Annotated in this window: 50 protein-coding genes, 1 tRNA gene and 1 pseudogene (2 of these 52 cut by a window edge); 30 read left to right on the top strand and 22 right to left on the bottom strand. The window is 46.3% G+C overall.

Going from position 1 to position 57,671, the window contains the following annotated elements:
• From H9625_RS03040 to H9625_RS03020, 5 genes are all read right to left on the bottom strand, one after another.
• Positions 1-141, bottom strand: the 5' portion of a protein-coding gene (locus H9625_RS03040; RefSeq protein ID WP_191762968.1) for a glycoside hydrolase family 3 C-terminal domain-containing protein. Its footprint begins 2,082 nt before the window's first position; only the first 141 of its 2,223 coding nucleotides appear in the window; its start codon is at positions 139-141; the stop codon falls past the left edge of the window.
• Between the two features lie 19 nt (positions 142-160).
• Complete coding sequence (locus H9625_RS03035) at positions 161-2,668, bottom strand: glycoside hydrolase family 2 TIM barrel-domain containing protein (protein ID WP_191762967.1); 2,508 nt, start codon at positions 2,666-2,668, stop codon at positions 161-163.
• A 147-nt stretch (positions 2,669-2,815) separates the two neighbouring features.
• Positions 2,816-5,698 (bottom strand): TIM-barrel domain-containing protein, encoded by a 2,883-nt coding sequence (locus H9625_RS03030; protein ID WP_317173068.1) that lies wholly within the window; start codon positions 5,696-5,698, stop codon positions 2,816-2,818.
• A gap of 147 nt (positions 5,699-5,845) precedes the next feature.
• Positions 5,846-9,856: a hybrid sensor histidine kinase/response regulator transcription factor gene (locus H9625_RS03025; RefSeq protein ID WP_191762965.1), complete on the bottom strand. Its 4,011-nt coding sequence runs from the start codon at positions 9,854-9,856 to the stop codon at positions 5,846-5,848.
• 185 nt (positions 9,857-10,041) lie between these two features.
• Entirely contained in the window at positions 10,042-10,272 is a 231-nt protein-coding gene (locus H9625_RS03020) for a hypothetical protein (protein WP_191762964.1), read from the bottom strand.
• 27 nt (positions 10,273-10,299) lie between these two features.
• On the opposite strand from H9625_RS03020, the gene H9625_RS17890 reads away from it, so the two are divergent.
• Both H9625_RS17890 and H9625_RS17885 read left to right on the top strand, forming a co-directional pair.
• On the top strand, positions 10,300-10,425 hold the full coding sequence (locus H9625_RS17890) for a hypothetical protein (protein ID WP_262892009.1): 126 nt from the start codon (positions 10,300-10,302) through the stop codon (positions 10,423-10,425).
• 115 nt (positions 10,426-10,540) lie between these two features.
• A complete protein-coding gene (locus tag H9625_RS17885; RefSeq protein WP_255376587.1) occupies positions 10,541-10,672 on the top strand; it encodes a hypothetical protein in 132 nt (43 codons plus the stop codon).
• Between the two features lie 89 nt (positions 10,673-10,761).
• Here the strand turns inward: H9625_RS17885 and H9625_RS03015 are convergent, their stop codons facing one another.
• A complete protein-coding gene (locus H9625_RS03015; protein WP_191762963.1) occupies positions 10,762-11,664 on the bottom strand; it encodes an Rpn family recombination-promoting nuclease/putative transposase in 903 nt (300 codons plus the stop codon).
• Between the two features lie 245 nt (positions 11,665-11,909).
• On the opposite strand from H9625_RS03015, the gene H9625_RS03010 reads away from it, so the two are divergent.
• Entirely contained in the window at positions 11,910-12,875 is a 966-nt protein-coding gene (locus tag H9625_RS03010; protein ID WP_191762962.1) for a FimB/Mfa2 family fimbrial subunit, read from the top strand.
• Between the two features lie 523 nt (positions 12,876-13,398).
• Here H9625_RS03010 and H9625_RS03005 read toward each other — a convergent pair.
• The 5 genes from H9625_RS03005 to H9625_RS02985 form a co-directional block, all read right to left on the bottom strand.
• Positions 13,399-15,186 (bottom strand): cellulase family glycosylhydrolase, encoded by a 1,788-nt coding sequence (locus H9625_RS03005; protein WP_225226220.1) that lies wholly within the window; start codon positions 15,184-15,186, stop codon positions 13,399-13,401.
• Between the two features lie 72 nt (positions 15,187-15,258).
• Positions 15,259-17,064: a hypothetical protein gene (locus H9625_RS03000; protein WP_191762961.1), complete on the bottom strand. Its 1,806-nt coding sequence runs from the start codon at positions 17,062-17,064 to the stop codon at positions 15,259-15,261.
• Positions 17,065-17,176: 112 nt separating this feature from the next.
• Positions 17,177-18,898, bottom strand: coding sequence for a RagB/SusD family nutrient uptake outer membrane protein (locus H9625_RS02995; protein WP_087248000.1), 1,722 nt, complete (start codon positions 18,896-18,898; stop codon positions 17,177-17,179).
• A gap of 26 nt (positions 18,899-18,924) precedes the next feature.
• Positions 18,925-22,101: a SusC/RagA family TonB-linked outer membrane protein gene (locus tag H9625_RS02990; RefSeq protein ID WP_191762960.1), complete on the bottom strand. Its 3,177-nt coding sequence runs from the start codon at positions 22,099-22,101 to the stop codon at positions 18,925-18,927.
• 292 nt (positions 22,102-22,393) lie between these two features.
• Positions 22,394-23,149, bottom strand: coding sequence for an SGNH/GDSL hydrolase family protein (locus tag H9625_RS02985; protein ID WP_191762959.1), 756 nt, complete (start codon positions 23,147-23,149; stop codon positions 22,394-22,396).
• A gap of 196 nt (positions 23,150-23,345) precedes the next feature.
• Between H9625_RS02985 and H9625_RS02980 the strand changes: the two genes are divergently transcribed.
• The 6 genes from H9625_RS02980 to H9625_RS02955 all read left to right on the top strand — a co-directional run bounded on the left by H9625_RS02980 (position 23,346) and on the right by H9625_RS02955 (position 33,823).
• Complete coding sequence (locus tag H9625_RS02980) at positions 23,346-24,908, top strand: glycoside hydrolase family 43 protein (protein ID WP_191762958.1); 1,563 nt, start codon at positions 23,346-23,348, stop codon at positions 24,906-24,908.
• On the top strand, positions 24,905-27,919 hold the full coding sequence (locus tag H9625_RS02975; RefSeq protein WP_191762957.1) for a glycosyl hydrolase family 95 catalytic domain-containing protein: 3,015 nt from the start codon (positions 24,905-24,907) through the stop codon (positions 27,917-27,919). The genes H9625_RS02980 and H9625_RS02975 overlap by 4 nt, the downstream gene beginning before the upstream one ends.
• A 272-nt stretch (positions 27,920-28,191) precedes the next feature.
• Complete coding sequence (locus tag H9625_RS02970) at positions 28,192-30,540, top strand: glycoside hydrolase family 3 N-terminal domain-containing protein (protein ID WP_191762956.1); 2,349 nt, start codon at positions 28,192-28,194, stop codon at positions 30,538-30,540.
• A gap of 121 nt (positions 30,541-30,661) precedes the next feature.
• A complete protein-coding gene (ispE, locus tag H9625_RS02965) occupies positions 30,662-31,486 on the top strand; it encodes a 4-(cytidine 5'-diphospho)-2-C-methyl-D-erythritol kinase (RefSeq protein WP_191762955.1) in 825 nt (274 codons plus the stop codon).
• A 51-nt stretch (positions 31,487-31,537) separates the two neighbouring features.
• The gene (locus H9625_RS02960; protein ID WP_191762954.1) at positions 31,538-33,169 is read left to right on the top strand and encodes an RluA family pseudouridine synthase; all 1,632 of its coding nucleotides are present in this window, start codon (positions 31,538-31,540) and stop codon (positions 33,167-33,169) included.
• A gap of 165 nt (positions 33,170-33,334) precedes the next feature.
• On the top strand, positions 33,335-33,823 hold the full coding sequence (locus tag H9625_RS02955) for a DUF4890 domain-containing protein (RefSeq protein WP_191762953.1): 489 nt from the start codon (positions 33,335-33,337) through the stop codon (positions 33,821-33,823).
• 208 nt (positions 33,824-34,031) lie between these two features.
• Here the strand turns inward: H9625_RS02955 and H9625_RS02950 are convergent, their stop codons facing one another.
• The gene (locus H9625_RS02950) at positions 34,032-35,555 is read right to left on the bottom strand and encodes a DUF4301 family protein (protein WP_191762952.1); all 1,524 of its coding nucleotides are present in this window, start codon (positions 35,553-35,555) and stop codon (positions 34,032-34,034) included.
• 204 nt (positions 35,556-35,759) lie between these two features.
• Between H9625_RS02950 and H9625_RS02945 the strand changes: the two genes are divergently transcribed.
• The 3 genes from H9625_RS02945 (at position 35,760) to H9625_RS02935 (ending at position 39,009) form a co-directional block, all read left to right on the top strand.
• Entirely contained in the window at positions 35,760-37,976 is a 2,217-nt protein-coding gene (locus tag H9625_RS02945) for a RelA/SpoT family protein (protein ID WP_191762951.1), read from the top strand.
• A gap of 183 nt (positions 37,977-38,159) precedes the next feature.
• Positions 38,160-38,552 carry a DUF1573 domain-containing protein gene (locus tag H9625_RS02940; protein WP_022038991.1) on the top strand — a complete coding sequence of 131 codons (393 nt, stop codon included), beginning with the start codon at positions 38,160-38,162 and terminating at the stop codon, positions 38,550-38,552.
• A 166-nt stretch (positions 38,553-38,718) separates the two neighbouring features.
• Positions 38,719-39,009, top strand: a complete 291-nt coding sequence (locus H9625_RS02935; protein WP_191762950.1) for a hypothetical protein — start codon at positions 38,719-38,721, stop codon at positions 39,007-39,009.
• Positions 39,010-39,264: 255 nt separating this feature from the next.
• On the opposite strand, the gene rplI is transcribed toward H9625_RS02935, so the two are convergent.
• From rplI to H9625_RS02900, 7 genes are all read right to left on the bottom strand, one after another.
• Entirely contained in the window at positions 39,265-39,714 is a 450-nt protein-coding gene (gene rplI, locus H9625_RS02930; protein ID WP_022040811.1) for a 50S ribosomal protein L9, read from the bottom strand.
• 17 nt (positions 39,715-39,731) lie between these two features.
• Positions 39,732-40,001: a 30S ribosomal protein S18 gene (gene rpsR / locus H9625_RS02925; protein ID WP_022040810.1), complete on the bottom strand. Its 270-nt coding sequence runs from the start codon at positions 39,999-40,001 to the stop codon at positions 39,732-39,734.
• A 2-nt stretch (positions 40,002-40,003) separates the two neighbouring features.
• Positions 40,004-40,351, bottom strand: coding sequence for a 30S ribosomal protein S6 (gene rpsF / locus H9625_RS02920; protein ID WP_022040809.1), 348 nt, complete (start codon positions 40,349-40,351; stop codon positions 40,004-40,006).
• A gap of 187 nt (positions 40,352-40,538) precedes the next feature.
• Positions 40,539-41,237, bottom strand: a complete 699-nt coding sequence (gene rprY / locus H9625_RS02915) for a response regulator transcription factor RprY (RefSeq protein WP_022039812.1) — start codon at positions 41,235-41,237, stop codon at positions 40,539-40,541.
• 1 nt (position 41,238) lies between these two features.
• The gene (locus H9625_RS02910) at positions 41,239-42,798 is read right to left on the bottom strand and encodes a sensor histidine kinase (protein WP_087213062.1); all 1,560 of its coding nucleotides are present in this window, start codon (positions 42,796-42,798) and stop codon (positions 41,239-41,241) included.
• A 262-nt stretch (positions 42,799-43,060) separates the two neighbouring features.
• Positions 43,061-45,220: an elongation factor G gene (locus H9625_RS02905; protein ID WP_087213064.1), complete on the bottom strand. Its 2,160-nt coding sequence runs from the start codon at positions 45,218-45,220 to the stop codon at positions 43,061-43,063.
• A 423-nt stretch (positions 45,221-45,643) separates the two neighbouring features.
• The gene (locus H9625_RS02900; protein WP_022039860.1) at positions 45,644-46,234 is read right to left on the bottom strand and encodes a YqgE/AlgH family protein; all 591 of its coding nucleotides are present in this window, start codon (positions 46,232-46,234) and stop codon (positions 45,644-45,646) included.
• A 160-nt stretch (positions 46,235-46,394) separates the two neighbouring features.
• Here H9625_RS02900 and H9625_RS02895 point away from each other — a divergent pair.
• From H9625_RS02895 to H9625_RS02850, 10 genes and pseudogenes are all read left to right on the top strand, one after another.
• Positions 46,395-46,468 (top strand) — tRNA-Asp (locus H9625_RS02895).
• Between the two features lie 404 nt (positions 46,469-46,872).
• Positions 46,873-48,096 carry a site-specific integrase gene (locus H9625_RS02890; protein WP_072545349.1) on the top strand — a complete coding sequence of 408 codons (1,224 nt, stop codon included), beginning with the start codon at positions 46,873-46,875 and terminating at the stop codon, positions 48,094-48,096.
• 14 nt (positions 48,097-48,110) lie between these two features.
• A complete protein-coding gene (locus tag H9625_RS02885) occupies positions 48,111-48,752 on the top strand; it encodes a site-specific integrase (protein WP_117616275.1) in 642 nt (213 codons plus the stop codon).
• A 13-nt stretch (positions 48,753-48,765) separates the two neighbouring features.
• On the top strand, positions 48,766-49,179 hold the full coding sequence (locus H9625_RS02880) for a hypothetical protein (protein ID WP_072545351.1): 414 nt from the start codon (positions 48,766-48,768) through the stop codon (positions 49,177-49,179).
• A 12-nt stretch (positions 49,180-49,191) separates the two neighbouring features.
• Positions 49,192-49,512 carry a hypothetical protein gene (locus H9625_RS02875; protein ID WP_117616274.1) on the top strand — a complete coding sequence of 107 codons (321 nt, stop codon included), beginning with the start codon at positions 49,192-49,194 and terminating at the stop codon, positions 49,510-49,512.
• 103 nt (positions 49,513-49,615) lie between these two features.
• Entirely contained in the window at positions 49,616-50,533 is a 918-nt protein-coding gene (locus tag H9625_RS02870; RefSeq protein WP_191762949.1) for a phosphoribosyltransferase, read from the top strand.
• Between the two features lie 98 nt (positions 50,534-50,631).
• Positions 50,632-51,717: a hypothetical protein gene (locus H9625_RS02865; RefSeq protein WP_177608175.1), complete on the top strand. Its 1,086-nt coding sequence runs from the start codon at positions 50,632-50,634 to the stop codon at positions 51,715-51,717.
• 3 nt (positions 51,718-51,720) lie between these two features.
• The gene (locus tag H9625_RS02860) at positions 51,721-52,275 is read left to right on the top strand and encodes a hypothetical protein (RefSeq protein WP_225226218.1); all 555 of its coding nucleotides are present in this window, start codon (positions 51,721-51,723) and stop codon (positions 52,273-52,275) included.
• 101 nt (positions 52,276-52,376) lie between these two features.
• Complete coding sequence (locus tag H9625_RS02855) at positions 52,377-53,054, top strand: hypothetical protein (protein ID WP_191762948.1); 678 nt, start codon at positions 52,377-52,379, stop codon at positions 53,052-53,054.
• A gap of 60 nt (positions 53,055-53,114) precedes the next feature.
• A pseudogene (locus tag H9625_RS02850) lies at positions 53,115-53,276 on the top strand (ribonucleotide-diphosphate reductase subunit beta); the annotation flags it as partial.
• 335 nt (positions 53,277-53,611) lie between these two features.
• Here the strand turns inward: H9625_RS02850 and H9625_RS02845 are convergent.
• Entirely contained in the window at positions 53,612-53,887 is a 276-nt protein-coding gene (locus tag H9625_RS02845; RefSeq protein WP_071150611.1) for a hypothetical protein, read from the bottom strand.
• Positions 53,888-54,442: 555 nt separating this feature from the next.
• On the opposite strand from H9625_RS02845, the gene H9625_RS02840 reads away from it, so the two are divergent.
• The 8 genes from H9625_RS02840 to H9625_RS02805 are packed head-to-tail and all read left to right on the top strand — an operon-like array spanning position 54,443 to position 56,971.
• A complete protein-coding gene (locus H9625_RS02840; RefSeq protein ID WP_204404715.1) occupies positions 54,443-54,703 on the top strand; it encodes a hypothetical protein in 261 nt (86 codons plus the stop codon).
• A 12-nt stretch (positions 54,704-54,715) separates the two neighbouring features.
• Complete coding sequence (locus H9625_RS02835; protein WP_117616271.1) at positions 54,716-55,204, top strand: SLOG family protein; 489 nt, start codon at positions 54,716-54,718, stop codon at positions 55,202-55,204.
• Positions 55,205-55,212: 8 nt separating this feature from the next.
• Complete coding sequence (locus tag H9625_RS02830; RefSeq protein WP_071150614.1) at positions 55,213-55,431, top strand: hypothetical protein; 219 nt, start codon at positions 55,213-55,215, stop codon at positions 55,429-55,431.
• A gap of 11 nt (positions 55,432-55,442) precedes the next feature.
• Positions 55,443-56,033: a hypothetical protein gene (locus H9625_RS02825; protein WP_191762946.1), complete on the top strand. Its 591-nt coding sequence runs from the start codon at positions 55,443-55,445 to the stop codon at positions 56,031-56,033.
• Positions 56,034-56,058: 25 nt separating this feature from the next.
• The gene (locus H9625_RS02820; protein WP_071150616.1) at positions 56,059-56,316 is read left to right on the top strand and encodes a hypothetical protein; all 258 of its coding nucleotides are present in this window, start codon (positions 56,059-56,061) and stop codon (positions 56,314-56,316) included.
• Positions 56,317-56,327: 11 nt separating this feature from the next.
• A complete protein-coding gene (locus tag H9625_RS02815) occupies positions 56,328-56,561 on the top strand; it encodes a DUF3873 domain-containing protein (protein ID WP_071150844.1) in 234 nt (77 codons plus the stop codon).
• Positions 56,554-56,799 carry a DUF6956 domain-containing protein gene (locus tag H9625_RS02810; RefSeq protein WP_071150617.1) on the top strand — a complete coding sequence of 82 codons (246 nt, stop codon included), beginning with the start codon at positions 56,554-56,556 and terminating at the stop codon, positions 56,797-56,799. Before H9625_RS02815 ends, H9625_RS02810 begins: the two co-directional genes overlap by 8 nt.
• Before the next feature lie 4 nt (positions 56,800-56,803).
• Positions 56,804-56,971 (top strand): hypothetical protein, encoded by a 168-nt coding sequence (locus H9625_RS02805; RefSeq protein WP_158098078.1) that lies wholly within the window; start codon positions 56,804-56,806, stop codon positions 56,969-56,971.
• A 31-nt stretch (positions 56,972-57,002) separates the two neighbouring features.
• On the opposite strand, the gene H9625_RS02800 is transcribed toward H9625_RS02805, so the two are convergent.
• Positions 57,003-57,461 (bottom strand): DUF3872 domain-containing protein, encoded by a 459-nt coding sequence (locus tag H9625_RS02800; protein WP_162609942.1) that lies wholly within the window; start codon positions 57,459-57,461, stop codon positions 57,003-57,005.
• Between the two features lie 15 nt (positions 57,462-57,476).
• Positions 57,477-57,671, bottom strand: partial view of a conjugal transfer protein TraO gene (locus tag H9625_RS02795; RefSeq protein ID WP_191762945.1) — the 3' portion only. Its footprint extends 393 nt past the window's final position; 195 of the gene's 588 nt are visible here — the last part of the coding sequence; its start codon lies beyond the right edge, outside the window; it ends in the stop codon at positions 57,477-57,479.

Here is a 57,671-nt window from a genome sequence, read left to right as displayed (position 1 = left end):
CCGGCTCAAGGCATCCTGCACGCGCGCTTCTATCGGCTGGCTGTCGTCCAAATATACCGGAAGCGTTTCCACCGTTTGCGCCATCGGTGCAGACAGGGATAACGCCACACCTGCACATATTGTCAATAATTGTTTTTTCATGGTTTTCTGTTTTATAATTTTATTCTGCTGTTATCGATACTTCTGCATCACGCAAGCCATCGGAAACCGCCTTCAGGCGGGCACCTCCGGCATCTCCCGTGTTTTGCAACACCACGAGGCACTTGCCGTAAAAAGCCTTGCGCTTATTGTCCTTGAACCGCTCCATCGAAATGGGGCTTCCGTTATCCACTCCGGCTATAAAGGCATTGCCTTCTACCTGAAAACGGACCAAATTGTCGGCGTTCGGACACAGATTGCCATCCTTATCCAAAATCTCTACCGTTACGAAACTCAAGTCACGCCCATCGGCATACAAGTTGGAACGGTCGGGAGTCAGGCGGATTTGGACAGGAGTTCCGGCTGTACGGATTTCTTTCTCGCCTACTACCTTGCCTTCTTTACGTGCCACCACCTTCACGCTTCCCGGCTCGAACTTGACACGCCATGCCGCATGCAGGCAATCAGGAGTCTTCGCCTTCACGCCTTGCGACTTGCCGTTGACAAAAAGTTCCACCTCGTCGGCATTGTTGTAATAGCACCACATATCAATATCCTGTCCCGGCGTCCAGTTCCAGTGCGGGAAAAGATGGAGCACAGGCTTGTCCGACCACTCCGCCTGATAGAGGTAATAGGCATCCTTCGGAAATCCGGCAAGGTCGACGATGCCGAAATACGAGCTGCGTGCAGGCCATCCGTAAGGAGTAGGCTCGCCGATATAGTCGAATCCCGTCCACACATATTGCCCGCTGATGAAAGCATTGTCACGAATCAGCTTTATGGTTTCCTCATGCGTGTTTCCCCAAGGCACATGGCAATTGTCGTATGCCGAGCAAGCGAAAGTCGGGTCGTAATACGGCTTGTCCCAACGGTCGGGACAAACGGTAACCTTATCGCTCGGCATCCGGTAATACCCACGTGTGGCAAGAGCCGAATTGCTTTCGGTGATTATAAAAGGCTTGTTAGGGAAATTCTTAGGTACATCGGGAATATTCGCGTTATGATAATTGTACCCGATAATGTCCATAGCTCCCGACTTGAACAAATGGTTTGCCGGATTCGGTTCATTGCATCCGGTCGTAATGGGACGTGTCTGGTCAAGTGCCTTTACAAACTCAGCCAGCCTCTTCGCCAGCAATGAATTGACACTCATCTCCCCTTCTTTTGCCAACATATCCGCCGAATGCCCAAAGTTCAGAATCAGATTCGCTTCTTCCAGACTTAACGTATCGGCTTTGGCATCGCTCCACTGCTCCAACACTTCGTTACCGATGCTCCAAATAAATATGGAGGGATGGTTGCGGTCGCGCAAGATGAAATCGCGCAAATCCCGTTCATACCACTCATCGAAATAGCGGGCATAGTCGTGCGAGGTCTTCTTCTTGCGCCACATGTCGAACGCCTCATCCATGACGATGAACCCCATCCGGTCGCACAAGTCGAGCAATTCGGGCGCAGGAGGATTGTGCGAACACCGGATGCCGTTGCATCCCATCTCTTTCAAGATTTCCAGCTGGCGTTCCATGGCACGCACATTGACCGCCGCTCCCAAGCATCCTAAATCGTGATGCATGCATACCCCGTTTATCTTCATCGGTCTTCCGTTAAGGATAAATCCCTTTTCGGCATCAAAAGAAAACGAACGGATACCTACAGGCGTTTCATAACGGTCGACCTGTTTCCCTTCTTGTACCACTTCGGTCAATAAGGTATATAAATAAGGTGTATCAATATCCCACCGTTCGGGATTCCCGACCTTTAGCTGTTGCGAGACCTCGGTTTCCTTCCCGGCTTCTACGAAACAGTCCGTTTCTCCACTTGCAACGATAAGCCCTTCCGCATCCAGCAAAGAAGAATGCACCTTCACCTGAGCAGGCATAGCTGATTCATTTGCCACACGGGTCTGAATATCCAAATCCGCCTGCGCATCACTCACCTCACTCACCGTAGCATACGTTCCCCATTCAGCCACATGCACCGCACCGGTCTTCACCAGCCATACATTCCGGTAAATGCCGCATCCCGAATACCAGCGTGAATTAGGCTGTTCGGAATTGTCCACACGCACGGCAAGCACATTCTTTTCGCCCCACTTGAGATGCGGGGTAAGGTCGTAACTGAAAGTAATGTATCCATACGGACGATGCCCCAAAGATACGCCGTTGAGAAATACTTCCGAATTCATATAGACCCCGTCGAACACGATACGGAACTTCTTGTCCGCATCGGCTTTATCGGGGACAAAGGTCTTACGGTACCACCCGATGCCTCCGGGCAAAGCCCCTCCGCCTGTACCGGACGGATTATCCTGACTGAAGTCGCCCTCTATCGCCCAATCATGAGGCAAGTCGAGCGCACGCCACGCCGTATCAGCAAAACCGACTTCTTCCGCTTGCGGTTCGTCTCCTAACAGGAAACGCCAGCCGTCGTTGAAGTCTATCTTCTCACGGACTTTTTCCGGAGATGCCGCACACGAAGCTAAAAGCAGGCAACATACTCCGCATAAAAGAGAAGCTAATTTCTTCACCATTTTATCTTAATTAATTATTGAAACGCAAATTCCCGCAGATTAACGCAGATATCATTATTATAGTAGAACAAAATTGTTTTGCGAAAGATTGACTATAATTAATCTGAGGAAATCCGCGCTAATCTGCGTTTCACACAATCATCACATTTATAATTTCACCGAAACTTCTTCGCCTGTATAGTCCACCGTTACACCTTTGGCATTCAAGTCGAAAGGCTGTGCCTTATCGGGATTCACCTTTACCACGGTAAAGGTACGTTTCTCCAGCATACCGGGGAATGAACCCTCACGCTTGCCGATGGTCAAAGTCTTTTCTTCCTCATCGTATTCCATCGGAATCATGGCATACTTACCCTGCTCGTAGTTGTAGTTCACACCTTCGTCTTCGTACAGCGTAAACTCTCCATCGGCACCTTGATATACATAAAGTACAATGCGATCTGCCGGTTTTTCATCGGTATATTGCATATCCTCACCGAACGGAACGATAGAACCGGCACGTACGTAAAGCGGTACACGCTCGTAAGGAGCTTTCACATCTGCCTTCACACCACCCTGCTGGAACTTGCCGGTATAGAAATCATACCAACCTTCCGCTTTCGGGAAATAAACCTCACGCGAACGGGCACCGTATTCATATACCGGAGATACCATAAAGGAAGGACCGAACATAAACTGGTCACCGATGTTATTTACATTCGTATCAGATGTGAAATCCATCACCAGCGGACGCATAATCGTATAATCCTTAAACCAGGTCATGCCTGCCAGAGAATAGATATACGGCATCAGGTTGTAGCGCAACTTCGTATAATAAACAATGGAATTATAAGCCGGATGCCCTTCTGGAGCAATTTCCCATGGCTCGCGCAACGGATACTGGCCGTGGGCACGGTACAGCGGACAAAACGCGCCGAACTGGAACCAACGCGTATTCAGCTCACGCCATTCCTTATAATCAGCATTCTCGGTCTTTGTCTCGTTCCATTGCTTCTGACCTGCCACGTAACGGTTTTCTACACAGAATCCGCCAATGTCCATCGTCCAATACGGAATGCCGCTCATGGCAAAGTTCAGTCCGGCTGATATCTGTGCCTTCATGTCTTCCCAACGGGTAGCGATGTCACCGCTCCACGTAGCGGTAGAATAACGTTGCAATCCGGCAAAGCCCGAACGGGTCAGCAAGAATACACGTTTATTGTTGTCTACTCCACGCTGGCCGTTATAGATAGCATCGGCATTCATCAAAGCGTAAGCATTGAAATATTCAGCCGAGGGACCTAATGCCGTAGGACCGCACAAGTCCTTGCGGTATTGCAGGTCGGTACAATCGCGCACGTTCGGCTCGCTGGCATCCATCCACCAGGCATCAATGCCCAACGGATAATAATGCTCGTACATCTGGTTCCAGAACAACTTGCGTGCATCGGCACTATAGGCATCATAGAATCCGTACGTATAACCCGGACCTACCCAGTCCTTCAGGCTGTCCTTTACCGATTGCTGGTACATCCAGCCCTTCTCATCAAATTCCTTGAAATGTTCGGTTGTCGTATAGAATTTCGGCCATACGGAAATCATCATCCGTCCGTGCATGGCATGGATAGAATCTACCATCGCTTTCGGATTGGGGAAACGTGCCTTGTCGAACTCATGGCTTCCCCAAGCGTTTTCGGGCCAGTGGTTCCAGTCAAGCACGATGTTGTCAATAGGAATCCGGCGGTCGCGGAACCCTTTCAAAGCACCCAGCATCTCGGCTTGCGTATTGTATTTCTCACGGCTTTGCCAATAACCCATCGCCCATTTCGGCATAATCGGCGACTTGCCCGTCAGCGTACGGTAGCCGCTGATGACCTCGTCCATATCGTCACCCGCGATAAAATAATAATCCAGTTGCCGCGTCATTTCGCTCCACCACGATTGCTTGCCCTGTTCTTTCGGGTCTACCGGACTGTATACACGAAGTCCGGAATAAGACACGCCGCCATCGGGAACCCATTCCACTTTGAGCGGCACACGCTTTCCGGCTTCCAGATTGACCAAGAACTTATAGCTGTTCGGGTTCCACGCCGTACGCCAACGTTCAGGTACCACCAGCTGGTTATCGATGTATATCTTTGTATATCCCGCATAATACAGAATAAACTTGAATTCTCCGCTTTCCGACGGTTCGATAGAACCTTCATACGTCACCTTCGAACCATAGAAAGGAAAATCTTTAGGCAAGTTCACCACATGTCCCAAATCGCCTCTTACCAGATGCTCGAAATAGAGCGAATCCTCACGGCGCACCAAGGTCTCCGCACCTGAACCTTCTGCAGGCACGTATGTACCGGTAATGGCACCTTCTTTTCCATCCTTGTCATAAAGTTTGAACACTTCCCCCAATTGTGAATAATCATTGGGATTACCGAAACGGCAGAGCGAATAACTGTCAAGCAGCACACCGTAATTCTTGTTCGATACGATAAAAGGCACAGACACCTTCGTATTGTATTGGAACAACTCCTCATTCTTACCTTTGTAGTTGAACTCGTCTGCCTGATGCTGTCCCAGACCATAGAACGCTTCGTCATCGGGCGACTCGAATACCTGCCGAATGGTATATCCTTTGGTTCCTTCCACTTCAATCGGGGTAAAGGTCTTCCCTCCTCCTTTGTTTTCTTGCAGAATCAGGTTACCGTCTTCATCGGTAAACCATACTTCACCCGTAGACGCCAGCACCGAAGCACGCACCTCATCGGTAGATACCGTAATGGTATCGCCTTGTTGCGCTACCGTAAAGGGAGTCTGCTCCGTTTGAGGAACAACAACCAGACTTTGCCGGTCGGCAAATTTCTTTTCAGGCGTTGCCGACACGTGGATAAGTTTTTCACCCATCACCTGAAAACGAACCAGACGCACATCTGTGTCGCCCTTTTGCTGTACTTTTACGATTACACCCTTGTCTGTCTCTTCATAAACGTTTCCGGAACATGCACCAAACAATAATCCGGCGAGCAGGCAACAAGAAATGTTTTTCATTTTCACCATATACCCATGTTTAAAGTTAAACAATAAAATTCTTTGATTACAAAGATAATCATTGTTCTCTCAACAAATGATTTCAAATGTTTTATACAAGGAACGTATATCATCCATTCGGGCTTCATTTGTTTCCGTATGGGGTATCATTTGTTATTTACCCTCTTTTTCCTGATAGGCAGAGGGCAAAACGCCAAATTCCTCCTTAAAGTAACGGCTGAAATATTTAGGGTTGTTAAAACCTACTTCATAGGCAATCTCCGATACATGCATCTGACTTTCACGCAACAACTGGGCTGCTCTTTTCAACCGGATAACCCGGATAAACTCAATGGGAGTCTTTCCGGTAATCTGTAACAACTTCTTATAAAGGTGCACACGGCTCATCCCCAGTTCATGGCTCAATTCCTCTACCGACAAATCGCTTCTCGAAATGTTTTCTTCCACATATTTCACTGCTTTCTCTATCAGCTTTTCATCCAAGGACGTAATGAGTATTTCGCTCGGAGCCGGGTCTATGGTCGATGTTTGTGCAGACCGATGATAACGGCTCAATTCTATCAGTTTCCGGATGCGCAACACCAATACAGTCATGTTGAAAGGTTTGGTCACATAGTCGTCTGCTCCCGTCTCCAGTCCTTTTACTTTCGATTCCACCGCCTGACGCGCCGTCAGCAGGATAACCGGGATGTGTGCCGTACGCTTGTCTCCTTTTATCAGCCTGCACAGTTCGTTTCCATCCATACCGGGCATCATCACATCACTGATGACCAAATCGGGCTGCAGTTCCTGCACCTTCGTCAAGGCATCCTGCCCGTTCGAGGCAACCTCTACCCGGTATTGCAGTTCCAGACTGTGCTGCATAAACAAACGGAAATCCTCGTTGTCATCCACGACAAGCAAAAGCGGAAAATCCTTCCGGTCGGTCGATGCCATTGCCGTCTCCTGCCCTTCATCCATAGGCACACATACCGGTTTAGGCAATTCTGCCTTTACGTCGACATGCCTTACCGGCAAGCATACCACAAATACTGCTCCCGTACCGATGTTATCAAAGACTTCCACCGTACCGTCATGCAGCCTGACAAAATCCCGCACCAGACTCAAGCCGATGCCGCTTCCCGTCATTTCATCCTGCCCCTTATGCTCTATCTGGTAAAAACGCTCGAAGATATGTTCCTTTTCACCGTCGGGGATGCCGATTCCTGTATCTGAAACCTTTATCTCGAATACGTTCGAATCGCCTTCCACATACTCCAGCATCACGGTGACACGTCCGCCCTCAGGAGTAAACTTAAAGGCATTGGAAAGCAGGTTCATCACCACCTTCCCTATCTTGTCGGCATCGAAAGCCATCGAAAACGCATCCACCCCCGAAAAGAAAGAAAACCGGATATGCTTCTTGTCTGCCATTGACAAAAACGAATTGCAGACCTCATGGATATACCCCACAATATCTCCTTCCGACAACGACAAGTGATGCCCGCTCATCTCTCCTTTCCGGAAGTCCAGCAACTGGTTGACCAACATCAGCAGACGCTGCGCATTGCGATACATCAGCTGCAACACATTACGCTGCGATTCATCCTCTGCCGTTTTCTTCAACAAATCTTCCAGCGGAGCAATAATCAAAGTCAATGGCGTACGCAATTCGTGGCTGATGTTGGTAAAGAAACGGAACTTCATCTGATTGATTTCCTCCTTCCGGGCTGCTTCTTGCTCTATCTGCTGCATGCGGAACTTTTCACGTTCACGCTTCAAAGTCAAACGCCGGGCAAACAACAAGGCACTTACACCTATAATTATATAAAGCAGGTAAGCCCACCACGACAACCAAAAGGGAGGACGCACAATCAATTTCAGTTGTGCCATCTCCTTGCTTTCATAGCCATCGCTATTGACCGCCTTCACCTTTAGTGTATAAACGCCATGATTCAGATTGGTGAATACAAGCCTGTGGATACCTGGTGGAAGCGATAACCAGTCCTTACTGATTCCTTCCAGCTTATACCGGAAAAAGGTCTTTTCCGGCAAGATGAAATTATCCGTAGCCAGTTCAATGGAAAAAATATTCTGCCTGTAATCCAATTCCACCTTACGGACCTTGTTCAAGTCTTCGGGCAATATCAGATTGCCGTCATACGTTTTGCCTACCTCCACCTCCTTGTCAAACAAGGACAGGCCGGAGAACAAGACATTGGGCAACTGCTTATTGTAACTGATTTCACTTGGATTAAAAATATTCAAGCCATACAGTCCTCCCGCCACAATCGTTCCGTTTTTCAGAGTCTTGATGGAACGCAAGTTGAAATCGCAATTCTGAAGCCCGTCTGCATTACCATACACATGCGGTTCAAACGAATAGCCTTCCTCGCCCTGCTGCAACACGTTGATATGAACCATCCTCCGGGTTGACGAAATCCACAGATTATGTCTGTGGTCTTCAGCAATCCCCGAAATCATCTCCCCTTCTTCCCTTGTAATATCGGAAAACTCTTTCAATACCTGCGATTTCGGGTCATACATCTTCAATCCTTCGAGAGTAGCAATCCATACCAGTCCCCTGCTGTCTCCAAATACCTGATTGACCCCAAAATCGTTTCTGTCTTCAGCTGCCGATGGCATCTTGCGAATTTTCCGGTCCTGCAAGTTCATAAATGCGACTCCTACCGTACCAATCACCAAGGTATTATCGGGTAAAAGGCAAAGCGAATTAATCAGGTTATCGGGCAAATCCGAATTGGCAGTTGTATAAGTCTCCATTTCTCCTGTCTGCGGATGAAAACATTGCAATCCTGCATCCAAGTAACCAATCCACAGATTACCTTCCCGGTCTTCCACCAAATCCCAAACATTGTTGCTCGACAAGCCATCTGCCATCGTGTACCGGATAATATTTCCTTTATCCAGACAATACAACCCACCGTTGAAAGTGCCAGCCCATAATTTCCCGTCACGGGTCTTCAGCAATGTAACTATCGGATTCGAACCCATCCGACGGGAACCATATTCCTCAAACTTCCTTGTCTGGATATTCCACAAAAGCAACCCGTCATCGTTAGTACCCAGCCACAGCCGTTGCGCATCTTCCTGCTCGATACACGTAATATCCCCCAAAGACTGGAAGTTAAACTTGAAGATACTTTCCCCGTAATACGAAATGCCTTTCTTGTAAGTACCTGCCCATACCAAACCGTTACGGTCGACATAAAGCTGATACACCGTATTGTGGCACAAGCTACGTTCGTCGTCTTCATGATTTGTCAGATTTACGACCTCACCTGTCTTTTTGTCGAACACGTCAATGCCTTTATATTCCTTTGCCAGCCAAATGCGTCCGGTCTTATCCTGCGCCATCGCATGTACAAAGTCTGTCTGATGTTTCCAGGGAGCGGCCAAATCATCACGCCAGCGTCCGGTTGGCACATCATATACCCACAGCCCCAACACGCTGTATATCCACACACAGTCATCAGCATCCGTAAAAAGCGAAAACTGAACGTATTTCCCCTTCGGAAGTTGAGCCGGTATATCATCTCTTTTCCATTTCAGGTCCAGTTCGTCACGCCCGATGCAGACCAGCAGCCCTGTATCATACAACAACAAAATGCCGTCACGGCACTCTCCCACCGCAGTGATTCCCGATACAGGCAAGCCGTTTTCCCGCAATACAAAGACTTTCGGCTTTTCTCCCTGCTTATACCGGTAACACCCCTCTCCGGCAACATACAACCACGTATATCCTTTCTTGTCCACATAGACAGACATTGGATTTTTAGCGTTGCTGCCCAATTGTTTCATGAAACCACTCAAATCATTGACAAAAACCCCCTTATCTTTCTCAAACAAAGCATATCCACGCTCAGTCTTTACCCAAAACATGCCTTCGGGACTCTCACAAATATTCGCTACCACATTATCGGGCAACGAATACGGGTCATTATTCAAATGCCGGAACACGCGGAAAGTATACCCATCATAACGGTTCAACCCGTTCCGCGTACCGAACCACATAAATCCGTCCCGATCCTGATAAATAGAATAAACCGTATTGCTGGAAAGCCCGTCGGCTACTTCCAAATGCTTGAACATATAGCGGTGTGCACGACTTCCGGCACATGCCAGTATAATAAACAATGCAATAAGAATCTGTTTTTTCAGCATAATAAGATGAAAGGCTTTGTTTGTTTTCGATTACAAAAGAAACAAAAAAACGAGAAAAAAGCAAGCGCACCCGTTTTTTTCTAAATAAGAAGCCACGGCTCTTTCATTTAAAACATATACAGCTGACATGCACTTACAACCAGCCAATTTACGGATTATTATTGGGCTACACGCACATCTGCTATTTACCAATTATGGAGCACAGACCTCGCAGAAAAATTCTCCTGTTGAAGAAGTAGAAGATACTTAGAAGCTGTTTTGAATTTCTCCAAAAAGTTTTTCTTGGCTTGATGTGTTCGTTTTCGTGTGTGCTTTGGGCGATTTTTTGGTCCTTTTCGCTCCTGTTCTTCGTCAGATAGCCCGCTATCTTCCTCATCACAGAAGCGAAAATGCCTCAAAAACTCATCCCAAATCATCGCACGATAAATTCAAAACAGCTTCTTATGCTGATGGTAGTAGTGCTTATTTCCATAGAAGGAGCAACAGAAGGTGGAAATTTTGAAGGTTTTAAAATCTTGACTTCAACAGTAGAAGTAGAAAATCTAAATAATATTTTAGTGTTACAATAATCAGTACCAACCGTTGTATAGAGTAATAGTGTTCATCAGATGTTATGATCAATTTTTGGTCATAGATGGACGGCGTATTGATTTTTCAGAATATTGGCCAGAACATAAGTTTAATATGGAAATAGAAGATTTACCTGCTACCGGAAATTTTGGCGTCGGTAAACAATATACTAGAGAAGTTAGCATATCATTTCTGGGGCGAGAATTTTATGCGGCATGTGTGATGAATATCTATCAAAAGAAATAGTCTTCTTACATCAAAATAAAGCAGCCAGCCCTTGCGGATTAGCTGCTTTATTTATGTGCGGCAGGTATTGCCGCGTAAGTTTAGATTGATTACAGTTTCTCAATTTCATCCGGCGTAAGTCCGGTTATTTTCGCGATGATTCCCGCCGGAATGCCTTCCGCTTTCATGCCACGGGCATTTTGGATGCTGTTTTGTCGGATACCTTCCTGTATACCTTCCTGTATACCTTCCTGTATACCTTCCTGTCTGCCTTCCTGTCTGCCTTCCTGTCTGCCTTCGCGCAAAGCATCGCTAATCAGAGTGTTTTCCACCCGCACGGCATCCCAAAAGTCATCATACCACCACAGTTGGGCATCGCTGAAGGCGGATTCTTCGATTTGCGTCACCGCCTTACTGATTTCCGGATTCTCTAATAACTCTTTGGGGGCTTGCCGCGTATGCTCGTCTATTTCCGTCAGATACCGCAACCAAAGTACCGCCATTTTCTTGCCTTTGAAATCTTGTGGCTTGAATTTGGGAAGCTCTACGAAGATGAAGCGCAGTCCTTCAATCACCTTGTCAGTATGTTCCACCTGCACGATTTTATAGTCGTGGTAAGCCTCCGGCACATCCGGCAGGAAGATGTCGTTCACCAAGTTAAGCGAATACACGGGCTGGAGCAGTTCGTATTTGCTCTCTCTGCCTCCAAGCTGGCGCACGTATGCCTTCGAAGCGTTGAACAACACGCGCTGCATGAATGCAGGAGACCAAAGCATCTGCATCTCTACCAGAAACTGCCTGCCCATTTTGTCTTTGCAGCGCACGTCTACGATGCTGTTCTTTTTCAGTGGCGTTTCCGGCACCAGTTCCGGTGTCAGGTATTCGATTTCCGCAATCTCTTCTTCGGGCTTTTCGAAAGGCAGCAAGGCATTGAGCAGGCTGATAACCAAGTCGGGGTGTTCGCCGAAAACTTTCTTGAAAGTCAGGTCGGCTTTAGGGTCCAAATATCTCATGTACGTAGTTAATTAGGGGTTTGCCACAAAGGTAATGATATATTTTATAAAATGCAATAGATTATAGCCAACCAGAAATGGACTGTGAATATCGTCAAAGCGTTTTTTGCAGGAGCGTATCATAGCCCACAGACATGAAGGCAACAGCAAAAGACACAGGCTTTCGGACATTTTCTTCCTGCTGTAAGAACAAAAGGGACAACCGGCGTGTTATATCTATAGAACCAATTAAAAACCAATAAGTAATGAAAAAATTAGCATTCTTGACAGTACTTGCCCTATTCGTGACAAGCTGCCACAACGATGACATTCCGGTAGCACCCGAAAACCCGACATCCGACCTGATCAGTCCTGCCATGTACATGGGCATATCTACCCGTGACGGGAACAAACCTTTTACAGGAGTACTGAGCGTAGCTCCCTGCAACGAAAGCACATCCATTTATTATGGAAATTATGTAAACCAGAAACTGACACCCTTCCATGGATATTATTTCATCAAAGACGGTTCCGTTTATCCCAATGCAAACAACCAGGAAGTAAGCCTGCCTGCCGGTACATACGACATGATTTATTGGGGTACGCCTCAGTATACCGAACCCATTTACGCTTATCCGAATGTACGAGAACCCAACTACAGCATCGGTGAAGACTTTGCCCAACAAGACTTCAGCCTGCTTGCCATTTCCAATGACACGACCTATTATCCCACTTTCGACCTCGTACATGCCCGCCGCCCGGTAAATGTCGGAACAGAAGACCTGGACGCAGACCTGCACCGAGTAGTGAGCGGACTGAAAGTAACGTTAAAAGACAACAAAGGCAATGCTTTGAGCAATACTATCGAAAACGTAGAAGTACGGGTAACACACATTGCTGAAAAGTTGAACTTCTATTCAGCCCAACCCGAAGGCAAATCCTGCACAGTAGCTTTCCCGCTGGTCCGCTCCGATGACAATACAGAAATGAGCAACGGCACCGTGATGCTATTCCCTTCTTTCGGTACACCCGAACTCCAAGTCTTCATCACATTGACCAACGGAAAGGTCAAGACATTCAAACAAACACTGAATACCCCACTGGAAGCCAACAATAAGTTGACACTTGATATCAGCATCGGCAATATCCTGGAAGAAGAAGATTCGGGCAGTTTCACCGTTGACGAATGGAACGAGTCAAACGAAGAAATCAATGTCCCTATTCTGGAATAATACGGTATTAAGAAACATTTGGTTTTGCATGTAAGTCATATCGTTTTTTCAGAAGGCATACTTTTACGTTCTCGATATCAAAACCGTATGGTTTTGAATTGGAAACCGTACGTTCTCAATATGGAAACCGTACGGTTTTCATATGAAAACCATAAATAGAAGCTGGATGAAACGATAATGTAATCCAAATACGGAAACGACTGTTCCGGGGAGAAATAAAAAACGGATGAGGAATACACTCTCGACAAAGCAATATATTCATGTTGAATATCCGCAAACATCCCATGTAGGGGCGTATCGCATACGCCCGAATACGCCAACTAATCCACGTGGATGTTTTTGGGGCGTATGCAATACGCCCCTACAAGGCAATTGGGTGAAATGCGGATATTCAAATTTTTTATTCTATGCATGCCCATTGAATACGGACATAAAAAACAGAGGCAGACTTCACAATCTGCCTCTGCCTATAAATCTCAGCATATCTATGCTGAAACACGCAAGTATAAAATCAGCAAACTTCTCATTGCGGCGCACTGTCGTATACCGACTGCAAGGTGTATGATGCATCCTCGGTAAAGATGCCCCGTTTCATCACGTCAATCACTTCCTGAGCATTATTCAGCATCTCGCCTGTAGCGTGATTGAAAAGTGCCCATGATTGTGTTCCGGTTCCGTCTCCTCCTGCATCCCAATAAAATGGAGGCATCCCATACTCTTTCGCTGCCTTACATACATATTCCAAGTAATACAAACGGAACGATTCCGACAAGTCATCCGCACGGTGTACGCATCCCATCTCGCCGATATAGGCAGGAATACCTTGGTCGATGAACGTTTCTTTCATCTTGGCAAACTGTCCGGTCACATTGTCTTCATCACCCCAATCCGCTTTCAGCGACGGGTCTGCGGTATGCCCCCATTGCGAATAAATATTGTCGGCATTCTCGGTATAGTCTATCGGGTCGTAGAAGTGAACGGCTACCATCAGCCGGTTATCCACCACATCCTGCGGCAAGACAAAGTTTTCTACCGTCAGGTCGATGTTTGTCACATACCCCGGCACGCCCAGGTAACGGGTCTGGTTGTTTCCACCCGTAGCACGCACGGCATCTACAAACACTTGGTTCCATTCATTCAGTACGGCATATTGTCTGCCGCCATCCGTACGGTTGTCTCCCCAGCCCCAACTTCCGTCATGGATTTCGTTCATTGCCTCGAACACCAGGAAGTTTCCTTTGTCTGCAAATCGGTTGGCTATTTGGGTCCACATGGCAGCCAGCTGTGCCTTTACCGCACTATTGACCGTCTCATCCGTTGCCGCATCCTTGATATCCAGCCAATACTGGCTGTCCGCACCATCGTGGTGAATGTTGATAATGGCATTCAGTCCGGCACTCTCGGCATAGCCTACCACTTCTGCCACCCGGTTCAAGTAAGTCTCGTCGATGGTATAATCGGGAGCTTCGCCCACATGTCCCAGCCACGTAACCGGAATACGGACAGAAGTGAAACCGGCATTTGCCAAAGCATCAAACAAGGCCTGTGTAGCAGGTTGGTTTTCCCAAGCTGTTTCATCTGCCACTCCATTATTATGTGCATCCAACTGATTGCCTAAGTTCCATCCCAGTCCCAAGCTGGCGGCTATTTCCAACGGCGTTTCTCCCGACACGGCTGCAGCCTGTCCGGCAGCCTGTGTTACAGTAACGGTTTCCGTCAAGTCGCCTAACGTAAACGTAATGGTTCCGGTGCGTTCCGCGCCGTGATTGGCAGATACGGTAAAATGCAAGGTATATTCCGTCATTGCCCGCGCATCGGTCACTTCTGCCTCAGCTATCCACGAGTCATTGATTGTATAGGCATAATCGCCATTGGTGGTCAGCGTAATGCTCAGCGCACCTCCTGCCGCCGGCATATCGTATGCAGTCTGTGCCACAATCAAACCGTCTCCGGCAGTCTGTGTCACCTGCACCGAAGCCGTAAAGCTTCCTGCCACCACCGAAAGCGTAGCCACGCGGTCATCGGTTTCCGAATTAGCATCTACCGTTACATTGTAGGTATAAGTTCCTCTTTCGGTTACACTCACGAATGACACGTTGCACCAAGTCTGATTACTGGTCACTTGTGGTTCAACCGAAGACAAGACAGAAAGCGTGAGTGTGTCACCGGATTTAGGGAAAGTCATTTCCGTAGCGGAGATTTTCGTTTCTCCCGTATAGCCTCCGCCTTCGTCATCCGAACAAGAAGCAAACAAGGCTATCCCCGTCAGCAACAGAAAGAATAATGTCAGATAATTTCGCATAGTTTTCATAGGTTAATCATTGATTAGTAGAAAGGCGCAGGCCCATGCAGTTCTATCCGCATACACCTGCGCCCACAAATATTACAGAATAGAAAGATTATCAATCGTAACCGTTACGGCATCCGGATTTTCGATATCACTGAACATCTCCTGAATATCGATGCAGAAAACAATCACACCGTTGTAGGCTGCCGAAGGGCTGTAGCGAATCGTATAAGTGCCGTCACCCTGTACGGTTGTCGTACCTTGACCTTCGCCTACCGACGGCCACCAGCCGTCAGCCGTACACATCAGTTGGGCGGTATAGGCATTGGTTGCAGCCGCACCGGTCAGTCCACTGATTGTAAACGTCAGCTCCATTGAATAATCGAACACAATGGAAGCTGGGTCAAACGGTTGGTTGGAAGCCGTGGAACCATACATGTTATACAATTCGATACGGAAATTATTCGTAGCTTCTTCCAGATGCCCACAAACAATTTTGCTATTGTCTACGGCAATCTCCGTAGCCGTCGGCGTACCGCTTCCGCTACCGGCATTCGGCAAGAAGTGGTAAGCCAAGTATTCGTCTTTCTCCGTACTGCGGTTTCCTAACCACATACCCATCACGCTGTTTCCTGCCGTCTCAATGCTCAAGATACGCAATTGGTTTTCTGCCGTAGCACTGAACATGATGTCACCGCCACCGATATGATAAGTCGGCACACCGGCACTGAACGTATAGATACCGTCTTCATCCAAGGTATAAGTACCGCTGGTAGTCGTTCCGTCCGGCATTTCGAACGTATAAGTCATATCCGCCGAATTCAGTGTCATGCTCAGGTTTTCCAGTCCATCTACCGGTGTAGCCCAGTCGGGATAATTGCCTGCGGTAAAGTTGTTCATCAGACTTCCGTCCAGATTAGCCCAGTCAAACGGCACGTCAGCCGACATGGTCCACTTGATTTCGCTTGTAACCACTTCTGAAACCATATCCTGCCAGCCGTCGGGCAACGAAGGTTCCGGATCGGGTTGGTCTTCGGGTACATAATTGTCAGCATATTCTTTCGATACGAAATTCCATATCAGCCACCAAGGCCCTTCACTGTTGTCACGCATCACGCCGATACGCAAATGATTCTCATCCAGTTCCAACAGTTGCAAATCTCTACGCCAGTTTGTCGTACGGTCTGTCCAACCGGGTGTATGCAGCAAGTCACAATCGGTAAAGGTAATGGTATGCGAGTCGGTATTCAACATAAATGTACCGGTCTGAGTTTCATCCGATGAAGAATTATACACCGTCACATTTGCACCGCCTTGCAGGTTGAACGTCATGGTGCTCTCCCAAATGGCATCATCGCCTGTATGTCCTACTCCCGGATCCCAATTGGCAGTCCAGTTATTCCAAGTCACCGTACCCGAAGGATCGGCGTATGTCAGTTCACCGGCTGCAAATCCGTATTCTCCGTTATCGAAAATCCAGGTTTTCTCCTGATCTACCCCTCCAGTCAGATACGTCCACAGGTCATCATTCACAAAACCTGCATAGAAGCTGTCAATGGTAAAAGTCGCAGTAGGACCATAAACCACACCACCGCGGGTCTGTACGCCGAAACGCACTTCGTATTCTCCCTCGAAAGGCATCTGCAAAGTCACTTCGGCTCCTTGTGCACGTCCTTGCGGATGTTCCCAGCATACCTGATAACTGGAAGGCATCAGGCTTCTCAAATAAACGATATTCGGATTTTCCGAATCGTGAGTAATGGTATAGGCAATGCCTTCTACCAAATCTTCAGAAGCTACATCCGGAGCTTCCAAGTCGTATGAATCGGGCGTACAGGCAGCTGTCATACCCATCAGCATCGCCAGCAGCGCCATTTGCAATGTATGTATCAGTTTATTCATAATGTTTCGATTTAAAAAATGGTTTGTTAGTTCTTAAGTTTTTGAATTTATCAGTTTTGTAAGCCTCGTCAACTCAAAAACTTAAAAACTTAAGAACTCAAAAACTTATTATTCACCAACCTGCATTTTGCTTCAATACACCGTTCGACAAGGTAATCTGATTATTCGGAATCTGCATCAAACCTTGTTTGCTAGTGATATTTGAAGCCGTAACGCTTACATTATCCGGATTGCCACCACTAACTACTGATGTATTTCCCGCAATTTGAGAAGCGGCATAGTCCACACCTTGACGGAGCAAGTCCCAGTAACGCTGCCCTTCGAAAGCAAACTCCAGCATACGCTCGTTCATGATATTTTCCTGCGTAACGGATACCTGACGATAGTAAGTAGACAAAACCAAATCGCCGTTCTCGTCTTCTTCGGTAAAGGCACGCTGGCGTACTTGGTTCAAGTATTCCTGTGCATTGGAGCTTCCCAACTCAGCCGCCATGAGCAACACATCGGCATAACGCATTACCACAAAGTCCTGGTATTGGGAAACCATATAGTCGCCCCCGCTTCCCAATCCAGTGGTTTCATCGGTCAACGCCCATGCACCGGTCGATTCGTTCTGTTCCCATTTCGACATCGGAGTATATTTCTTAATGGTATAGCCTGTATATTCACGCTGGTCATTATAACCGTTTTCATAATTCGGGTCTTCGGCAATGCCCTCGCTTAAAAGGTTCACCATAGACGCTTCACGACGTGTATCTCCGGTATTGTAAGCCGTCCACATTTTCGGATTGACCGTACAGATGCCCCAACCTCTTCCGTAAGGTGTCCAATACACATTGATACTACGAATGCCTACATTCACCAGCCAGCGGTTTCCATCATTGTTTCCGTTATAATCAGAAGTATAGTTAAACTTCTGTGCCAATACGGTTTCTTCATTGCCCCGACCGGCGTAAGTAGAATGTTGGGTATAACCGCTCGCAGCATCGCCTTCCCACCAAGTGGAAGCGGGCACCCACAAGTTCTTAAATTGCGGAACCAACGCATATTCGCCTGAAGAAATGACATCTTCCAAACCTTGCAACACAGAAGCACGGGTCACACCTTCTACACTGGGTTCCTTGCCATAATAACCGGTATAGAACAAATAGACACGGGCCAGCAGGGCTTTGGCGGCATACTGGGTGATATGCCCGTCGTTGTTCGCCGCATCGCTCTTCGGGTAAGCCGAAGCCGGAATGTTTTCAGCCGCATAAAGCAAATCGCTGAAAATAACATTATACACTTCATCCGGTTCAGCCTGCGGTCGGTTCTCGTTCACCGGTTCGGTAAACAAAGGAATATTCCCCCATAAACGCACCATATCGAAATAGCACAAAGCACGCAGAGCACGACATTCACCCATGTAAGTACCTCTTGTCTCCTCACTTGTCCAAGAAATCTGTTCTTCATGCGCAATCAGTTCATTGCAACGGTACACCGCCGCATAATATCCCGTCCAATCCCCTTCGAAAAGATTCAAATCAGAAGGAGATTGCGTCTGGTCGAAACGGTCAATAATCTGATAATTACGGGCATCCGAAACGCCAGCCCCTCCAAAACACTCGTCAGCCATCAGCTCTGAAGCCATATAAAACGAAGTGCCGTTCGAAACCGTACTTTGCCACCCGTCATAGCATCCTATCAAAGCCCGGTATGCATCGCTTTCCGTCCGATAGAAATTGCCAGTAGTAGATTCTACTTTCGACTCCACATCCAGGAAATCAGCCGTACACGAAGCCAAGCCCATTCCAGCCAACCCCAATGCCATTATATAGATTTTATAGTTATTCATACCTTTCATTGTTTTAGATAGTTCAATTAAAATTTCAAGTTCACACCAATCAGGTAAGTACGCGGACGCGGATAATATCCCAAATCGATGCCCGATACCCAGTCAGAAGTACCGTAACCGATTTCCGGATCCATGCCGTCATACTTGGTAAAAGTAAAGGCATTCTGTACTTGGAAGTACAAACGGGCCTGGCTAATAGCCTTCAGGTTGATGAGTTTCGCAAAGTCGTATCCGATGGTGATGTTGCTGATGCGCAAATAGTCGCCATCCTGAATGTACAGGTCGGAGAATTGCCAGTTGATATTGGTTTCCGTCACACGCGGAATGCGGTTGCTGGTACCTTCACCCGTCCAACGTCCCAAGATAGCCGAGGTATAGTTCGAATGGCTATTGGCATGATTACGGTAGCTTTGTACAATCTGGTTTCCGGCGGCTCCGTATGCGTTCAAGGCAAAATCGAAATTCTTATAACTGAATCCAATATTGAAACCATACGTAAAGTCGGGCGTACCGTTACCCAAGTCCACCTTATCGTTATCATCAATCACCCCGTTATGGTCTTGGTCTACGTAGATGACATCACCCGGCTGGACATCAGCTTGCAAGATGCCGTTCCCTGCCGCACGCCAATCTTCAATCTGTTGCTTGTTCTGGAAGATTCCTGCCGTCTGATATCCCCAGAAGTAACCTATCGGATGACCGTTCGACGCACGGTAGAATTCCGGCGTATTGTCATACAACATATTGATATCACCGTGGATAATGCCGTCTTCGGTCGGAATATCACCCACCTTATTCTTATTATACGCACCATTGACACCTACGTTATAACTGAAGTCTTTCCCAATCTGGTCGTTCCAAGTCAAAGCTAACTCGATACCGGTATTCTTTACATCACCGCCATTGATATACGGAGCGCCCGTACCTGCCGTAGCCAGAATCGGAGCTTCTACCAGCCAGTCTTTCGTGGTCTTGATATAGAAATCAGCGGTCAGGCTCAACCGGCTCCGCAAGAAACGTGCATCAATACCGATGTTGGTCTGTTCGGAAGTCTCCCATGTAACGTCTTCGTTGGCAAGGCGGCTGGGATAAGCGCCCCAATAGCCGGACTGGGCATCGGCTCCCACCTGATTGCCAAACAGGTAATGCGTATTGCTCGAAGTAATCGGAGCCGTGTACTGATAGTTATCAATATTCTGGTTACCTACCTGGCCCCAGCTGACACGCAGCTTCAAGAAGTCCAGCCAATCGTGTGTGTCTTCCATGAAAGCTTCGTTCGAGATAGTCCAACCGGCAGATACTGAAGGGAACACGCCATAACGGTTTCCACGAGCGAAGCGGGAAGAACCGTCGGTACGTACCGTAGCGTTAATCATATACGTTTCTTTCCAGTTCCATCCGAAACGGGCGAAATAAGAGACAGTGCGGGTCTCATCATTCGGATGACCGGCCACTCCCAAGCCGTTATCGGCACTGGTAGCTGTACCGTTGTCGAGGTACGCATGATCCCAATCATCAAACCCATCTCGCAACATACCGGTAGTTCCTCTCAGGTAAGTACCTGAATAACGGCTCATTTCCATACCCAACAAAGCGTTGAACGCATGTTCGCCCACCGTCCAGTCGTAGGTTGCCGTATTGGTCCATGTCATCGTCAAGCCGTGCGACATGTTTTGGGCAGCACTGGTACGTGTATTGTTGAAACTATAAATAGAGAACTGGTACAACGGAGAGAAGCTGCGGTATTCGTTCGTTGTATATACAGCACCGAATACGGTACGGAACTTCAAGTTCTTAATGGGTTGCAATTCGGCATACACATTACCCGAGAAAGTCACGTCCTTATTCTCGTTATTGCTGTTGGTCATCATGCTTCCGTAAGGGTTGCCATCTGCATTATACCAATCCGAGTTGGTCGTATCGTTATAAGGTGAATCATAAATGTTGTTGTCGCTATAAATAGGCGCCAACGGGGAAGTACCGAACGCACCACGCAATGTATTATTATATTGGTTACCTACTGAAATACCGTTGTTCATCTTATAAACGAAGCTGACCTGCTCTCCTACCTTCAACAAGTCGGAATCCTTGAAAAGCTTGTGTTCCGAATTGATACGGAAGTTGTAACGTTCGTAATTCGATACGTCCTTACCGCCTACGATACCTTCCTGGCTCATATAGCCCAACGACATCGCGTAAGTAGAAGTTTCCGAACCGCCCGTAATACCCAAAGTATAGCTTTGTGTCTGGGCATTGTTCTGGAACATCGAGTTTACCCAGTCGGTGTCATACACATTGCCGTTGGCATCGTAAATGCTCTCGTACGAGCTCCAGTCATAGGGCGCATTGCCCGAATTAATCGCCTGTTCGTCCATAATCATCATATATTCCTGTGCGTTCAGCATGTCCGCCTTACGTGCCTGGGTCTGCCAGCCATAGTAAGCATCAAACGAAATCTGCGCCTTGCCTGCCTTACCGCTCTTGGTGGTAATCAATACCACACCGTTGGCAGCCTGTGCACCATAGATAGCGGCAGAAGCGGCATCTTTCAACACATCGATGCTTTCGATATCGGCCGGATTCAACGTGGAGATATCACCGCCTACTCCATCAATCAGATACAGAGGAGAAGCATTTCCCACCGTACCCAAACCACGGATACTTACTTTCATCGATTCGCCCGGCTGACCAGAGGTAGACGAAATGTTCACACCCGGCGTCTGTCCTTGCATCGCCTGCAAGGGGCTGTTGGTATTCATCTTCGCCAGCGTCTCGCCTTTCACCTGCACCGTGGCACCGGTCACCAATTTCTTTTTCTGAACGCCGTAACCTACTACGACTACTTCATCCAAAGTTTCCGAATCTTCTTCCATCACCACATTCAAGGTTTTCTGATTGGTAATTTGAATTTCTTGGGTCTTGAACCCGATGTAAGAGAATACCAACGTCTGACCGGAAGCTACACTGACCGAATAATTTCCATCGAGGTCGGTAATAGAACCATTGGATGTTCCCTTCACCTGAACGCTGACGCCGATAAGCGGCAACTGGTCAGCGGCCGAAGTAACAACACCCGAAACAGTTAGATTTTCTTGTGAAGCCGGAGCGGCGTTCACACCACTTGCAGGGAAGCATAGAAGCATCGCCATTGCAAGAAAACACATGTGCACGAATGTGCACTTTCTGAATAAGTGTTTACTCATGGTACTTTGTTTAATAGTTAAAATTACATTATTCTATATGCCCCGATAGAATCGCACGCATGCGTTTTCTGCATCGAGAGCACCACAAATGTATTGCATATTATGAAAAACGGAGGGATGCATTTGTTTCCCGATAGGATATGATTTGTTTTTTCCCCTATTTAATAACTTTTCAATCCCTACAACGCAATATAAGCATCCGCCCACGCACGTATTTGCAAGCGCCGCTGATGATACCTGCACAAGCCGGCGATTATATAGGCAAGCTTACCGGCACGGGAACAGCATCTTGTCACAAGATTCCCGCACGCTCTACTTCTTTTATCCAAAACTCCGACATGCGCCGGTGTCCTGCAGGTGTGGGATGGATGCCGTCCCATATCCAATATGTGTCCCGCGAGGAAGGTTCTTCACGCAAGAGGATTTCGAACATTTCATCATAAGGCAAATACACCGCCTTGTACTCAACGGCTATCCGCTTCACGATGCGGGCAAGGGTATGCACCAGACTATCACGCAAGGCAAATCCTTCCGATTCCTTCATCGAACCCGTGAAAGCCGTAAAGGGAGCACCCAGCACCAGCTTCAGGTTGGGGTTGGCACGTAAAGAACGGTCGAGCAAGGCACGGTAACGCTTCTCCCACCCCAAGATATCGAAAGGCTCGGCGTGCGGTCCTCCTATATAATAATGTATATCGTTCGTACCTACCAATACAGAAAGTATATCGGGCTTCAAGGCTATGGCATCTTCTTCCCACCGCTTCTCAAGGTCGGCAAGCGCATTGCCGCTGATGCCCCGGTTGAAGAACTCGTATCCCTTGCCAGGATATTTGCTCTGATAATACGAGGCACACAGATACATATACCCGCTTCCGTAGATGTGGTTCATGTCCCACAAGTTCCGCCCGGCGGAAGGCATCGCACTTCCATCGCTATTTCCCCAATTCCCGTCGGTAATAGAATCGCCGATAAACAATATCCGAAGCCCTTGCCCATACATGGGGCAAAGGCAAGCCAGCCAAAGCAGGCAAATCCATATTCGTTTCATATCCTATCAGATTAAAGTCACACAAAAGTAATGATTCTCCTGTTTCACGCAAGACTTCCATCGCATCCTACAACATTTCATACCCCATTTAAAAACATCCTGCCCATAGGAAATACAGAGAATACCCTTCAAGAGACTGAAAAAAGATTATCTTTGCAAAAAAGAAAATCCAACTTCAAATCTAAACACACATACCATGCGAAACAAGAACATACTGACCTTTGCTTTGCTTGCCTTATTTTCACAGGCATTCGGACAAGGATACAAGAATCCGGTCATCCCGGGTTTTCATCCCGACCCCAGTGTCTGCAAGGCTGGAGATGACTATTATCTGGTGAACAGTTCGTTCCAATACTTTCCCGGTGTCCCCCTGTTCCATAGCAAGGACCTTGTCCATTGGGAACAGATAGGCAATTGCCTGGACAGACCCTCACAAGTCGACCTGACAGGAGCCAATGCCTGGGGAGGCATCTATGCCCCTACCATCCGTTATCATGAAGGAACATTTTACATGATAACCACCAACGTTTCGGGAAAAGGAAACTTTCTGGTGCATACCACTGACCCGCGCGGCGGATGGTCGGACCCCGTATGGCTGAAGCAAGGAGGCATCGACCCTTCGCTCTACTTCGAGAACGGGAAATGCTACATGGTGAGCAACCCCGACAATTACATCACCCTGTGCGAAATAGACCCGATGAGCGGAGAACAACTCTCTCCCTCGCGCAAGATATGGGGCGGCACAGGAGGCAGATATCCCGAAGGTCCTCATATTTATAAGAAAGACGGATGGTACTACCTGCTTATCTCGGAAGGCGGAACCGAAACGGGACATAGCGTCACCATCGCACGCAGCGCCTTCATTGAAGGTCCCTACACACCGAATCCTGCCAACCCCATCCTGACACATGCCTGCGTGGCAGGACAAGCCAGCCCGATACAAGGGACGGGACATGCTGACCTGGTAGAGGGAACCGACGGCTCGTGGTGGATGGTCTGTCTCGCTTACCGCATCATGCCGGGCACACACCATACGGTAGGGCGTGAAACCTATCTGGCACCCGTGCGCTGGGACAAAGGTGCATGGCCGGTAGTAAACGGAAACGGCACCATAGCGATAAACATGGACGTGCCCACACTTCCTCTCACTCCTTCCAAACCACAACCCGATACCTTCGAGTTCGAAGAAGAAAAGCTATCGCCCGAATGGGTATACCTGCAAAACCCGATACCGGAAAACTATGCCTTCGAAAACGGAAAGCTACGCCTGAGCGCAACAAACACGACCCTGAGCGACGGGAAAAGCCCTACATTCGTCGCGCTCCGGCAAGACCAGTTTGATATGGATGCCTCCACAAAAGTAGCACTCCGGCAGGCTCAGTCAGGAGATGAAGCCGGCATCACGGCGTTCATGGATTTTAGGTCCCATTACGACCTGTTCGTGCGCCAGGAAGCAAACGGAAAGCAATCCGTCGTGCTCCGCTACCAATTGGGTGAATTAAAGCACATCGAAAAAGAGGCGGCACTTCCCGATACAAGCCCTGTGATACTGAACCTGAAAGCGGACATAAACGTCTACCGCTTCGGATATACCATCGACGGTAAATACCACGAATTAGGTAAAATGAACACACGCTACCTGAGTTCGGAAACCGCAGGAGGATTTACGGGAGTGATGTTGGGACTGTACGCCGTATCAGCATCTCCCGAATCGAAAGCATTTGCCGATTTTGATTACTTCAAATACCAACGACCATGAAAAGAAACCTATTCATTCTCTTACTTCTGCTCTTCCCTCTGATGCTCCTTGCGCAAAAAGAGGCGAAGCCCATCAAGGTGGCTTGCGTAGGGAACAGCATCACCGAAGGATTTGCCCTGGCACATCCGGAAACAGAAAGCTATCCCGCCGTACTCCAACGCCTGCTGGGAGACGGGTATCAAGTAGGCAACTTCGGACTTACCGCCCATACCCTGATGATGAAAGGCAACCTGCCCTACATGAGCAAACAACCTTTCAAGGACGCACAAGCCTTCTTGCCCGACATCGTGACCATCAAGCTGGGAACAAACGATTCAAAACCAATAAACTGGATACACAAGGAAGACTTCAAGAAAGACTTGAACACGATGATAGATGCCTTCGAAGCACTCCCCTCGCATCCGCGCATCTACCTGTGCCTGCCCATTCCGTCCAACCGGAAAGACTGGGGCATCAACGACAGCACCATCGTGAACGGTATTATCCCACGCATCCGTGAAGTGGCACACGAACGTAACTTGCCCGTCATTGACCTGCACACGCCGATGCTTCCTTATTATCCGAAAGAATATACCGACGGAGTGCACCCGAACAAATACGGTGCCATCATAATAGCCGAAAATATCTACAAGGCACTGACCGGAAAAGACCCCGTACCTGCACCAGGCAGAGCCGACCAGACCCTATGGTATGACAAACCGGCAAAACAATGGGAAGAAACCCTTCCGCTGGGCAACGGACGTCTGGGCATGATGCCCGACGGAGGCATCACGAAAGAGCACATCGTACTGAATGAAATCAGCATGTGGAGCGGTTCGGAAGCAGACTACCGCAACCCGGAAGCCGCCGAAAGCCTTCCCCGCATCCGCCAACTCCTGTTTGAAGGCAAAAACAAAGAAGCACAAGAATTGATGTACACAAGCTTCGTACCCAAAAAGCCTGAAAAAGGAGGCACATTCGGATGTTTCCAAATGCTTGCCGATATGTACATCAACTATACCTTCCCTGATACGATAAGCCAAGCGAAAGATTACCTGCGCTGGCTCAATTTGGATGAAGGTGTGGCATATACCACCTTCACGAAAAACGCTACGCGCTATATCCGCGAATATTTCGTGTCAAGAAACAAAGATGTAATGCTGATTCACCTGCAGGCAGACCGTCCGGACGCACTTGGATTCCATTTAACTTTGAGCCGTCCCGAACGGGGACATGTGCGGAAACTGAGCGAAGGGAAACTGGGAATAACGGGAACACTGGACAGCGGAAATGAACGGCAAGAAGGCATACGCTATGCTGCCATAGCCGGTGTAAAACTATCGGGCAAGAAAAGCCGGATGCATACTCATGCAGATGGCATTGAAGTTTCGGATGCTGACGAGGCATGGATTATCGTATCGGCGAACACTTCGTATATGAAAGGCGGAATCTATCAGACCGAGACCCAACGCCTGCTCGACCAAGCCCTGGCTTCCGACCTGACACAAGCCAAACAAGAGGCAACCGGTGAATACCAACAGTTCTTCCACCGTGCCGGCATCGAATTACCCGAAAATAAAACCGTGTCCCAATTAAGCACCGACAAGCGGCTGGAGGCTTTCCAAACGCAGGATGACCCTTCTCTGGCTGCCCTTTATTACAATTACGGACGCTATCTGCTGATTAGCAGTACCCGCCCCGGAAGCTTGCCTCCCAACCTGCAAGGGCTTTGGGCGAACGGAGTAATGACTCCGTGGAATGGAGACTATCATACCAACATCAATGTCCAGATGAACCACTGGCCGGTAGAACCTTGCAATTTGTCGGAATTGTACCAACCGCTCGTCGACTTGATAAAAAGACTGGTACCCAGTGGAAAAGAAACCGCAAAGGCTTTCTATGGTCCCGAAGCAAAAGGCTGGGTACTCCACATGATGACCAACGTATGGAACTATACCGCACCGGGCGAACATCCCTCATGGGGAGCGACCAATACAGGAGGCGCATGGCTTTGCGCACATCTGTGGGAGCACTATCTGTATACGGGCAACAAACAATACCTTGCCGATATTTATCCCCTATTAAAAGGAGCTTCGGAGTTCTTCTACTCTACCATGGTACGTGAACCGGAACACGGATGGCTGGTGACGGCTCCCACTTCCTCTCCCGAAAACGAGTTTTATGTATCAAAGAAAGACCGGACCCCTATCAGCGTATGCATGGGACCCACGATGGACATCCAATTGGTAAGGGAACTTTACACCCATGTGATTGAAGCCGCATCCATCCTGCATACAGACTCTCTTTATGCCAATCAATTGAAAGAAGCAAGCGCCCAACTTCCTCCACACCAGATCAGCAAGAAGGGATATCTGATGGAATGGCTCAAAGACTATGAAGAAACGGATGTACATCACCGGCACGTGTCGCATCTGTATGGTTTGCATCCGGGAAACCAAATCTCGCTTTATTATACACCCGAATTGGCAGAAGCATGTAAAGTTACGTTAGAACGAAGAGGAGACGGAGGAACAGGATGGAGCCGCGCATGGAAAATAAACTTCTGGGCACGACTGGGTGACGGAAACCGGGCATACACCTTATTCCGTAACCTGCTTTATCCTGCCTATACCCAAGAAAACCCCAATGAACACGGAAGCGGGACTTTTCCCAACCTGTTCTGTTCGCACCCGCCTTTCCAAATAGACGGGAACTGGGGAGGCACTTCGGGTATCAGTGAAATGCTGATACAAAGCCAGGATGGATTCATCAACCTGCTCCCTGCCCTGCCCGACTCGTGGAAAGAAGGAAACTTATACGGATTCAAAGTACGTGGAGGCGCTATGGTCAGCATGAAATGGAAAGAAGGAAAGCCGATAGAAGTTATTCTTACCGGAGGCTGGAATCCGAATGTCAAGATTAAGATGCCGGAAGGCATAACCGAAGTTTCGGTGAACGGAGAGAAACGCAAAGCGGAAAAGTTTGTGGAACTTACGGTGCCGGAAGGGGAAATAGCAAGACTGCGCTTTTAAAACCAAATGAATGTCTGCAAACAGCCAATGCATACCCCTGAAAAATGAATATATACTGCATACGCGGTTGAATATATACTGCATTCGCTTACGGATATATACTTCATCGGCAGATGCAGTACTACTGCGTTTTCAACTCAGATAGATTGACTAAATGCGGACATTCATATACAATAATACTATCTTATCAAAAGATAATACCCCCAATGACATTACTTGGAAAAAACAAAAGAACGATTTATCTTTGAACAACACCAATAAACAAATATATCATGAAACATCTAAAAAACATTGCACTGGCTTCTGTTTTGTGTGCAGGAACCTGTTTAAGTGCAGAAGGACAAACCGTCCCGCCTGCCATCCCTTCTGACCCCGAAATCGAAGCCAACATCCAAAATTGGCTCAAGAAAATGACCATCGAGGAAAAGATAGGTCAGATGTGTGAAATCACCATCGATGTAGTGACCGACTTCGAAGCGAGCCAAAAGGACGGGTTCACCCTGGACAAAGCCAAGCTGGATACCGTTATCGGGAAATACAAGGTCGGCTCGCTCCTGAACGTTCCCCTGAGCATTGCCCAGCCGAAAGAGAAATGGGCGGAAGCCATCAGGCAGATTCAGGAACTTTCGATGAAGGAAATCGGAATCCCCTGCATCTATGGCGTAGACCAGATACACGGAACCACTTATACGCTTGATGGAACCCTGTTCCCGCAAGGTGTCAACATGGGAGCCACATTCAACCGGGACCTGGTAAAGCGTGAAGCCGAAATCTCGGCATACGAAACCAAAGCGGGATGCATCCCCTGGACGTATGCTCCCGTAGTAGATTTGGGAAGAGACCCGCGCTGGTCGCGCATGTGGGAGAACTATGGAGAGGACTGCTACGTGAATGCGGAAATGGGCAAAGCGTCGGTCATCGGCTTCCAAGGCGAAGACCCGAACCACATCGGCAAATATAACGTAGCCGCCTGTATGAAACACTATATGGGCTATGGCGTTCCGGTTTCGGGCAAGGACCGTACGCCCTCTTCCATCTCGCGGAGCGACATGCGCGAAAAGCACTTCGCGCCTTATTTGGCAGCTGTCCGCCAGGGGGCGTTGAGCGTGATGGTCAACTCGGGCGTGGACAACGGCATGCCCTTCCATGCCAACAGGGAATACCTGACCCAATGGCTGAAAGAAGACTTGAATTGGGACGGGCTGGTGGTTACAGACTGGGCGGACATCAACAACCTGTGTACCCGCGACCACATAGCCGCCACCAAGAAGGAAGCCATCAAGATAGCCATCAACGCCGGCATTGACATGTCGATGGTGCCTTACGAAGTGAGCTTCTGCGATTACCTGAAAGAACTGGTAGAAGAAGGTGAAGTGCCCATGAGCCGCATCGATGATGCCGTAGCACGCGTCTTGCGCCTGAAATACCGTCTCGGACTCTTCGACAAGCCTTACTGGAGCACCGGAGACTATCCGGAATTCGGTTCAAAAGAATTTGCTGATGTAGCCCTCCAGGCAGCCGAAGAGTCGGAAGTGCTGCTTAAGAACGAAGGGGGCATCCTGCCGCTCGCCAAAGGCAAGAAGATTCTTCTGGCTGGCCCGAACGCCAACTCCATGCGGTGCCTGAACGGAGGCTGGTCATACAGCTGGCAGGGACACCGTGCCGACGAATGCGCCCAGGCATACAACACCATCTACGAAGCCCTTTGCAACAAGTTCGGTAAAGAGAACATCATCTACGAACCGGGCGTAACTTACGCTCCCTACAAGAACGATAACTGGTGGGAAGAGAACACGCCGGAAATTGACAAGTCAGTAGCCGCCGCTCAAAATGCCGATGTCATCATCGCTTGCATCGGCGAAAACTCGTATTGCGAGACTCCGGGCAACCTGATCGACCTGAACCTCTCCGCAAACCAGCAGGATCTGGTAAAGGCATTGGCCGAGACCGGGAAACCTGTCATCCTGATTCTGAACGAAGGACGTCCGCGTCTCATCAAGGACATCGAGCCGCTGGCTAAAGCCGTAATAAACATAATGCTTCCGGGCAATTACGGGGGAGATGCCTTGGCAAACCTTCTTGCCGGAGATGCCAATTTCAGTGCGAAAATGCCCTATACCTATCCGAGACACATCAATGCCCTTGCTACCTACGACTACAAGCCGTGCGAAAACATCGGCCAAATGAGCGGGAACTACAATTATGACTCGGTCATGGATATCCAATGGCCTTTCGGATTCGGCCTGAGCTATACTACCTATAAATACAGCAACCTGAAGGTAGACAAAGCCCAATTCACCGCCGATGACGAACTGACCTTCACCGTAGATGTGACCAACACGGGAAGCGTGGCAGGCAAGGAAAGCGTATTGCTTTACTCGAAAGACCTGGTGGCAAGCAGCACGCCCGACAACATCCGCCTACGCAACTTCGAGAAGATTTTCCTGAATCCGGGCGAAACCAAGACCGTCACGATCAAATTGAAAGGAAGCGACCTGGCTTTCGTCAACTATTACGGGCAATGGACGCTGGAAAAAGGCGACTTCAAAGTGAAGTGCGGCGACCAGTGGATTGACCTGCAATGCACACAAACCAAGGTGTGGGATACCCCTAACCGATAAACTATAATCGAACACAAAGGCACGGAGACACGGAGAAAAAAATAAAAAACTCTGCGTCTCCGTGTCTTTGTGTTTAAATAAATCGTATCTTTGGCAAAACATTAATCAAAAACATCATATCATGATAACATTCCCTAACGCCAAAATAAACTTAGGCCTCAACGTCGTAGAAAAACGTGCCGACGGATACCATAACATTGAAACCGTCTTTTATCCGATAAACCTGCAAGACGCACTCGAAGTAAACCGGTTGGAGAACAGAAACGAACCTTTCCGCCTTTCTGTCAAAGGCACTCTGCTCGACGGTGCACCCGAAGACAACCTCGTAGTAAAAGCCTACCTTTTGCTTCGCGAGAAATACCAGTTGCCTCCTGTCGACATCCATTTATACAAACATATCCCTACCGGAGCCGGATTAGGAGGAGGCTCTGCCGACGGAGCTTTCATGATTAAGCTATTGAACGAAAAATTCCAAATCGGACTGACCGTTCAGGAAATGGAAGAATATGCCGCACGCATCGGAGCCGATTGCGCTTTCTTTGTACGTAACCAACCCGTATTTGCCACCGGCATCGGAAATATCTTCGAACCTGTCACTTGCACACTTGCCGATTATCGGCTGGTATTGGTCAAACCGCAAAACGCAATCTCGACCAGCGAAGCCTATAGCCGTATCAAGCCGCATTATCCGGAAAAATCGGTGAAAGAAATCATCCGCCAGCCCGTAGAGACTTGGAAAGACGAATTAAAAAATGACTTCGAAGAATCGGTGTTCGCCCTCTATCCCGAAATAGCCGCCATCAAAGACAAAATGTACGACTTGGGAGCCGTATATGCCTCGATGACAGGTTCCGGGTCAGCCGTTTACGGCATCTTCCGCGAACGGATTGAGAACATAGACGCCATTTTCAGCGGATACTTTTGCCGCCAACGAGAAATGATTTAACAATATGATGAGAACGCAGAGACGCGGAGTTCACATAAAAATCCGCCACCTATGAGCGACCCAAACATCCATCGTTTTACATCGCCCATCGAAGGCATTCCTTTGCCTTCGGCATTCACATATCCCTTCCATTACACCCCTCACCCCTTGGTGCAAATGGCAGCACACGAAGTACAAGTCTATCTTCGTACCCGTTCCGATTGGGAAGAGGAATTGAGTAAAGGAAAGATGTTCGGCGTGCTTCTGATACAAGACAAAGAAGGGAATGTGGGCTACCTGACGGCCTTCTCGGGAAACCTTGCCCAAAATAACCGGCAGAATGGATTCGTGCCTCCGGTATACGACCTCTTGCGCCCCGATGGATTCTTCAAATTAGAAGAAAGTGAAATATCTGACATCAACCGGCGCATCGAAGCATTGGAAAAAGAGGAAACCTACCTGCATCTGCAACATGCCTGTCAAATCAACATGCAGACCAGCCAAGAGGCATTGGCGAAAGCCAAAGATGAGATGAAACGAGCTAAGCTTTTGCGCGAAGAGAAGCGGAAAAAAGGAATTTCACCCGAAGAAGAAGCCCAACTTATCAAAGAAAGCCAGTTCCAAAAAGCCGAATACAAACGTCTGGAAAAAAGGCTAAAGCTACAGGAAGAGGAACTGAAAACCTCTCTCTCGGTTTTCGAAAATCAAATACAAAACTTAAAACACGAACGGAAAATCCGCTCGGCAGCACTCCAGCAAAAGCTGTTCGAACAATTCCGCATGCTCAATGCCCAAGGAGAAGAAAAAGACCTTTGCCAAATCTTTCACGAAACCCCGCAAGGCACTCCCCCTGCCGGAGCGGGCGAATGTGCCTTACCCAAACTTCTGCAATATGCCTACCAACATAACTTTCACCCTTTAGCCATGGGAGAATTTTGGATCGGCGAATCTCCCAAAGAAGAAATCCGACACGAAGGACATTTCTATCCCTCGTGCAAGAATAAATGTGAACCCATACTGAAACACATGCTTATCGGATTACAGGTAGAACCCAATCCCTTGGCAGGAAGAGAGACAAAGAAAAAAGAACTGGAAATTGTATACGAAGACGAATGGCTAATCGTAGTAAATAAGCCTGAAGGCATGCTTTCCACACCTGGCAAACTGACCACAGATTCGGTCTATACCCGCCTGCATACACTTTATCCTACCGCAACAGGCCCACTTATTGTCCATCGCCTTGATATGGCTACATCCGGATTGTTGCTGGTTGCCAAAACCAAAGAAATCCATTATGCACTACAAAAAATGTTCGCTTCCCGACGGATACAAAAACGATACACAGCATGGCTGAACGGCATCGTAACCACAGATGAAGGTATCATCAACCTTCCTATTTGCCCCGACTATGACAATCGTCCTTATCAAATGGTGCATTCCGAATACGGGAAACCAGCCGTTACCCGTTATAAAGTGCTCGGACGGAAAGACGGAAAAACCCGCATTGCATTCTATCCCCTCACCGGACGCACTCACCAACTGCGCGTCCATGCGGCTCATCCGGACGGACTGAATTGCCCCATCATAGGCGATGAGCTATATGGGAAAAAAGCCGACCGCCTATACCTGCATGCCAGTGAACTGTCATTCGAGCATCCGGCAACCGGTCAACTGATAACCTTCTGCAAGGAAGCTGAATTTTAAAGCTCGATGACACAATTTAAGCTTAAATGACTGAACAGACAGTAAACTTTTGCCTGTACAGCTTGTCTGATAAATAAAGACACGAAAAGCGTACGGCTTTCAATCGGTACCGGGAGGCTTCATGCTTGATACGTGTTGTTATGTATAACTTAAAACCCAGACAAGATGAAAACAACTAATTTTTGCTACATTCTTTTGACAAGTGCCCTACTTTTCAGTTCTTCTCTATTTGCTCAGGAAAAGCCCCAACGCGGGAAACGACTGACTCCCGAACAACGCATTGAGCGTCAGGTGGAAAAAATGGATAAACAACTGCTACTGGACGATGAGACTTCAGCCAAATTCCTTCCCTTATACAAAGAATACCTTACAGCCTTGGCAGAATGCCGACAAGACATGCCTGCCCCCAAAGGAGCTCGTGAAAAAGAATTGAACGATGATGAACTGGACAAATTTATGCTATCACGTTTTGAATGCAGAAAGAAATGTCTTGAGATTCAAGAGACTTATTACAAGAAATTCAAAGAAATCTTGACAATGCGTCAGGTAGAGAAAGTCTTCTGTTTTCGCCCAAATCCGAAACCTCATCATCGGATTAGTCCGGAAAAATTGCCAATAAAAGCCCCATTGCCTGCCGAAAAACTCATCCGTTAACAGCAAAATCAAGGGAAATGACAGACACTCCAGCAAACAAGCCACATGACATGATATGGACGTCATTTCCCATACAAAGTTTCCATAAACAGTCAAAGAGGCATCAAGATACATACGTGTCCTGATGCCTCTTATTTCTTACAAATTACGAAAAGATCCACGCAACAACATCGCTTTCGTCTTGCCTGTAAACCCTAACTGCAGGATTTCACTGATGCTGTTCACGCAACAGGTCGTTCACAGTCTTTACCGGATTGAAGGTACTGAGCGGAACTTCTACAAATACCGTACTCCAGTCACTCATCGAACCGTTCCAAAGTCCCGGAAGCTCCAGCGCTTTCAAGTCTTTACCGTTCTTCGACTTGTATGAGATAAAACCAGTAGCCTTATCGACGTGTTCCAACAAATTGAACTTATTGCCTTTGTAATCACACACAGCACATACCAAATCCACCGGATTGAAATGTGTTCCCTTTTCGAACATCGCCTTCTTTTCCGGATCTTTCATATCAATCTGCGAACTTTCCAGAATCTGCAACGAAACAGTACCATCCGGATTATAAGCCAGGAACGGTCCTCCACCCGGTTCACCTACATTCTTTACCATACCGCACACGCGCATCGGACGATTAAGCTTCTTACGCAGATAAATTACCAGGTCGGCATCTTCCATATCCTTGATGTCTTCCTTGCGACAACGCAACTGCTGCTGGACGAAACGAATAATACTTTCAAGTTGTTCATGGCTATAATGACCACTATCCAGCAATTCCAAATAATCGAATGCTTGTTTTTGAAGCGTCACCAGCACACCTGCCAACAATTTTTTGTAGGTCACAGTATCTTCTTTCAACCGGTCCGGAACCACGTTATCAATGTTCTTGATAAACACAATATCGGCATCCAAATCATTCAGGTTTTCAATCAATGCTCCATGACCACCCGGACGGAATACCAACTTCCCTTTATCATCGCGGAACGGTTTGTTGTCCATGTCTGCTGCGATAGTATCTGTACTGGGTTTCTGTTCGGAGAACGAAATATTATATTCCACTTCATACTTTTTCGCATATTCACCGATTTTGGCATCCACCAGTTTGGCAAACAATGCACGATGTTCGGTAGAAACAGTGAAGTGTACATTTACCTTACCGGTTTTTCCGGCAGCATACAAAGCACCTTCTACCAGATGTTCTTCCAATGGCGTACGTACCCCGTCAGCATATCGATGGAACTTCAACAAGCCCTTTGGAAGTGAACCATAATTCAGTCCGGCAGCTTCAAGCAAATTCGAAACAATAACCTTGTAATTTTTTTCTTCCAGCAATGCGTTGATATCTTTTCCCGTGTTATCCAGACACGCTGCATTCAAATCATTGTAGAAAGCAAAATTATGGATATGATCGAAAAACTTCTTTTCGAAGTCAGTAGTAGGCACATCATAATCGGCTCCTAAAAACTCAAACATATTCTTGAACATCCGGCTTGCCGCACCCGATGCAGGAACAAATTTCACAATTTTGCGGTCACCATCCTTATAAGCATCCCATGCAGCCAGATATTTTTTCTGCATGGCCTCATCGGCTACCATGATACCATTATTTTCTACTGAAGCAGCGGCTGCAAGACGCAAAAAAGGAAACCCATGTTCGAAACAAGCCAACTGCTCTTCAATCTGTTGCTCAGAAATGCCTTTCTTCGCCAACAATTCTTTGTCTTCGTGTGTTAACATATATGATAAATTTAAGTAATGAATAAGTTGCCATAAAGCATTCACACCCCAAAAATATAAAAAAACCATCAACTATGCACAGATAATAAAGAAAAAAAGTAACTTTACGAAGAAATAATGAAGATTTAAGAATAAAGAATGAAGAAACTGTTACGCAATGACACACTTCATCTTTCATTCTCCCTCCTTAATGTTAATAAAATTATGGAAGAGCAAGCATTCTTTACCCCACAAGAGCACAAACAACTTGTGCCACTTTACAGACGACTTTTACGATTGTCTGGCGACACTTTACAGAAAGATGACTGCCGCAACGTGAAAAAGCAACTGATCCAAAGCATGTCGGCAGGAAGCATTCCCCGCAACGCATTCAATATGAGCCCGATTATCAAAGATATGCAGACAGCCATCATTGTTGCAGAAGAAATCGGTATGCGGCGTGCCTCCATTCTAGGCATCATGCTGCATGAATCTGTAAAATACCACTTATGCACACTTGAATCCGTACAAAAGAATTACGGAGAAGACGTAGCAGGAATCATACGCGGTCTGGTAAAAATAAATGAACTTTACGAAAAAAGTCCAACTATCGAATCGGAAAACTTCCGGAATCTGTTGCTTTCGTTTGCCGAAGACATGCGCGTCATTCTCATCATGATCGCCGACCGTGTAAACTTAATGCGACAAATCAAAGAAAGTCCCAACGAAGAGGCACGGCTTGCCGTGTCCAACGAAGCTGCCCATCTGTATGCACCATTGGCACATAAGCTTGGCTTGTACAAACTGAAATCAGAATTGGAAGACCTCTCATTAAAGTACACGCAGCACGACATATATTATCATATCAAGGAAAAGTTGAATGCAACCAAGGCTGCACGCGACCGTTATATTCAGCAATTTATCGAACCGGTACGTAAAAAACTGGAAGAGAGCGGGCTGAAATTCCACATCAAAGGACGTACAAAAACCATTCACTCCATCTATCAGAAGATGAAGAAACAAGGCTGTCCATTCGAAGGTGTGTACGACCTGTTTGCCATCCGGATTATCCTCGACTCACCTTTGGATAAAGAAAAACAAGAGTGCTGGCAAGTATACTCAATCGTAACTGATATGTACCTTCCCAATCCCAAACGTCTGCGCGACTGGCTTTCCGTGCCCAAAAGCAATGGATATGAGTCACTCCACATTACAGTAATGGGACCCGAAGGCAAATGGGTGGAAGTACAGATACGCACCGAACGTATGGATGAAATAGCCGAAAAAGGACTTGCTGCCCATTGGCGATATAAAGGCATCAAAGGTGAAAGCGGACTGGACGAATGGTTGAACTCCATCCGGGAAACACTGGAAAATGCTGACAACGATGCCGAAACCATCGACCAGTTCAAACTGGACCTGTACAAGGATGAAGTATTCGTGTTTAGTCCTAAAGGAGATTTGTACAAACTCCCGCAAGGAGCCACTGTGCTGGATTTTGCTTTTGCCATTCACTCTAACTTGGGATGCCATTGTGTAGGAGCAAAAGTAAACGGCAGGAATGTACAACTGAAACAAAGCCTGAACAGCGGTGACCAAGTAGAAATCATGACTTCTACCACACAGACACCCAAACGCGACTGGCTGAATTTTGTCACGACTTCGAAAGCCCGAAACAAAATACGCCAAGCCTTGAAGGAACTGGTGGCACGACAAACCGAATTTGCACGAGAAACCTTGGAGCGTAAATTCAAAAACCGGAAAATAGAATACGATGAAGCCATCCTGATGCGCCTCATCAAGAAATCTGGGTTCAAAACCGTGACCGATTTCTATCAAAGCATAGCCAACGAAACGACAGATATCAACACATTGATAGATCACTATCTGGAAATGCAACGGAAAGAAACCGATCAACGCGAAGAAGTGATTTACCGAAGTGCCGAAAATTTCAACATACAGCAAGCTACAGACGAAAAGAACGTGTACAAAGATGATGTTCTGGTCATCGACCAGCACTTGAAAGGCATCGATTTCAAGCTGGCACGCTGCTGCAACCCAATCTACGGTGATGAGGTATTCGGTTTCGTTACCATCTCGGGAGGTATCAAAATACACCGGTGCGACTGCCCGAACGCTCCTGAACTGAAAGCACGGTTCCCTTACCGCATCGTACGTGCACGATGGGCAGGAAAAAGTCAAGGGAAACAATACCCTATCACACTGCGCATCGTAGGGCACGACGACATAGGTATCGTGACCAACATCACTTCTATCATTAACAAAGAAGACAATATCCTGCTGCGTTCCATCAGTATCGATTCGAACGATGGATTGTTCTCAGGAATGCTTACAATAATGGTAGACGACACCAATAAACTGGAGGCACTCATCAAGAAAATAAAAACGGTAAAAGGGGTAAAACAAATCAGCCGCGGATAACATCATGGAACGGGAAACACAGGACATTAAACAGGTTCTGTGTTTCCCGTCCCGCATTCATTTTCAATTGCTAATCCCACAAATTTAGTGAGATATGCATTTTTCATTTTTATAACGCTTAACACACATCCAGATAACAGAAAAAAAACTAACTTTGTAACGTTTTTAAATAAAGCAAATTCCATGAAAAAGATTCTTACCACCTTATGTTTTGTAGCGATGGTAATAGTTGCCATTGCAGCAGGTACTGCCGATATTAAATTCGATGAAACGACACACAATTTCGGTTCTTTTCCTGAAAATAGCCCGAAGGTAACCTGTAAATTCAAATTCACCAATACAGGCAACGGTCCGTTAGTCATCCATCAAGCCATCGCATCGTGTGGATGCACCGTCCCACAATATCCTAAAGAACCCATCAAACCTGGTGAAAGTGGAGAAATCATCATTACTTATAACGGAGCAGGCAAATTCCCCGGACACTTCCGCAAATCAATCACCCTGCGAACCAATGCTAAACAAGAAGTAGTACGCCTTTACGTAGAAGGCGAAATGACTCCTTCCAACAACGAATAAATATTACAAATGCATTTGCAGACGTATCTGATTTCTGCAAAACACCGTTCCCGGAACATACGTTTTTGGAATACCCCCAAGCAGCCTTTGGAGGAAAACACAAAGTAGTAGTGCTTTGTAGAAAACAATCTGTATAATTTAGAAGCTGTTTTGAATTTATCGTGCGATGATTTGGGATGAGTTTTTGAGGCATTTTCGCTTCTGTGATGAGGAAGATAGCGGGCTATCTGACGAAGAACAGGAGCGAAAAGGACCAAAAAATCGCCCAAAGCACACACGAAAACAGATACATCAAGCCAAGAAAAACTTTTTGGAGAAATTCAAAACAGCTTCTTATACTTCCCACAGTATTACTTTGTGCATTTTGTATATGCCACGTAGTAGAGACGATGCACACATCGTCTCTACAGAAACGGTGCGAAATGTGTCAAAGAAAAAAACAAAGCATGTATTCTGAAGAACATAAGTGAGTTGACCGTTTAATATAAGTAACTCGACCGTTTCACATAAGTAAGTCAGTCCTATCACTTATGTTCACTTGAAAAGGCTTTTGGCCTCCTTCTAACTTCTTTTATCTACTAGCATTTTTGGTAAATTCAAACTCTACCAGACTCAAGACAACTATCCTATTCTGTTAACCAAATAAGCAAGAAGAGGCTGTCCTAAATTTATTTAAGACAGCCTCTTTATCAAGTAATTACAGATATAACAATTAAGCCTCTTCTGCTACTACCTCAAAAGGAATTTCCACAGAAACTTCCTTATGCAGTTTCACTATAGCTACGTAATGACCGACCTCTTTAACCTGGTCTTTTACTACAATAATCTTACGATCAATATTATGTCCTAACTTGGCCAGTTCATCAGCAATCTGAATGTTACCAACAGAACCGTAAATAACACCTGTTGCACTTACCTTAGTCGGGATTGTCAATGAAACACCTTTCAATGATTCAGCAACAGCTTCCGCATCTTTCTTGATCTTTTCCAATTTATGAGCACGCTGTTTCAACTCTTCAGCCAACATTTTCTTTGCAGACGGTGAAGCGATAACAGCTTTGCCGGTCGGAATAAGATAGTTACGGCCATAACCAGACTTCACGGTTACAATATCATTCTTGTAGCCCAAGTTAGCTACGTCTTCTTTCAAAATTATTTCCATACTTATTCCTCCTTATATTATTTCATCAAGTCAGTTACAAAAGGCAGCAATGCCAAATGACGGGCTCTCTTTACAGCCTGTGCGATACGGCGCTGATATTTCAAAGAAGTTCCGGTAATACGACGCGGAAGAATTTTACCCTGTTCGTTCAAGAATTTCTTCAAGAATTCAGGATCTTTATAGTCAATATACTTAATGCCACTCTTTTTGAAACGACAATATTTCTTTTTCTTTACATCTACTGAGGGCGGAGTTAAATATCTGATTTCTGATTGTTGCTGTGCCATAATTAATTTTCCTCCTTTTTAGTTGATTTTAAACTTCTTCTTTTTGCAGCATATTCTGCAGCATACTTATCCATTCTGAAAGTCAAGAAACGGATTACTCGCTCATCACGGCGATAATTAACTTCCAATTTCGCAATGACCGAAGGATCAGCCTTAAACTCGATAAGCTGGTAAAAACCCGTAGATTTCTTCTGAATGGGATAAGCCAGTTTCTTCAATCCCCAGTTTTCCTCATTGATAATCTCAGCACCTTCCTGAGTCAGGATAGCCTTGAACTTGTCTACCGCTTCCTTCATCTGTGCATCAGACAAAACGGGAGTCAAAATGAAAACGGTTTCGTATTGATTCATACTATTCGTTAATTAAATTAATTAATACTATTTTTTTATTTGCGGCGCAAAGTTACGACTTTTTCTCTAATTCACAAACATTTGTACACTTTTTTATGTATAAAATACGGATTGACATAGAATTGCATCCAAAGACACATACACCCTATGCCAATCCGCGTCCCAAGAACCTTGTCAATAAAAGACATCAATCCTGTTCGGGAGTAATGAGCTTATATCCCTTTCCGTGAATATTAATAATTTCTATCGAATCATCTTCTTTCAAATGCTTACGCAACTTGGTGATATACACATCCATACTGCGAGCATTGAAATAATTGTCATCAATCCAAATGGTTTTCAAGGCAAAATCACGCTGAAGAATTTCGTTGGCATGTGCACATAACAGTCCTAACAATTCCGATTCCTTTGTAGTAAGCTTGGTCTGCTTATCGCCTATAGACAGTATCTGTTTTTGAGTATCAAAAGTAAAACGGCCTATCTTGTACATATTGCTTTCTTTGTTACGTTTACCACGCACACGACGCAAGATAGCTTCGATACGGAACGTCAATTCCTCCATACTGAACGGTTTTGTAATATAGTCATCGGCACCAATCTTAAAACCTTCCAGAATATCTTCTTTCAAAGTCTTTGCTGTAAGGAAGATAATAGGAATTTCCGCATTTGCCTGCCGGATTTCCTGAGCTAGCGTAAAGCCGTCCTTCTTCGGCATCATAACATCCAATACACACAAATCATACTTATTCTTCAAGAAAGCTTTATAACCGGCTTCACCATCCGGAAATAATTCGGCAGAATATCCTTTAGCCTGTAAATATTCTCTTAACAACATGCCAAGATTCTCATCATCTTCGCACAACAAAATACGTAATTTCTCGTCCATTTTATTCATCTTTAAATAAAGGTAATACAATAATAAATTTAGTACCCACATTCAGTTCACTTTCGGCACGAATCGTACCTTTGTGATCTGTAATGATCTTTTTCACATAGGCCAAGCCCAAACCAAAGCCCTTCACATCATGCAAATTGCCGGTATGAACCCGGTAGAACTTCTCAAATATTTTTTTCAGGTTTTCCTTCTTTATGCCAATGCCATTATCTTCAATAGATATATGAAGCTTACCAGACTCATTCCACGTACGGACTTTCAGATGGATATTGACATCCGGTTTCTTATACTTTAACGCATTGTCAAGCAAGTTAAAAATCACATTCGTAAAATGCATCTCGTCTACATAGATAAACGGATCATCTGCATCCAAAGCAACATCCAACGCGCCGTTACAATTCTCCACTTTCAACCGGAAAGTATTCGTAACATTGTATATCAATTCATTGGCATCCACTTCTTTCTTCTTTAATGTTGCTTTCTGACGCTCGAACATAGACATCTGCAACACCTTTTCCACCTGAAAACGCAAGCGTTTTGTCTCATCATTGATAACTCCCGATATGTGTTTAAACATTGCAGGAGATTTACCTACCGCCGGATCATTCAACATTTGCGCAGCCAAAGAAATAGTCGAAATCGGAGTTTTGAACTCATGCGTCATGTTATTAATAAAATCGTTTTTGATTTCGGTAAGTTTCTTTTGACGGAAAATAATATATATAGTAAATATAAATGTCACCAGCAATACCAGCGTAAATATGATAGAAGGTATCATAAACCGCACCGAACTGAAAATGTAATTATCCATTGTCGGGAAAAATACATTTACAAATCCCATCTTAGCAGGTGGATCTTTTTCAAAAAGCAAACGGGAATAGATTTTTTCATTATCATATTCATAATCTGAACATCGGTACACTTCTTTCCCATCCCGATCAGTTACTGTGAAATGATAAGGTATATCTACCCCATTGTTTTTCAGTTCTGAGTTCAAATAATAATCCAGCTGTTTAAAGTTAATCCGTTCCTTCAGCGGCTTGTCACTGGCCGTATATAAAATATTGTAAATCACCTCGTCCAACAATGCACGCTGGTAAACATAACGTTCCTTTAATATTTCCTGCAGGTTTCGAGAAGTCTGCGGAATATTCTTTCCGGTCGAAATAATCACCTTAGGCACACTGGAGGGACGATTAATAATCGTTTTCCATTCAAAACTGGAGAAAGTGCTCCCATCAGGTGAAGTCACCGTATAACGGCGATGTTCTACCACATCCCGGTCACTATCCTTAGCCAATGTCTGTTGACGAAACTGATCGGAAATACGTGCCGCGCGTTCTGTTGCAGCCACATCTTTTTCCAAATACTTTTTCGTTTCTACCAATTCCAAATTATGAACTGCCTGAGCAAGGCTTCGTCCTACATTTTCTTCGAACTGCTCCTTACGCATCTTGACCATCTCTTCTATATAGCTTACCTGCAAATACAGCAAACTGAGAAAAGACAATCCCATAACGATTCCTAATATCCAAATAGTTGACTTTTTCATGAGGGCAAAATTAAACCGCTACCTGTTACAATACACCTTGCTTAACATGTTTTAATCCGAGATTCTCTTATATTAACTGAAAATTCCATTTAACATATCAAAACAAGCACTTCAGAAGCAATCAGCACTTACTCAGTTGCAAAATTAATAAAATTTTAAATCAATAACAAATAAATATCCCTAATAGTTTAAGTTTAGTTAAACAAAAAAAGGCCGTATTTTAAGAAATACGACCTTTTAATGTATGAAAACAATAAGCTACTTACATTTCATCCTTTTCCTGTTCTTCGAATTCTTTCATCAATTTCGTCTGAACATCAGTTGGAACCAACTCATAACTTGCAAACTTCATAATGAATGAGGCGCGTCCTCCTGTCAACGAGCTCAATGCAGTAGAATAATTAGACATTTCTTTCAAAGGTACTTTGGCAGCCAGTTTTTCGTAGCCTTTCTCACTACTCATACCCATAATCATGCCCCGACGACCTTGCATATCGCTCATTACATCACCTAACTTATCACTCGGACAGAACACTTCCACATCATAAATAGGCTCCAATATTTTGGGACCTGCATTCTTAAACGCCTCACTGAAAGCATGACGCCCTGCCAGCATAAAAGAAATTTCATTTGAATCGACCGGATGCATTTTACCATCATAAACAATAACCCGCACATCCCGGGCGTATGACCCAGTCAACGGTCCTTGTTCCATACGGCTCATAATACCTTTTAATATAGCAGGCATAAAACGGGCATCAATAGCACCACCTACCACACTATTAATAAATACCAACTTTCCGCCCCATTCCAAATCAATGGTTTCAGTTCCTTTTACTGTAACCTTAAATTCCTGGCCGTTAAACCTATAGACGTCTGGAGCAGGCATTCCTTCATAATAAGGCTCTACAATCAGATGCACTTCACCGAACTGTCCTGCCCCACCCGATTGCTTCTTGTGACGATAATCGGCACGTGCTGCCTTCGTAATAGTCTCCCGATAAGGAATTTTAGCCTCAATAAACTGTACAGGCAATTTTTCATTATTCTCCAAACGCCATTTTAACGTACGCAAATGAAATTCCCCTTGGCCATGAACTAAAATCTGCCTCAATTCTTTCGACTGTTCGATAACCCATGTCGGGTCTTCTTCACGCATACGGTTTAAAATTGACATCATCTTTTCCATATCCGCCTCATTCACCGGTTTAATGGCACGAGTATACTTCGGATTGGGATATTTGATAAAGTTGAAACGATTGTCACAGTCTTTACCATTCAATGTATTTCCGGTCTTTACATCTTTCAGTTTTACCGTACAGCCAATATCACCGGCACGAAGTTCTTCCACTTTTTCACGTATCGAGCCGGCACATACATACAACTGTGCCATACGTTCTTTCGAGCCACGGTCAGCATTAGTCAAGTCATCGCCTTCATGCACCACGCCACTCATTACCTTAAAATATTGCACATCACCAATATGCGGCTCTACAGCCGTCTTGAAAAAATACAATGAAGTAGCGCCATTTGCATCGGGGGGAACAGGCACTCCACGTGTATTATGAACCACCGGCATTTCATCTACAAAAGGAACCACATTGCCTAAAAACTCCATCAAACGACGAACGCCCATATCTTTCCCTGCACAAACACAAAATACAGGGAACATTCCTCGTGCAATCAGCCCCTTACGGATACCTTCACGCATTTCATCCTCGGTAAGTGAATCCGACTCAAAAAATTTCTCCATCAAAGTCTCATCATGTTCAGCTGCAGCTTCTACCAATATTTTATGCCATGCCTGAGCCTTTTCCATTTCTTCAGCAGGAATTTCTTCAATCGTCGGCTCACCGCCTTCCGGTTTCCAAGAATATTTTTTCATTAAAAGTACATCAATCAACGAATTAAAATCGGGACCTGTACTGATAGGATATTGCACTGGCACCACCTTGGAACCATAATTTTCCTTCAATTGCTCCAGCACACGATCAAAATCACATTTTTCACTATCCAACTGATTAACTAAAAATATGACAGGTTTACCCAATTTTTCCGTATAACGGAAATGGTTCTGCGTACCGACCTCTGGTCCACATTGACCATTCAACAACAAAACAGCCGTATCAGTTACATTTAGGGCCGTAATGGCGGCACCAACAAAGTCGTCACTTCCCGGACAATCAATAATATTCAACTTCTTGCCATTCCACTCTACATGATAAACAGTAGAAAAAACAGAATATCCATATTCCTGTTCTACCGGGAAATAGTCACTAACTGTATTTTTAGCAGTAATTCTTCCGCGACGTTTTATAACCCCACTCTCATAGAGCAACGCTTCTGTGAGAGTGGTTTTACCTGATCCATCGTTGCCAAGCAACGCAATGTTTTTAATTTCGTTAGTCTGATATACTTTCATGGTATTCAAGATTTTAATAAACAACAAAAGGATATGCTTTTCATATCTCTTACTTAATGGGGTGCAAATTAGGAATTAATGTCGAGAAATGCAATGTTTTAGCCAGTGTTACTAAACTATGTTTTAAGACAGATTTTATCTTATGAAATCTCCGTATTCCCTCCAATTGATATACCTTTTGATAGACCTTCAAAACAAAGATATACTTCATAAGCCATTCCAGTTATACTATGCGCGGTATGAATTTGTGCATTTTGTTGATGTCACAGTTCCAGCATGCTGCCTCCATTCCGTTCACCGCTTCTCCCAACGCAGATAACTTCGTCTGGTGTAAGATTATTAATCTTCCAAACGGAAGATTAATAATCTTACAGCGAATGACCCTATATCATTATTTTAGCAGAATCGGGTCCATCCTTTTCTTCAGTTACAAGACGGATATTGAGGATAAGTAGCCCATAAACTATAAGGCTTCCCAAGCTCATTCATACTATTGAACCAAAGATTATGATAATCTTCATCCAACAGATGAGTTTTAGTTCCCTCACCTACCATCCACGAATCATCATCTATTTCTTTTTCCAACTGTTCATGTTCCCAACCCGCATAACCAGCAAAAAAACGGATAAACCCCTCTACCGGATTTCCATTCAAGATATATTGTATCACCGCCGAGAAATCACCATTCAGATAAAGCCCGTTTCCTAAGTCTAAAGCACCTTTTAAATGGCCAAGCACATGCAAAAAGAAAATCGTATCACGATCAACAGGTCCTCCTTTAAATATCGGGATAGCAGGCACAGCTGCCAATTTCGGCACTAACTGGTTCAGTGCAATAAGGTATCTGAAATTTTTATTCATCACAATACCCATACTTCCTTCTATGTTATGTGTCACCATCAAAACAACGGAACGTGCAAAATGATAATCATACAATAGCGGAGAAGCAATAAGAATACTTCCTACATGTGGAAGCGCCTTATTTGAGTGTACCTGAAAAATGCGCATATCCATATTACATTTCTTTTTATCTACTAATATAGCTTTTTATTCTGATACTCAAAAGCTTTTTAACTTTTTTCTAAAAAACATCTCCTAAAAGTTTGGAAATTACAAAAAACATTGTACCTTTGCATCGCAATCGAGAGAGGTAGCAACGAAAGAAAAACAAAATGGTGCGTTAGTTCAGTTGGTTAGAATACATGCCTGTCACGCATGGGGTCACGGGTTCGAGTCCCGTACGCACCGCTTACGAAAAAAGACTGAAATAAGAAAGTCGAAGACAATATCCTCAAAGTCAGTAACTTTGGGGATATTTTTTTGTTATACCACGACAGATGAATACCCCGTTGGAAGTCGAAAATTGGACAAATCGAGTAACCAAATCGTAACCAAGAAAAAAAACGGGAATTTTGGTTACGACTTCGTAGATATGTCGTTGATTTGTCGTTGTTTACGTTCAATTTTATCGACACGCCGTAACCTAAAATCCTGAGCAGAAAAAGGAAACAACCGGCACGTTTACGATTCATTTCATGAGGATACACGACAATGACCCTCAAATGTCTGTTTCATAGCCGCCAAGTGTCCGCCTGTGGATTGCGTCAAGTGATTGTCAAACAGTATTTTTGCAACAAAAAACTTAAAAGCGCATGAAACGGAACACATTCAGCGTACTTTGTTACGCAAGGAAAAGGGAACAGGGAAAGGACAAGCAGTATCCTATCATGGTTCGCATCACCATTGACAGCGAACAGGTACAGTTCAACTCACAGTTAATGGTGGATAAGAAGATGTGGAAGGACGGTGGCGTAGTCGGTCGTAGTGCGACGGCGGTGTATTTGCGCACGCAGATAGAGAAAATCAAGACCGACATTACCCGCATCTACGAAAAGGAAATCGAAAACAACCGCTACCCTTCACCGCTGAAGCTGAAGAACATCTATCTGGGCATTGAAACGAAAGCCAACACGCTGCTGACCGTGTTCAAGAAGATGAACGAGGAAAAGCGGAAGGAAGTGGGCACGTCGCTCTCACAGAACACCTACAAGAAATACGACCTGACATACCGCCGTATGGAAGAATACATTCAGTTCAGGTTCAGGAAAGAAAAGTATAAAGACATTCCATTGACGGAAATCAACGAGGAATTTATCAACGGCTTCCGCAACTTCCTGCGTGTGGACAAGAAGGTCGGCCACAACGCCACCTCGAAGATGATGCAACTGTTCAAGAAAGCCGTTACCCGCGCAAGGAACGCCGGTCTTATCCAGTTCAACCCATTCACGCAGCCCATCACCTTCGTTCAGGTGGACAAAGGCTTTCTGACAATGGACGAACTCCAGAGCATTATGGACAAGGAGATTGAAGTGGAACGCCTGCAACGGGTGCGCGACGTCTTTGTATTTTCCTGTTGGACGGGGTTGGCGTACATAGACGTATATCTGCTCAAAGACGAACATATCCAGAAGTATCTGGACGGCAACTATTGGATTATCTCCAAGCGCCATAAGACCGGTGTGCCCATCAACGTGCGCCTGTTGGACATTCCCCTGCGCATCCTGCAAAAGTACAAGGGTAAACAGCCCGACCACCGTGCCCTGCCCATGCCGAGCAATCAGAAGATGAACGCATATCTGAAGGAACTCGCTGATATTTGCGGAATTAGGAAGAATCTGACCTATCACCTCGCAAGACACACGTTCGCCACAACCGTTACGCTAACTAACGGAGTATCAATAGAATCCGTATCAAAAATGTTGGGACATACTAATATTCGCACTACGCAAATCTACGCGAAGGTAATCAACCAGAAAAGCGGCAGCGAGATGGAAGCCCTTTCCGACAGGCTGCATGTATCCATGAACGCATTATAGAAAGGAGGACAAATATGAGAACGATAGAAAGACAGCTTAGAGCCAGACAAACGGCGGTGAGTCTGAACGAAAAGGAATTGAGCAGACTGATGAAAGCCACGTTTGACACACCGCGTTTGGAACAGGTGCGTGACCTTTTCATCTTTTCGAGCTTTACAGGCCTGCATTACCAGAACCTGAAATCCCTCCGTAAAGAGAATTTCCACAACAAGTACGGGCAGAAGTGGATTTTCATGGTAAGGGAGCAGACCGACGCTTTCATCCACATTCCCCTGCTGCCTGTCCCACAAATGATATTGGAGAAGTACAAAGTCCGGTTTGCCGGAACGGATGAACTGTTGCCCGTCCCCAGCAACCAACGGCTGAATGTCTATCTGAAAGAGATTGCGGAACTCTGCGGCATCGAAAAGAACATGACCATGTATCTGGCTTACCATACGTTCAAGGATACGATAACGACAAAAAACGGCATATCCACCGGTACGGTATGCCGCATGTTAGGGCGGTTCGACCTGCGCGGCCGCCATGCTTATGTTACCGACCGCATCATCAAGCGCGAAATGGACAGAGTGGCGCGTAACTGCACCCCGTTTGAAAAAATTGCGGCGCAATACATCATGACAACCAATAAATCCGTATATTGTCCCACCAAATAAAAACGATACCCCTATGCTACACAGAGGAAACATCACCATCACCGGGCTGGAGGACATCAACCGCCACCCCACAGTCAGCGTCAGGCTGGAGAACGGCAACGTATGGCTCACCAAACATGAGCTTGCCCGCCTGTTCGGAGTGTTCATCCAGACGATAGACGCCAATATGCGCTCCATCTTCAAGTCGCGCATCCTGAACGAGAGCGAGGCAACCATCACGGAGAAGCAGGATAAGCGATACGTTACCTACTATAATCTGGAGGCCGTCATTTTCCTCAGCTTCCGCATCAACACCTATTGTACGAAGCTGTTCCGCGAATGGGTGCTGAACTCCCTGTGCGAGTACAAGCGGCTGAAGGAGAAGCAGCCCGAAGTCCTTGTCGTGTTCAACGCTTCGGACAACCAGACATTCATTTCATACAATTAAGTAACAGGAAATATGGCTACAAACAAATCGCAGATAGAAAAGTGGATAACGGCGCAGAAAAAACATCGGCTGTCCGACACCCACGTACAGATGGCGCGTGAACTCGGTCTCAATCCCGATAAGTTAGGCAAGATAGACAACCATCGGCAGGAAACATGGAAAGCCCCTTTACCCCAATTCATCGAGGACATCTATTTCAAACACTTCAAGAAAGAACGTCCCGATGCAGTGAAGCCTTTGAAGCAAATCCTGAACGAACTGGAGGCGAAGAAGGAAGCAAAGAAAAAGGCGAAGGAGGAACGCTGCCGATTGAAGGAGAGTAACGAAGCCTGAAAACTGAAATCCCACAAAAACGGGGCTTGTCCGTGAAATAAACCGGGCAAGGCTCGTTTTGTATCCTCCAAACCCTTATCTTTGGGCAGAAAAAGCCCCAAAGATGATAGAAGACCTCCACATATCCGTCCCTCTTAGTGAAGTACCCGAAGCCCAAGTGGGCAATTACTTCATCCTCTCCGAGATGCCCGGCGAGTTCCTGATAATCCAGAAGCCCGACAACACGTTTTATTTCCTGTGCAGCCGGGAGTGCGACATCGTGCGGATATGCGAGTCCTTCGACTGGTACATCGTATCGAAGGACGCTTTCAATGACCGCCTGTGCATCGGCATCGGTCTGGCCGACAAGGAGAGCATCGACGGCGAGGTCTATCGCGTGCAGGACGAAGCCACGCTTTCCCTTTGGCGCGACATCCTCCGCTTCACCTTCGACAGCGATTTCGTGCGCCAGTTCTTCCCCTACAACACCCGTTTCAAGGGCAAGATGCGCATCGACGGCGCATTGTGCTTCTATATCCATGACTATTACCCCACGCGCTGCAAGGGCATCGCTGTGGAAGACCGCAAAACCAGCAATTTGGTTTTCCGCTTCAAGGAAGGACAGCAGGCAGCCCTTGTCGCCAAAATCTTCTCCCTTTGCATCGCCCGTATGCCTTTCTACAAGGAAAAGGCGGCCAATGCCGTGCTTATCCCCATCCCGGCGGCTACCCGTGAGCGCAACGCCGCCCGTTTCGCCCGGTTTTGCAGCCTCCTTTCGCGGTGTCTGAAAATCGTTGATGGTTTCCGCGCCACATGGATAAGGGAAGACCGTGAGCAGATGAAAGGCACTCACGGCCTTGACAAGCTCTCCAACCTCATATTCCATCCCGTCTATTTTCAGGGACGCGATGTCTTTCTTGTGGATGACATCGTGTCCACCGGCGAGAACTTCACGCAGATGAAACGCAGGCTGATGCAGCTTGGAGCCAATTCCGTTACCGGCCTGTTCTTGGGGCGGACGGTGAAAACGGGGAAAGAATAAAAGGAACATTTCACAAAGTCGGACAACCTAAAGTTCTGAGTTGGAGAGGATGATGGCGGATTCCGCTGATGGTATGACATTATTGACAACGTAAAACAATGATAAAGATAGAATCATTCATATTGTGCCTGCTTTTCCCTATCATGGCTTATGGTAAGGGAAGCATGAGGGATACCGTAAGGATTCAGGTTCATAAACAGATGTATGAACTTACCATGTCCGTGGACTCCGCTAAGGGCGGATGTGCCCAAAGCCCGGTTATCGTGTCCGTGAAACTTGCCAAGGGAGGGAAGCCAGCGGGAGAAAGCGTCTTTCCGTTAGCAGGCGACTGTCCTGATGAAGAAGATATAAGCATTGAAGGCTCGGACAAGGGATTTACAATCAAATGTCCGTACTGCGAAGGTTTCTACCTTTATATCGGCTATGCCCGATTTGGATATTCAGAAAGGCTGGATGATTTTGTTTTGGCGGGATACAAAGAAGAAATTATAGACAGGCTGTTTCCTGAATCGGAAAGTAAAACCGTGGAATACAAGTTCCGCCCTGAAAAGCCGCTTACTTTATGCGCTTTTTCAATCCAGGCTGTCAAGAATTTGATACATCAGAACATAGCTCAGGAATACGAAATTGCTCAAACCCGTACCGGTTTGTATCCGGTGTTCGGTTACTCTTCCAAGAAAGGCAAATTGATGTGGATAGGATGTCCGGTCGAGTTTGTGATACATAACATAGGTAAAAACAGGCTGTCAGTGCTTGATCATTCTTCTTATTACGGCTATGCCCATGAAGTTATTTATAAGCTTGATAACAATCCTTCCAAGAGATGGAATAGCGAACTCATTTATAGGAGTGAAAGCGACTCTATAGGAGATTATCTGGATTCTGCGGAATCCATTTCTCCCAACGAATCCAAACGCTACATTATCATGCCACGGATTTTTGTTTATAAGAATCCGGAATTTCAGAAGCTGTTTGAGGATACGATTGCGGTCATGGCACGTTCCCATAAGGAATCCCGTTGGCCTGTTGCCCCTTCTTCGCTATCCTCTGACCAGCGGAAGTTCCTCAAGGAACTTATTTCCGGTGATTCCCTGAGAGTCCGGTTTTATTCAGATTCATTGCATCGTCATCATGCGGTAAACATTCCTCTTGATACTGACAAGAGGCTTTCCTCATTCTTCTGATAAATGAAAAAAGGGAATATTAATTCAAAGACTTTAATTGCTATATGGGAAAGAAAAATGAGAAAAGCCAATACCATAAAGTTCACGATATACTTCTTGCTTTTCGCTATTATTCTATACTTTGAATATTATGCGATAGAAATGCAAGAGGGGGAATGGATTGCCCATGACGACCGCAGACCTTTGACAAGCATGATAGCACTGATTGGCATTTGCCCTCTTTATATATTGTATGACATGGCTATACGCAATACGTTGTGTCGGTTGTCCGCCTTGCTGTTGCAAGCCGTTTTTAACCTTTGGAGCCTATTATGGTTTAGTTCATTGCCGACACTTGGCACATACGAAGCGGAATATGAACGCACAGGGGTTCTGCCGGAGAATATGATACCGTCTAATGAAAACAATTTCTACTTTTGTTGGATTGTTGGCGCAGTCATCATACTTTATCTTGTGGTGGCAATGACAATCTCGTATGTTATGAAACTATATGCCGGAAGCAAACGATTTACAGACAAATGGACTGGCAGCAGACAACCATGCAACAAACATCTATGAGAATACTTTTTTGTCTTATATTGCTATTGTTACCTTCCCTGATAATAAAGGGGCAAACAGGACAAGATTCTATCATCTTTCATGGGAATATAGTGAACGACATGGAGGAGGAAGAGGATATTGTAGCGCAGTACAGGTACAATCTATTTTGTAAAAGTAATCCACAAAACAGGATTCCATTAGATACGACTGTTTTTGCAATCAAGTGTTTGAGAGGAGATACTATTGTTTTGGAGGTGTTGGAAGCGTCTCCGTTCCTTTTTCAAGTGGAATGTATCGCAAACAACGATGCCCAGACCGATATTCATATTTGGAATTTCCCCAAATCGTATAATGGTTGGCATCTTGGTGATAATAGGACAGAACATCTGCCCGTAAAAAAAGGGGATTACCTTTCAACATTAGTCGGAACCTATCAGCAGACATTACATATCGCAGGCGAAGAGCTTGTATGGACGATGATGAAACTTGTCGCTGATGGCACTTTTGAATATATCGGTAATATCTTTAACCTGGACAGAGAAGGTGGAAATTATCTTATTGGAAGATGGTATGTAAACAAAGATACCCTTGTGTGCAATGTAGAACCTGAATTATTCCCTCCGCGAATACAAAGGCGTTATGACGGACAGATTCTTTGTTTTCGTTATCCTGCATGGGAAGAAAATAGGAAAGAAGCTTTGAGCCATGGCATCGTTTACAAGTTCTTAATACGCAAGACAGGTTTGATTGAGATTGATGACAAACAAAGAGTATTCAAAAAAATAAAGCATCGGTAGCTACCGGATATGATTATACCCCAATAGGTCATTAGACTTTAGGTAGATTGCCTGCTTATGTTTTGCAGCCTCCTTTCGCATCGCCTGAAAATCACTGACGGCTTCCGTGCCACATGGATAAGGGAAGACCGTGAGCAGATGAAACGTAGGCTGATGCAGCTTGGAGCCAACTCCGTTACCGGCCTGTTCTTGGGACGGACGGTGAAAACGGGGAAAGAATAAAAGGAACATTTCACAGAGTCGGACAACCCAAAGTTCTGAGTTGGGCAACTCACGGAAACGGGTTGGGCGACTTGCAGGCTTGGGATAAATGCCAAAGAATACAATATTCCAATCCCCGACCCATGCTGCGGAATGTAAAAGCCCGTCATTTCCGTCGGCAAGCATATCCCCGTTCCCGTTGGGAATGGAAATACCCTTGCCGCCTACGCAAAACCGTAGAAACATGCCGCATGGTCAAGCGTGATGAACCAAATCATCACACCATATCCCATACGCCACTTTTCCTTGCCCGGTTTTGCCGCAAGGTAGGCTTTTACGCTTGCCCGACCCGCCCGTTATTGCACGTTGCCGCCTTCGAGGGCGGAGTCGAAAGCACTATAATGGTCGTCGTCATGCACGCTCAATGCCGCCACGAGGCTGTTCAACGTGCGCACGGCATCCAGCCGCTGTTCCGGCGAGCATTCCTCCGGATGGCTCAATACATCAATGGCGCAGGTCAGATGCGCCTTCGTCTGCTGCAAGGTGGACACATCTTGGATGGGAAACAGATAGAAAAGTCCTTCATCGGAAGAACGGACGATGCCCTTCAGGGCGGTAGCTTGTAATTCCATATCTTTCGGGTATTAACAAATGACGTAACGCTGCCGGCCACCGCACCCAAAGCATCGCCAAACGCTTAACACGAAGTGAACCGGCAGGTTACGTCAAGGTATAACCTACCCGGTTCATTTACCTTCGTGTTTTGAAATTGGCGATTTCTGGATGCCGGTAAATGAACAACATTACCACGATGCTATTTGCACCGCTGGCACAAAGGTAAGAAAATAAAGCCAATAATCCATTGCCATCCTTAAAAAACCTCCTTCGGAAAAGTCCATTGCGGAGAGAAATCAATGTCCCTACGGTATGTTTCCCTTGCCGCTTTCATTCCCCATCACTCCACAATGTGCTATTGAAAGGTTGGGGGAGCTGACTTATTACGTGCGCAAAGGTAATTTCGGGTTTTGACGGACAAATCAAATTTTTTAGGCACAATCTCCACACTTCGCAGGCTCAGGTAGTATTCCACCGAAAAAATTTGCTTCTGCAAAACCCTGTCTTTTGCCCCGCTTACGAAATAAGTCAGCTCACCCAACTCGTCAATGCATAAAAAAAATGTCGTGATTATGAAAGCAACAAGAGAAACAAATGGAAATAAGTCGCTTCCCAATCTGCCTCTGCATAAATTCGTGGGCGTGGCGGTGAGGTTCTCCCTTGCGGCACTCGGCACATCCCTGTACGGTGGCTCCCTTCTGGTGTGGTTCGTCGGGCTGTGGCTGGCGTGGAACTTCCTTGTGGGTGTAGTCCGTTTCCTGTGGGTCTGCCTTGTGTTCCTTTTTGCGTTTGTTTCGGTTGTCGCTTTCATAGTCTGGGTATTAACACTCTAAACTCACATCATCATGGATACAACAAACATTTCAAAGAACGTTTCGTTTACCGGACACCGCTCCGGCAGGATAAGCCAACCCATGCTTACTCTTTTTACAGGCATGGTGACGGAAATCAAAAGACTGTATGCTTTGGGCTACCGTAACTTTCTCTCAGGCATGGCGGAAGGCAGCGATTTGATTTTTGCAAAGGCAGTCTTGACGGTAAGAAACGAATTAACCGATATACGGTTGGTAGCTGCCATCCCTTTCCGGAAGCAGTCCGCACGCTATTCCGACACGAACAAGAGGCTTTACATCAGTCTGTTGGAAGAAGCGGACAAGACGGTTATCCTTTCAGAAAGCTATCACAAGGGCTGTTTCCACCGGCGCAACGACTTTCTGGTGGAACATGCGGCAATCATGCTCGCTTATTGGGACGGACTGCCCTATGGCGGCACATACTATACCATAGGAAAGGCGCAGATGCTGAACAGAATAATTATAAACCTTTATAAATAAGAACGCTTATGAAACGGTACAGCAAGACTATCGCACAGCAGTGCAAGTATTATGAAGTGGAGGACATTTTCGAGTACATGGTGGAAACCTACATCAACGGCAACCACAGCACCTTTACCCGGCTGTTCAAGGAACTGGAGAAGGACGCACGCAGGCTGTTCATCGAATACCTGTTGTGGGAAGTCAATCCCCAATACCACGTGGAAATACTGAAAGCAACCATCTAAAGAATTACGGTATGGACAAGATAATATCCCAAATGACGAAAGAAGAAAAATTGCAGGTTTTGGCGGACTACCATGCCTGCAAGCGTGAGCGGCACATCATTCTCCGCTATATCCAGGCACTCCGCCGGGAAGATGCGGAACAGACCGCCTATTTCGAGAGCTTCGGCGAAAGCGTGCATCAAATTGTGCTGAACGTGAATACCTACGAGCGCAGGCTTGTTTTCGGCTATGTGGACAAGCAGTTCAACGAATATGGATGGATAAATGGCATGTTGCCCATCGTGGAGGAAATACGGTTGGACACATCCAACGTGATACACATCGGCCAGTCCGTGAATGGCACGTATGCCGTTACGGTGAGCTGGTGTACCGGCACGGCAGGAGGCGGTAGCCACCCATCGGTATGGGATGAACCCATTTCCGACTACAAGGAAGCGGTACGCACGGGAATACATCGGCTGGAAGGGCATTACACTTATGCGGAACGCCACTCCCTGACAGACAAGGGAAATTACAACCCGAAGTATATCCGCAAGTTGAAAGCCGGATTGCGGGAACTGAAGTTACGCTATACCGCCCCGCAGCAGTTGAGCCTTTTTTGATTATTCACCTATAAATATATAATGTATGGACGTAAAGATTGAAAGCATGATTTTCGGGTGGGACGAGCGGATACCCGAAGTGTTGGTAAAGTTCATCAATTCCGTGACGCTGACAAAGGACGAACAGGAGCTTCGCGAACTGGTGAAAGTATTTGCACAAAGCAAGGAGTTCAACCGCTTCTTCGCTTTCGGATACGGGAGCAGCCACTTTTGGCTCAAACAAAGGATGGCATCTGACCCGGACAAGTGCATGGAGAACCGCTTATTGATTGTCGAATTTTAAGGAATTGTATGATGGTTACAAGAATGACAGAAAACGGCGTTTCGACCTGCCGGGCAGCAGGAACGGAACAATTCGAGAAATTCCAGACTGGTTTTGGGAGAAGAAAACGCACGCTTGTGCAGTACGATTACAGGGCATCCGATGGGGAATTGTTCTCCTGCGTGGCTCCGACTTTGGAGGAATGCCGCCGCAGGCGCGATGCATGGTTATCGGAAAAGGAAAGAAAGGAGGCCGGCAATGAATGACGGTTACGAAACGCTGATAATCACATTTAGCGAACCCATCGAGGTTTTGGACGGTAGGTTTGAGGACATCGACACATGGGGCGTGGACAGCCTGAAGAAGTGGGTGGACGATTACGAGACCACACGCTTCACCCCGATAAACGGCTATACGGCAGTCATCACATCCGAATACAACATGAAGCCCGTAAGGGAATGGTTGGAACATTACATGCCCATAGCGGAAATGAAGGAATTGTAGAGGGATGATGCGCTTGCAGAAGCAGCCCGCCGGAACCAATCCGACGGGCTGCAACCGTTTCACACCACAGGCATGTCAGTCCGTTTCCTCGCCCCAAAGCTCCGTATCAGTCGGGGCATGGCGTATGGCACGCCAGATGCAACAGCCGGTTACGGCAAGAAGCGTCAAGTAAGCAATGGCAAAACAAAGCATAGCCGTCAGTATTATGGAGCAGGCTGTTCCGGGTTCTCTACTCCTTCTTCCGTCTCGTTGTTGAACGAAAAGCTCTTGGTTACCGTCTGGTTAAACGAATCCACAATGTAGATGTCAATCGTCTGCTGGTCGGTGCAGAGCGACCTGTAATAGAGCCGGAAGGTCTCGCCCGGCAACGAATAAAGGTCATTGGGCAGCAATACCGTGCCGTCCTCCAGACGAAGCTCCCCCTTGCCCGTAGGCTGGAAATAGCGGATGAAATACTCCGTTTCCTCGTACCGCCCGCTGCGTACCAACTGGCAGCGTATCTCGGCTTCCCCGCCTTCCACGATGGTGGTCTGCACCGGCAGGGTTGCCAAATCGAACTCATACACCTGCTGGATGTCCAGCTTGTCGGAACAGGCGCAAAGTAGCACGGCGGCTACCAATGCGAAACCGGCGGTAAAAATCAGTTCAGTCATTCTTTTCATTGTCTTGATGATTTATTAGTCCAATATGAATTTCAGCCCCACCCCGAACTGGAAGTGGAAGTTTCCCGTACCGCCACCCCACAGGCAGCGTTCACGCGCATGGAGGAGCAGTACTGTCCGGTTGGTGAGGTAGGTTTCTATCTCCAGCGATACCGCGCCGCCATAGACGAAAGCGTCGCCGTCCGTGATGCGTGCCCCGTCATAAAGCAG

Source organism: Phocaeicola intestinalis (genome assembly GCF_014837065.1).
Classification (GTDB): domain Bacteria; phylum Bacteroidota; class Bacteroidia; order Bacteroidales; family Bacteroidaceae; genus Phocaeicola; species Phocaeicola intestinalis.
Note: the sequence above shows the minus strand (reverse complement) of the source record. Positions and strands in the feature narration are given on the sequence as shown.

Coding starts and splice junctions, on each gene's coding strand:
- H9625_RS02830 (WP_071150614.1), top strand. CDS start 55,213: ATGAAACGGTACAGCAAGACTATCGCACAGCAGTGCAAGTATTATGAA.
- H9625_RS02985 (WP_191762959.1), bottom strand. CDS start 23,149: ATGAAACGAATATGGATTTGCCTGCTTTGGCTGGCTTGCCTTTGCCCC.
- H9625_RS02880 (WP_072545351.1), top strand. CDS start 48,766: ATGCTACACAGAGGAAACATCACCATCACCGGGCTGGAGGACATCAAC.
- H9625_RS02950 (WP_191762952.1), bottom strand. CDS start 35,555: ATGTTAACACACGAAGACAAAGAATTGTTGGCGAAGAAAGGCATTTCT.
- H9625_RS02800 (WP_162609942.1), bottom strand. CDS start 57,461: ATGAAAAGAATGACTGAACTGATTTTTACCGCCGGTTTCGCATTGGTA.
- H9625_RS02945 (WP_191762951.1), top strand. CDS start 35,760: ATGGAAGAGCAAGCATTCTTTACCCCACAAGAGCACAAACAACTTGTG.
- H9625_RS02845 (WP_071150611.1), bottom strand. CDS start 53,887: ATGGAATTACAAGCTACCGCCCTGAAGGGCATCGTCCGTTCTTCCGAT.
- H9625_RS02885 (WP_117616275.1), top strand. CDS start 48,111: ATGAGAACGATAGAAAGACAGCTTAGAGCCAGACAAACGGCGGTGAGT.
- H9625_RS02980 (WP_191762958.1), top strand. CDS start 23,346: ATGCGAAACAAGAACATACTGACCTTTGCTTTGCTTGCCTTATTTTCA.
- H9625_RS02890 (WP_072545349.1), top strand. CDS start 46,873: ATGAAACGGAACACATTCAGCGTACTTTGTTACGCAAGGAAAAGGGAA.
- H9625_RS02995 (WP_087248000.1), bottom strand. CDS start 18,898: ATGAATAACTATAAAATCTATATAATGGCATTGGGGTTGGCTGGAATG.
- H9625_RS02975 (WP_191762957.1), top strand. CDS start 24,905: ATGAAAAGAAACCTATTCATTCTCTTACTTCTGCTCTTCCCTCTGATG.
- H9625_RS02840 (WP_204404715.1), top strand. CDS start 54,443: ATGAAAGCAACAAGAGAAACAAATGGAAATAAGTCGCTTCCCAATCTG.
- H9625_RS02855 (WP_191762948.1), top strand. CDS start 52,377: ATGGAGGAGGAAGAGGATATTGTAGCGCAGTACAGGTACAATCTATTT.
- H9625_RS17890 (WP_262892009.1), top strand. CDS start 10,300: ATGCTGATGGTAGTAGTGCTTATTTCCATAGAAGGAGCAACAGAAGGT.
- H9625_RS02935 (WP_191762950.1), top strand. CDS start 38,719: ATGATTTGGGATGAGTTTTTGAGGCATTTTCGCTTCTGTGATGAGGAA.
- H9625_RS03025 (WP_191762965.1), bottom strand. CDS start 9,856: ATGCTGAAAAAACAGATTCTTATTGCATTGTTTATTATACTGGCATGT.
- H9625_RS02870 (WP_191762949.1), top strand. CDS start 49,616: ATGATAGAAGACCTCCACATATCCGTCCCTCTTAGTGAAGTACCCGAA.
- H9625_RS02810 (WP_071150617.1), top strand. CDS start 56,554: ATGAATGACGGTTACGAAACGCTGATAATCACATTTAGCGAACCCATC.
- H9625_RS02825 (WP_191762946.1), top strand. CDS start 55,443: ATGGACAAGATAATATCCCAAATGACGAAAGAAGAAAAATTGCAGGTT.
- rprY (WP_022039812.1), bottom strand. CDS start 41,237: ATGGACGAGAAATTACGTATTTTGTTGTGCGAAGATGATGAGAATCTT.
- H9625_RS02875 (WP_117616274.1), top strand. CDS start 49,192: ATGGCTACAAACAAATCGCAGATAGAAAAGTGGATAACGGCGCAGAAA.
- rplI (WP_022040811.1), bottom strand. CDS start 39,714: ATGGAAATAATTTTGAAAGAAGACGTAGCTAACTTGGGCTACAAGAAT.
- H9625_RS03020 (WP_191762964.1), bottom strand. CDS start 10,272: ATGATTTGGGATGAGTTTTTGAGGCATTTTCGCTTCTGTGATGAGGAA.
- H9625_RS02860 (WP_225226218.1), top strand. CDS start 51,721: ATGAAAAAAGGGAATATTAATTCAAAGACTTTAATTGCTATATGGGAA.
- H9625_RS02910 (WP_087213062.1), bottom strand. CDS start 42,798: ATGAAAAAGTCAACTATTTGGATATTAGGAATCGTTATGGGATTGTCT.
- rpsF (WP_022040809.1), bottom strand. CDS start 40,351: ATGAATCAATACGAAACCGTTTTCATTTTGACTCCCGTTTTGTCTGAT.
- H9625_RS02940 (WP_022038991.1), top strand. CDS start 38,160: ATGAAAAAGATTCTTACCACCTTATGTTTTGTAGCGATGGTAATAGTT.
- H9625_RS03000 (WP_191762961.1), bottom strand. CDS start 17,064: ATGAATAAACTGATACATACATTGCAAATGGCGCTGCTGGCGATGCTG.
- H9625_RS02835 (WP_117616271.1), top strand. CDS start 54,716: ATGGATACAACAAACATTTCAAAGAACGTTTCGTTTACCGGACACCGC.
- H9625_RS02970 (WP_191762956.1), top strand. CDS start 28,192: ATGAAACATCTAAAAAACATTGCACTGGCTTCTGTTTTGTGTGCAGGA.
- H9625_RS03035 (WP_191762967.1), bottom strand. CDS start 2,668: ATGGTGAAGAAATTAGCTTCTCTTTTATGCGGAGTATGTTGCCTGCTT.
- H9625_RS02865 (WP_177608175.1), top strand. CDS start 50,632: ATGATAAAGATAGAATCATTCATATTGTGCCTGCTTTTCCCTATCATG.
- H9625_RS02805 (WP_158098078.1), top strand. CDS start 56,804: ATGATGCGCTTGCAGAAGCAGCCCGCCGGAACCAATCCGACGGGCTGC.
- rpsR (WP_022040810.1), bottom strand. CDS start 40,001: ATGGCACAGCAACAATCAGAAATCAGATATTTAACTCCGCCCTCAGTA.
- H9625_RS03010 (WP_191762962.1), top strand. CDS start 11,910: ATGAAAAAATTAGCATTCTTGACAGTACTTGCCCTATTCGTGACAAGC.
- H9625_RS03005 (WP_225226220.1), bottom strand. CDS start 15,186: ATGAAAACTATGCGAAATTATCTGACATTATTCTTTCTGTTGCTGACG.
- H9625_RS02960 (WP_191762954.1), top strand. CDS start 31,538: ATGAGCGACCCAAACATCCATCGTTTTACATCGCCCATCGAAGGCATT.
- H9625_RS02955 (WP_191762953.1), top strand. CDS start 33,335: ATGAAAACAACTAATTTTTGCTACATTCTTTTGACAAGTGCCCTACTT.
- H9625_RS02990 (WP_191762960.1), bottom strand. CDS start 22,101: ATGAGTAAACACTTATTCAGAAAGTGCACATTCGTGCACATGTGTTTT.
- H9625_RS02815 (WP_071150844.1), top strand. CDS start 56,328: ATGGTTACAAGAATGACAGAAAACGGCGTTTCGACCTGCCGGGCAGCA.
- H9625_RS17885 (WP_255376587.1), top strand. CDS start 10,541: ATGGAAATAGAAGATTTACCTGCTACCGGAAATTTTGGCGTCGGTAAA.
- H9625_RS03015 (WP_191762963.1), bottom strand. CDS start 11,664: ATGAGATATTTGGACCCTAAAGCCGACCTGACTTTCAAGAAAGTTTTC.
- H9625_RS02820 (WP_071150616.1), top strand. CDS start 56,059: ATGGACGTAAAGATTGAAAGCATGATTTTCGGGTGGGACGAGCGGATA.
- H9625_RS02900 (WP_022039860.1), bottom strand. CDS start 46,234: ATGGATATGCGCATTTTTCAGGTACACTCAAATAAGGCGCTTCCACAT.
- ispE (WP_191762955.1), top strand. CDS start 30,662: ATGATAACATTCCCTAACGCCAAAATAAACTTAGGCCTCAACGTCGTA.
- H9625_RS02905 (WP_087213064.1), bottom strand. CDS start 45,220: ATGAAAGTATATCAGACTAACGAAATTAAAAACATTGCGTTGCTTGGC.